Annotated in this window: 44 protein-coding genes; 27 read left to right on the top strand and 17 right to left on the bottom strand. The window is 60.7% G+C overall.

Translation table 11 applies throughout. The features are described 5' to 3' along the window. Window positions 1-334: 334 nt before the first annotated feature. The 4 genes from PPP56_RS00895 to PPP56_RS00880 form a co-directional block, all read right to left on the bottom strand. A complete protein-coding gene (locus PPP56_RS00895) occupies window positions 335-3,733 on the bottom strand; it encodes an Eco57I restriction-modification methylase domain-containing protein (RefSeq protein WP_353561830.1) in 3,399 nt (1,132 codons plus the stop codon). Window positions 3,734-3,953: 220 nt separating this feature from the next. Further along, window positions 3,954-4,874 carry a LytR C-terminal domain-containing protein gene (locus tag PPP56_RS00890; RefSeq protein ID WP_353561828.1) on the bottom strand — a complete coding sequence of 307 codons (921 nt, stop codon included), beginning with the start codon at window positions 4,872-4,874 and terminating at the stop codon, window positions 3,954-3,956. Then, on the bottom strand, window positions 4,837-5,685 hold the full coding sequence (locus PPP56_RS00885) for a hypothetical protein (protein ID WP_353561826.1): 849 nt from the start codon (window positions 5,683-5,685) through the stop codon (window positions 4,837-4,839). Before PPP56_RS00885 ends, PPP56_RS00890 begins: the two co-directional genes overlap by 38 nt. Window positions 5,686-6,004: 319 nt before the next feature. Next, window positions 6,005-6,211 (bottom strand): cold-shock protein, encoded by a 207-nt coding sequence (locus tag PPP56_RS00880; RefSeq protein ID WP_098061639.1) that lies wholly within the window; start codon window positions 6,209-6,211, stop codon window positions 6,005-6,007. A gap of 732 nt (window positions 6,212-6,943) precedes the next feature. Here PPP56_RS00880 and PPP56_RS00875 point away from each other — a divergent pair. After that, window positions 6,944-8,407, top strand: a complete 1,464-nt coding sequence (locus tag PPP56_RS00875; protein ID WP_353561823.1) for a sodium/proline symporter — start codon at window positions 6,944-6,946, stop codon at window positions 8,405-8,407. A gap of 69 nt (window positions 8,408-8,476) precedes the next feature. On the opposite strand, the gene PPP56_RS00870 is transcribed toward PPP56_RS00875, so the two are convergent. The 3 genes from PPP56_RS00870 to PPP56_RS00860 all read right to left on the bottom strand — a co-directional run bounded on the left by PPP56_RS00870 (window position 8,477) and on the right by PPP56_RS00860 (window position 11,697). Next, complete coding sequence (locus PPP56_RS00870; protein WP_353561821.1) at window positions 8,477-9,652, bottom strand: tetratricopeptide repeat protein; 1,176 nt, start codon at window positions 9,650-9,652, stop codon at window positions 8,477-8,479. Between the two features lie 216 nt (window positions 9,653-9,868). Then, window positions 9,869-10,474, bottom strand: a complete 606-nt coding sequence (locus PPP56_RS00865) for a biotin transporter BioY (RefSeq protein ID WP_353561819.1) — start codon at window positions 10,472-10,474, stop codon at window positions 9,869-9,871. 254 nt (window positions 10,475-10,728) lie between these two features. After that, on the bottom strand, window positions 10,729-11,697 hold the full coding sequence (locus tag PPP56_RS00860) for a Brp/Blh family beta-carotene 15,15'-dioxygenase (protein ID WP_353561817.1): 969 nt from the start codon (window positions 11,695-11,697) through the stop codon (window positions 10,729-10,731). Window positions 11,698-11,999: 302 nt separating this feature from the next. Here PPP56_RS00860 and PPP56_RS00855 point away from each other — a divergent pair, with 302 nt between their 5' ends. The 8 genes from PPP56_RS00855 to PPP56_RS00820 all read left to right on the top strand — a co-directional run bounded on the left by PPP56_RS00855 (window position 12,000) and on the right by PPP56_RS00820 (window position 23,128). Further along, window positions 12,000-12,440, top strand: coding sequence for an FKBP-type peptidyl-prolyl cis-trans isomerase (locus PPP56_RS00855; RefSeq protein WP_353561815.1), 441 nt, complete (start codon window positions 12,000-12,002; stop codon window positions 12,438-12,440). 354 nt (window positions 12,441-12,794) lie between these two features. Further along, window positions 12,795-13,424 (top strand): TetR/AcrR family transcriptional regulator, encoded by a 630-nt coding sequence (locus tag PPP56_RS00850; protein WP_353561813.1) that lies wholly within the window; start codon window positions 12,795-12,797, stop codon window positions 13,422-13,424. 84 nt (window positions 13,425-13,508) lie between these two features. Then, entirely contained in the window at window positions 13,509-15,077 is a 1,569-nt protein-coding gene (locus PPP56_RS00845) for an efflux transporter outer membrane subunit (RefSeq protein WP_353561811.1), read from the top strand. Between the two features lie 62 nt (window positions 15,078-15,139). Continuing rightward, window positions 15,140-16,339 (top strand): efflux RND transporter periplasmic adaptor subunit, encoded by a 1,200-nt coding sequence (locus PPP56_RS00840; protein ID WP_353561809.1) that lies wholly within the window; start codon window positions 15,140-15,142, stop codon window positions 16,337-16,339. A gap of 60 nt (window positions 16,340-16,399) precedes the next feature. Continuing rightward, the gene (locus PPP56_RS00835; RefSeq protein WP_353561807.1) at window positions 16,400-19,609 is read left to right on the top strand and encodes an efflux RND transporter permease subunit; all 3,210 of its coding nucleotides are present in this window, start codon (window positions 16,400-16,402) and stop codon (window positions 19,607-19,609) included. A gap of 138 nt (window positions 19,610-19,747) precedes the next feature. Then, on the top strand, window positions 19,748-21,394 hold the full coding sequence (locus PPP56_RS00830) for an Rqc2 family fibronectin-binding protein (RefSeq protein WP_353561805.1): 1,647 nt from the start codon (window positions 19,748-19,750) through the stop codon (window positions 21,392-21,394). Between the two features lie 48 nt (window positions 21,395-21,442). Beyond that, window positions 21,443-22,354, top strand: coding sequence for a cyanophycinase (locus PPP56_RS00825; protein ID WP_353561803.1), 912 nt, complete (start codon window positions 21,443-21,445; stop codon window positions 22,352-22,354). 30 nt (window positions 22,355-22,384) lie between these two features. Next, the gene (locus PPP56_RS00820) at window positions 22,385-23,128 is read left to right on the top strand and encodes a hypothetical protein (RefSeq protein ID WP_353561801.1); all 744 of its coding nucleotides are present in this window, start codon (window positions 22,385-22,387) and stop codon (window positions 23,126-23,128) included. A gap of 75 nt (window positions 23,129-23,203) precedes the next feature. Here the strand turns inward: PPP56_RS00820 and ruvA are convergent, their stop codons facing one another. Together ruvA and PPP56_RS00810 are read right to left on the bottom strand one after the other, a co-directional pair. Next, window positions 23,204-23,812: a Holliday junction branch migration protein RuvA gene (gene ruvA / locus PPP56_RS00815; protein WP_353561799.1), complete on the bottom strand. Its 609-nt coding sequence runs from the start codon at window positions 23,810-23,812 to the stop codon at window positions 23,204-23,206. A 48-nt stretch (window positions 23,813-23,860) separates the two neighbouring features. Beyond that, window positions 23,861-25,546: an NAD+ synthase gene (locus PPP56_RS00810; RefSeq protein ID WP_353561797.1), complete on the bottom strand. Its 1,686-nt coding sequence runs from the start codon at window positions 25,544-25,546 to the stop codon at window positions 23,861-23,863. 183 nt (window positions 25,547-25,729) lie between these two features. On the opposite strand from PPP56_RS00810, the gene PPP56_RS00805 reads away from it, so the two are divergent. Beyond that, window positions 25,730-26,680, top strand: a complete 951-nt coding sequence (locus PPP56_RS00805) for a ferredoxin family protein (RefSeq protein ID WP_353561795.1) — start codon at window positions 25,730-25,732, stop codon at window positions 26,678-26,680. 56 nt (window positions 26,681-26,736) lie between these two features. Here PPP56_RS00805 and PPP56_RS00800 read toward each other — a convergent pair whose 3' ends face one another. From PPP56_RS00800 to PPP56_RS00780, 5 genes are all read right to left on the bottom strand, one after another. Further along, window positions 26,737-29,130 (bottom strand): TonB-dependent receptor, encoded by a 2,394-nt coding sequence (locus tag PPP56_RS00800; protein WP_353561793.1) that lies wholly within the window; start codon window positions 29,128-29,130, stop codon window positions 26,737-26,739. A 243-nt stretch (window positions 29,131-29,373) separates the two neighbouring features. Beyond that, window positions 29,374-29,907: a hypothetical protein gene (locus PPP56_RS00795; RefSeq protein ID WP_353561791.1), complete on the bottom strand. Its 534-nt coding sequence runs from the start codon at window positions 29,905-29,907 to the stop codon at window positions 29,374-29,376. A 227-nt stretch (window positions 29,908-30,134) separates the two neighbouring features. Further along, a complete protein-coding gene (wrbA, locus tag PPP56_RS00790) occupies window positions 30,135-30,761 on the bottom strand; it encodes an NAD(P)H:quinone oxidoreductase (protein ID WP_353561789.1) in 627 nt (208 codons plus the stop codon). 65 nt (window positions 30,762-30,826) lie between these two features. Then, complete coding sequence (locus tag PPP56_RS00785; RefSeq protein ID WP_353561787.1) at window positions 30,827-31,867, bottom strand: VOC family protein; 1,041 nt, start codon at window positions 31,865-31,867, stop codon at window positions 30,827-30,829. A gap of 95 nt (window positions 31,868-31,962) precedes the next feature. After that, a complete protein-coding gene (locus PPP56_RS00780; RefSeq protein WP_353561785.1) occupies window positions 31,963-32,400 on the bottom strand; it encodes a MarR family winged helix-turn-helix transcriptional regulator in 438 nt (145 codons plus the stop codon). Between the two features lie 229 nt (window positions 32,401-32,629). Here PPP56_RS00780 and PPP56_RS00775 point away from each other — a divergent pair, with 229 nt between their 5' ends. The 11 genes from PPP56_RS00775 (at window position 32,630) to PPP56_RS00725 (ending at window position 45,070) form a co-directional block, all read left to right on the top strand. After that, window positions 32,630-32,959, top strand: coding sequence for an ArsR/SmtB family transcription factor (locus PPP56_RS00775; RefSeq protein WP_353561783.1), 330 nt, complete (start codon window positions 32,630-32,632; stop codon window positions 32,957-32,959). A 24-nt stretch (window positions 32,960-32,983) separates the two neighbouring features. Further along, entirely contained in the window at window positions 32,984-33,226 is a 243-nt protein-coding gene (locus PPP56_RS00770; RefSeq protein ID WP_353561781.1) for a hypothetical protein, read from the top strand. A 3-nt stretch (window positions 33,227-33,229) separates the two neighbouring features. Then, entirely contained in the window at window positions 33,230-35,980 is a 2,751-nt protein-coding gene (locus PPP56_RS00765) for an ATP-binding protein (protein ID WP_353561779.1), read from the top strand. Between the two features lie 29 nt (window positions 35,981-36,009). Further along, window positions 36,010-36,378 (top strand): response regulator transcription factor, encoded by a 369-nt coding sequence (locus PPP56_RS00760; protein WP_353561777.1) that lies wholly within the window; start codon window positions 36,010-36,012, stop codon window positions 36,376-36,378. Between the two features lie 183 nt (window positions 36,379-36,561). Then, window positions 36,562-37,617 carry a histidine kinase gene (locus tag PPP56_RS00755; RefSeq protein WP_353561775.1) on the top strand — a complete coding sequence of 352 codons (1,056 nt, stop codon included), beginning with the start codon at window positions 36,562-36,564 and terminating at the stop codon, window positions 37,615-37,617. Window positions 37,618-37,938: 321 nt separating this feature from the next. Beyond that, window positions 37,939-39,945 (top strand): acetate--CoA ligase, encoded by a 2,007-nt coding sequence (gene acs / locus PPP56_RS00750; RefSeq protein ID WP_353561773.1) that lies wholly within the window; start codon window positions 37,939-37,941, stop codon window positions 39,943-39,945. A 37-nt stretch (window positions 39,946-39,982) separates the two neighbouring features. Next, window positions 39,983-40,156: a hypothetical protein gene (locus tag PPP56_RS00745; protein ID WP_353561771.1), complete on the top strand. Its 174-nt coding sequence runs from the start codon at window positions 39,983-39,985 to the stop codon at window positions 40,154-40,156. A 156-nt stretch (window positions 40,157-40,312) separates the two neighbouring features. Then, complete coding sequence (locus PPP56_RS00740) at window positions 40,313-41,533, top strand: hypothetical protein (protein WP_353561769.1); 1,221 nt, start codon at window positions 40,313-40,315, stop codon at window positions 41,531-41,533. Window positions 41,534-41,628: 95 nt separating this feature from the next. Beyond that, window positions 41,629-41,931: a DUF4212 domain-containing protein gene (locus tag PPP56_RS00735; protein WP_353561767.1), complete on the top strand. Its 303-nt coding sequence runs from the start codon at window positions 41,629-41,631 to the stop codon at window positions 41,929-41,931. Between the two features lie 48 nt (window positions 41,932-41,979). Then, entirely contained in the window at window positions 41,980-43,722 is a 1,743-nt protein-coding gene (locus tag PPP56_RS00730; protein ID WP_353561765.1) for a sodium:solute symporter family protein, read from the top strand. A 121-nt stretch (window positions 43,723-43,843) separates the two neighbouring features. Then, entirely contained in the window at window positions 43,844-45,070 is a 1,227-nt protein-coding gene (locus PPP56_RS00725; protein WP_353561763.1) for a serine hydrolase, read from the top strand. Between the two features lie 142 nt (window positions 45,071-45,212). Here the strand turns inward: PPP56_RS00725 and dcd are convergent, their stop codons facing one another. Further along, entirely contained in the window at window positions 45,213-45,767 is a 555-nt protein-coding gene (dcd, locus tag PPP56_RS00720; protein ID WP_353561761.1) for a dCTP deaminase, read from the bottom strand. A 51-nt stretch (window positions 45,768-45,818) separates the two neighbouring features. Next, window positions 45,819-46,520: a WbqC family protein gene (locus tag PPP56_RS00715; RefSeq protein WP_353561759.1), complete on the bottom strand. Its 702-nt coding sequence runs from the start codon at window positions 46,518-46,520 to the stop codon at window positions 45,819-45,821. Window positions 46,521-47,024: 504 nt separating this feature from the next. Between PPP56_RS00715 and cruF the strand changes: the two genes are divergently transcribed. The 6 genes from cruF to lplA all read left to right on the top strand — a co-directional run bounded on the left by cruF (window position 47,025) and on the right by lplA (window position 52,814). Further along, window positions 47,025-47,912: a bisanhydrobacterioruberin hydratase CruF gene (gene cruF / locus PPP56_RS00710; RefSeq protein WP_353561757.1), complete on the top strand. Its 888-nt coding sequence runs from the start codon at window positions 47,025-47,027 to the stop codon at window positions 47,910-47,912. Window positions 47,913-47,915: 3 nt separating this feature from the next. Further along, window positions 47,916-48,890, top strand: a complete 975-nt coding sequence (locus PPP56_RS00705) for a phytoene/squalene synthase family protein (protein ID WP_353561755.1) — start codon at window positions 47,916-47,918, stop codon at window positions 48,888-48,890. Further along, on the top strand, window positions 48,887-49,588 hold the full coding sequence (locus PPP56_RS00700; protein ID WP_353561753.1) for an acyltransferase: 702 nt from the start codon (window positions 48,887-48,889) through the stop codon (window positions 49,586-49,588). Before PPP56_RS00705 ends, PPP56_RS00700 begins: the two co-directional genes overlap by 4 nt. A 182-nt stretch (window positions 49,589-49,770) precedes the next feature. Then, the gene (locus PPP56_RS00695; protein WP_353561751.1) at window positions 49,771-50,355 is read left to right on the top strand and encodes a hypothetical protein; all 585 of its coding nucleotides are present in this window, start codon (window positions 49,771-49,773) and stop codon (window positions 50,353-50,355) included. A gap of 104 nt (window positions 50,356-50,459) precedes the next feature. Beyond that, a complete protein-coding gene (locus PPP56_RS00690; protein ID WP_353561749.1) occupies window positions 50,460-51,584 on the top strand; it encodes a glycosyltransferase family 2 protein in 1,125 nt (374 codons plus the stop codon). 219 nt (window positions 51,585-51,803) lie between these two features. Continuing rightward, window positions 51,804-52,814 (top strand): lipoate--protein ligase, encoded by a 1,011-nt coding sequence (gene lplA / locus PPP56_RS00685; RefSeq protein ID WP_353561747.1) that lies wholly within the window; start codon window positions 51,804-51,806, stop codon window positions 52,812-52,814. A 93-nt stretch (window positions 52,815-52,907) separates the two neighbouring features. Here lplA and PPP56_RS00680 read toward each other — a convergent pair whose 3' ends face one another. Continuing rightward, window positions 52,908-53,960 (bottom strand): hypothetical protein, encoded by a 1,053-nt coding sequence (locus tag PPP56_RS00680; protein WP_353561745.1) that lies wholly within the window; start codon window positions 53,958-53,960, stop codon window positions 52,908-52,910. Window positions 53,961-54,089 lie beyond the last annotated feature (129 nt).

Here is a 54,089-nt window from a genome sequence, read left to right as displayed (position 1 = left end):
GCAAGGAGGCGCTTTGCATATGAGGAGCGTGCTGGGCGTGTCGTGGTGGCGTTGAGATCCTTCCGCCTGCGGCGTCAGGATGACGTGGGGATGTGGGGACATGCTGACTTGAGGACAAAGACTTCCTACACAGGTCATGCTGAACGCTGTGAAGCATCTCAGCGCCCTACGGTCGGGGTGCCCTGCCACCAAGCGGGCAAGGGGGCGCTTCGCGTGTGAGGAGCGTGCCAAGCGTGTGGTGCTGGCGTTGGGATCCTTCCTCCCGACGGCCGTCGGGGGTCAGGATGACGCATGGTGTGTGGGAAGACGCGCTACGTTCGTGCATTGCGCATGCCTACCCGTCAACGGCGTCGGCAGTGGCGGCTTCGACCAGGGCAATCTCGGCATCGCTCAGGCCGTAGAGGGCGTACACGAGGTCGTCGATCGCGGCGTCGGTGGCGGCGATGGCTTCTGCGCAGGCGGCCTCTTCGGACGCAGTGGCGGCTTCGGCGTGGGCTGCGTGCTGGTCCAGTTGCTCCTGCACCAGGGTCTCGATCTGCGTGCGCGTCTGCTGCGCCGCCGTGTCGCCCGAAGGCACCTCGTAGATGGGAAGGCGCTCCAGGTATTGCTTGATGAAACGCAGGTAGTCGCCTCTGTATTTGGCAGACATGGTTTCGTAGACGAAAAGAAGCAGCCGCGAGTTGAGCAATCCCAGCAGATAGCGGCTGTTGGTTCCAAGTACGTATGCCGTGTTTACGCAATACAGCCCGCCATCGGCATCCAGCGTAACCTGGGCCCGTTTTGCAATGTCGGGTAGCATCAGTTTCGCCGATTCAAAAATCTCGTAGTACGAACATGGGCGCAGTTCCCACCAGTATTCGCCCTGGTCGTGGCGCTTGCGGGCGCGCTCTTCATACGGGGCTAAATGTTCTGCCAGCACCGGATAGCTATCCGCGAACCACGCCCATTTGTCAGTATCGGTGGGCGCGTTCTGATTCGTCCATCCGTTTGGTATTGCGATTATGTGACGGCGCGGTTCGGGCGGCTGGTAGCGGTTGATGTCGCGGCCTTTCAGGAAAGGTTTGATGAGGTCGGCGCTATTCGGGTCGGCGTCAATCAGATCGCGCCGCGTCTCCGCATCAATCACGAACGCTTTGTTGAGTCCGGTTTTAATGCCGTAGTAGATGCCAGTATTACGCGTCTCCAGATAGTCGCCCAGCGGGGTGCCGGCGTCTTGCATGGCATCCAGCAGGCGCTGGGTGCGCTTATTGACAAGCGACCAGCCCTTCGGTTGGAGCGAGCGCGTAAGCACCTCGAAGCGGTTGTTCTGCACGTAGGTGGGCAGGGCATCGTAGTCGAGCGCATCGACCTCTACCGCCTGAAACGCCTTGTTCGGCCCGGCCTTGTGCATCCGCACGATGCACGGATACGCGGTGGTGCCCTGAAACACCGGCAGGTCGCCAAAGTCGATGAGCTCCACCAGGCGCTTGGTTTCCAGATAGCTACGCAAGGGTTTGCCATAGCGCGCCCGCATCCACTTGTTCGACACGATGTAGCAGAACACGCCGTTGGGGCGCAGCAGCTGCATGCCACGCTCAATAAAGTAGACGTAGAGGTCGGCACTGCCGTAGTAGGTGCGGGTGTACTGCGTTTGGTAGGTCTCTTTTTGGGATGCGGAGAGCGTTTCCTGTCGCACATAGGGCGGGTTGCCAATGACAATGTCGAAGCCTTCTTGCGCCTTCCACACCGCGCCAAAGTGGATGCGCAGGTCGAAGCCGTCGTTGCCCATGAGCGTATCCAGCAGCGCATCGATCTCGTCTTGCAGCCGCTCTTTTTCGGAGGGATAGGCGGTGCTTACGTAGCGCTCCATGAGCGTGTAGAGGCGCTCCTCCTGTTCGTTGTTGGCCAGGGTCCGCTGCATCTGACTGAGCGCATCCCCCTGTACAATTTTGTAGCGGAGGTTGGGCAGCGGCTTGATCTGCGTGAAGTCGTCCTCGTCGACCACGAGCGAGAGCCACAGGCGCAGCTGGGCAATGTCTACTGCGCTGGGTTCGATGTCGACGCCGTGAATGGTGTGCTGAATGGCGTGGCGCTTGAGTGCGTAGGCCGAGCGGTCGGTGTCGTCGTCGAGATAGGTAGCCAGCACGCGGCGGGCTTGCACGATTTCTTGCATCATGCCCACCGGAAAGGCGCCAGAGCCCACCGCCGGATCGCAGATTTTGAGATCGGCCAGGCACTGGTCCAGAGTCGCAGCATGCGTGCGAATGGCATCGGGCGCGCGGTAGGTGCTATCGTACTTACCGCCGTCGGGATGGCTGCCGCTGCGTACGCGCCGGTCGTGTTCGCGCCAGCTCTGCCCCTCGCGCACCAGCGCCGTAAGAGCGCTCCGGTCTACGGTTTCGGTGTAGGCAGATCCAGAGAGCGTGCCCTGTGCACCAGGAGCCGGGCCAAACGCGTTCTGCTGACCGGCCTGTGTGCCCAGGCTCGTTTCCTTTGTGTTAAGGGCGGTGTCGAGGTGGTCAATGAGGCTTTCCTGGCACATGTAGTGCACAATATCGCGCGGCGTGTAGAAGGCGCCGTGCTCCTTGCGCTCGCTCACATCGAGCATCTTCTCGAACACCTTGCCGAGCATTTCGGGGTCTACGGCCACCTCTTTGTCGAGCGGCTCGTCTTCGCGTACGGTAAAGTTGTAGCGGTCGAAGGTGTCAAAGATGGATCCGAACAGATCGTTGGGGAGGTCGAGGGCTACGCTTCCCCGCCGAAAGTCGTTAAGCGGCTGAAAGAGACCGCCATTCAGAAATGGAATGCGGCAGTCCAGGCGGCCAAAGTAGTTGCCGCGCCCTCGATCGGTGGCCAGTGCATCGTAGAAGAGCGGGTCGAGAATGTCGGCATAGAATGCGTCATACGCGACGTATTCCTGATCGTAAAGGCGGCGCAGAAAGTCGGTAGGCCCGTCGCCCCAGTCGCTGTGCTGACGCACGCCGAGCCATCCTTTTTTCTGAAGGAAGTAGAGGAAGACAAGCTGGCCCAGCAGCTTCTTTGCGAAGTCGGCCGGTGCAATGGTGCAACGCTCGAACTCCTCTTGCGTGGACGGGTGCGCCTGGCAGGCGGCCCGCACCGCATCGGCCAGCTCCAGATAGTGGTCGCGGTACGCCTCAAAAAACGCTTCGGTAACCACGTCGAGGTCGAACGCCGTGTGCAGCGCATCGAGCGTGGGGCTGGATTCTTGCTGTACGAGACCCTCGAACTGACGCTCGGGCGTGTGAGTGGGCTCGTCGGGCCCGACCAGAAAAGAGTAGCGGACGGGCGTAAGTTCTTTTTCGGTGCCCACGGTGCCATCGTCGGCAATGACGGTGCGATACTCGAGCTGCACCAGCGAGAGCCGCCAGGCGTCGGTGCCCTCAGCGTAGTAGGCGACGAGTGCCGCCTCGCGGAACGGGCGGCTGTCGTCATTGAGGTACGTAGCCACGAAGTTGCGCTGCATGGTGCGGGCGCGTTCGAGCTTATGCGGCGCGTTGAGTTTGACGGCGAGCACGTCAAGTTCTTGTCCGCTGGGGTCAACGTACTTGGCCAGCCGCTTGTACTGGGCAATGTGCTCGCGGAAGGCGGCGTAGATCATTGAGCCCGAGCGGTGCCCGCGGTGCTTCATCTCGGCTCCTACGAGCAGGTTCTGCACGAACTGCCGCACGGTGGCTTCGTCGTAGGATTGCTCGAACGTGCGGGTGATGAGGCGCCGGGCTTCGCGTGTGGTCATGCAGATATGCGGGATGGGTGGACGGACGACAGTGTAGTCGTGTGAATGAATTGTGGTACGGCTGGATCCAATCGCAGGAGACAGATCCGGGCTTCAGTCTCCGCGCATAGGGCGTGCCGGGCGTGTTTGAGGCGGTTTTGAGATCCTTTCACCCATGGCTTCAGGATGTCGTGTGGTGGGCGGGGCCATAACTCTGCACGCCTTACCTCCACAACCGCGGTCACTCCAGCGCCTGATAGTCGCGTCCAATGACCAGCGTAGCGTCGATAGATGTGTTGGCGGCAGGCGGGCCCGGCATGATGCGGCGGCGGTCCAGGCCGAGCTCGTCAGCCAGGATTTCGGCCATGTCGAAGGCGTTGCGATGCAGATAGATGATCGTCTCGGGTGCGGTGCCTGTCGGCAGGTTACCGATCTCGGGCACCTGCGCACCAATGCCCTCAATGCGCTCCTGAAACCGGGACGCCAGCCCGGCCTGTCCGACGCCGTTCAGGACCTGCACGCGCAGATCCTCGATCTGGATGATGGGCTCGTGATGCGGGTAGAGCGTTGGCTCAACGCCCCCCCGCTCCGGATCGGCCGGCGCTTCGGTTGTCTGCTGCTGTGGGGCTGCTATGTCGTCTGGAATTGAAACGTCGAAGGTGCTCCACTGCACGATCATCACGATCAGAATAATGACCAGCCCGGTCAGGATGCTAATCGTAGCGGTATTCCATGGGTCTGTGCGTCCGTTTTTTCGAGTGCTCGACGTGCCCTGCGCGCCAAGCTCGTCCATAATGTCTTGCATGCCCGCATTCAACGAGCGCACCGACTCGTGTAGGGCCGCCACCGACTGCGCCACGCTGGCATTGATGTCGGATGGCTCCTGCGTCTGTTCGGCCAGCTTTCGCTGCGCGTCGGCCAGCGCCTCAGACGTGCGTGCCAGTTCGCTGCCCGAATCAGCAATCTCATCGAGACGGCGGGTCAGCGTCTCGAAGCGACCAAGCTGCTCCTGCAGGGCCACAAGCGTCTCCGCCGCCTCGGCAAAGCTGACCGGTGTGTCGGACGTTGAGGCAGCGTCTTCGCCGGCACCGGGCGCCGGCGCGTCGCCCTCCTCGTCGGGCCAGTTATCGGAGGTCGGGGTCGAATCGGGAGAGGAGGGCATTGTTGCGGTCGTGGATGTGATTCAAAAGGGCAAGCGCAGCGGTCTGAGCCGTTGGGGTGTGGGGCGCAGCAGAGCGCAGTGTAGCAATCTGCGCGCGCGTCGCGTCGTCAAGCAGCGCATCCACTTCTTTAGCAGAAGGGCGGCTCATGTCGTCGGTTTCGGGTTGGGCATTACGGGCCGTCGTCTGGTCAACCAGCGCCTCGGCGGGAGACGACGCTTCAAGACCCGGCTCGTCAGGATCCGGCTCGTCAGGGTGCCACTCATCAGGATGCCCCTTATCAGCATGCTGTTCACCGGGGGCCTGTTCATCGCCGGCCTGTTCGCCCGAAGAGGACCGCCCAGAGGGGGGCGCTGGTGCAGGCTCCTCGTTTGCTAAAAGCGGCTCCCATTCTATTGCGGGGCGCTCGGGCGCAGGCGGGGCATCGTAGACCGAGACAAGCCACCAGAGCAGCTTGTGCAGCGTTTCGACGACGCGACGGGCATCTTCAACCGACCGCTCCCACTCGGCATCGACGTGCGCACCTACCAGACCCGCCTGGCGGATACGGTGCATCCACATCTTGACGGGCGCCGGGTGCTGGTCGAGCCATGCTACGAAGGCTCGGTGCGTAAGCCGCTCAGCAATCGGACGATGCTGGGGCGGAAAGCCTTCGTAGGCTTCGATGGTTGCCAGCACCATGTCGAGCGCGCGGTACGCCCGCCAGCGCGCCACGTCAGGATGCACCGATACGGTCTGCTCGGCCCGCACCGCCTCGGCACGAAGCGTGTCCCAGGCATCGGGCACGAATGCAAAAGCGTGTGAGGTCGACATACAGAGGGCGGAGCACGTACGTAGTAGAGGGAGGTAGCGTATGCTCAACGTACAACACGCTGCCGCATGAAGTCAATGCAGGCTGTACCAGACCCGAAGGGATGCACTCAGCGGCGTGGCATGTCCTCCTCGCGCATCGAGATGCACACTCGGGCACAGTGGCCACGCATCCATAAACATAAGCACAAGCGTAAGAACCGGAGCAGCCAAGCCGAAGCCATCCTGGCGCGGCAACGGCATGCCCCCACAAACAAGAAAGGCCCAGCCGAAGCGACTGAGCCTTTCTTGCTGTACGTAGAATGGAGTGTTACCACGCCATTTATCGCACGCCATGGAGACGTTGCACGTTAACCGCGCTCAGTCCCTTCGGAGTTTCCTCCACTTCAAATTCGACCTGCTCACCATCTCGGAGGTCTTCACCCGAGACTTCGCTGTGATGAACAAATACATCTTCGCTTCCGTCGTGGCGCTCGATAAAGCCGTAGCCTTTTTCGCTACTGAACCACTTAACTGTTCCGTCTTGCATATAGGTGTGTTGGTTGGTTCACCGTCGGGGGCCTCAGGATGCTAAATGCAGCCTACTAAGAGGTCGAGGGTGATGTAATTAAAAATGTTGTTGCGCTCCTATCTACCTGCACTCTACGAAATGGTTCGGCGCGCATGTTGCAAAAACGTCAATGTCTCCAATATCCCGAGATCAGCGCCCCTTCGTGCACTTGCAGCACGCAGAGGCCCTGCCTGTCTTCAACTTTTATTATCGCCCATACACAGCATATCTTGTTAGATAAAAGCCGCATTTAAAAGGGTTAACGGTAGATTTAAGGATGCGGTGCGCCGCGGCTCTTCCCGATATCTAACCGCGCACTTTAGCGATTTTATCCAACGAATCAGGCTGCAAACTTACTATGTTAAAAAAGTGCGAACAGTATAATGACCGCGCGCCAGCATGTCATTTCGGGCTGTGAATGCCACGATGGATATCATTGCGACTGTCATTACAGAGATCTCATCGCTATGCATGGCTCGCACCCTGTGGCCCTGCCTCACGAGTCGCTGCTCTCTTCTGGCTCTCTTCTGCTGGACATCCCGCCGCGTGCTGGGTATGCTGTGCTGTAGCGGCATAGATGTTCGTACGAACGTTCTTACCGGCGTACGTAGTATGTACGGTACGGGTCTGCTTCCGGGTATGCTTCGGCAGGCGCCGTGTCGCACGCTGCTTTCTTTCTGCTCTCCTTAAGCTACTCTGCCGAAAAAATATATGGACTGGGGCCTTGCACTCACGTTTGGCGGGTTCATCGCTGTGCTTATAGGCATCGGCGCGTATTTCTACCGCACCACAGACACGCGCTATCTGGTTGACTACATGCTGGGCGGACGCACCGTTGGGGCGATGCCGATGGCGCTTTCGGAAGTCGCCTCTGTAGCCAGCGGGTGGACGTTCTTTGCCTGGGTCGGCGTGGGGTTCTCGACGGGCGTGCACGGACTCTGGTTCTCGCTCTCGATGCTGATTGTGGTGGGGGTGCTCTATTACGTGGTAGCGCCTCCCTTTCGCACAGCGTCTGAGGCGCTCGACAGCCATACCGTTGTCGACCATCTGGCCCGCACGGTGTCGTCGCGCTCGCTCGGACATACCATCCGCGCCGTGGGCACCGTCGCTATTCTTGTCTTCATGGGTGCCTACGTGGGAGCGCAGCTTATCGCCGTGGGCGAGGCGCTCGACACGGGGTTGAACGTGTCGTACGTGGCAGCGGTGCTCATTGGGGGCAGTGCAGTTGCGCTCTACACCACGTTGGGCGGGTTCAACGCCTCGGTGTGGACCGATGTGGTGCAGGGCGTCCTCGTTATCGCTGCGGTGGTGCTGCTGCCGATCGTTACGATCCACGCGATTGGCGGCTGGTCGGCGTTCATCGCAGAGGCCCGTGCAATCGACCCCACGCTTCTGGCCCTTGATGGCGGACTCAGCGGATCGGCGCTTCTCATCAGCCTGTTGGCGTGGGTTACGTTTGCGTTTGGGGCTATCGGGCAGCCGCACAGCCTGATGCGCTTTCAGGCGATCCGCTCTACCGATCTTCTACCTCGTGCCGCCGCCATTGCGCTCTCGTTTCAGGCAGTGCGCCTCACGATCCCGCTGCTCATCGGGCTGTCGGGGCGCGTGCTCTACAGCGCCGCACACGACCCGGAGTCGGTCGCCATGCTCGCCCTCACCGACCTGTTTCCGGGCTGGCTCGCCGGGGTGCTGCTTGCGGGCATCATCGGTGCGATCCTGTCGACCTCCGATTCGATGATGCTTGTGGCTGCAGCCGACCTCACGCGCGGCTATGCCGCGTGGCGCCCGAAGGTGCCGCAAGCCGTCCTAATTCGCCTGAGCCGGGGCATCGTGGGCGTGCTCGCCATAGGGGGGATCGGGATGGCCCTGCTACGTCCCGGCACGATCTTCGACATCATCGAGTTTGCGTTTGTCGGACTCGGGGCCACGCTCGGACTCCCGCTTATGATGGTGCTGCTGTGGCGTGGTACGACCGGCGGTGGGGTGCTGGCGGGCGTGCTGGGCGGACTCGCCTGCACGGTGCTGAACCTGACGCTTTTTCCGGATCTCTTTCCGATGCTGGTATGGCCGGCTACGCTGGCGTGCATCGTAATCGGAAGCTGGGCTACGCCGCGGCTGTCTGTACGGCATGGCGCCCGTGCTGAGGAGGCACGCGGGTCATCGCGTGACGCATAAAGCGATTCCCGGGGCGCTCGTGTTGCCATAACATAGCTGCTTCAGACCGGCTGATGCGGGCCGAGGCTGCTACGAACCGTAGGGCTGTTCCATGTAGCGCTCGGCCCGGCGGTGGCTGTTGCTGTGGTCGTCCATGCTCATCACAATACGATACCGATTCAACGCCATTTCGCGGCGACCGGTAGCATCATACACCATACCCTGATAGAGCCGTCCCAATGCAACAAAGCGGCGATGCTCTACATGGTCGCGGGCATTGAGCCGCTCAATCTGGGCGAGGTACTGCAGGGCCCGTTCGTAGTCGCGCCTCTGCACGCGCTCGCGTGCCAGGTAGAAGTAGGCTTCCTGGGCCAGCGGCAGCGTGTACCCCGACCAGCCGGACTCGAAGCGGTCGACCACCTCGCTGAATACTTCACGCACCTGCTCTCGCTGCCACTGCCGCGCATGCAGGCGTCCTTCGTAGACGTGAAAGTAGGCATTTTTGGGATGCGCACGGCGTAGCCACTGCATATGCTTCAGGGCCTCGCGGTAGTCGTTCTCGTAGAGCGTGTAGATCTGCGCCAGGAAGTAGCGCGCCTCAGACTGAATGTACCACCCCTCTTCGGCGGCCTGGTGAATCATGTCGAGCCCGCCTTCACGGTCGCCACTGGGCAGCATCCACATAACCGCACGTGCTATGCGGTACTGTTCGGGAATGATTGCCGCGTAGTAGTCGTACATGCCCCGTCCGAACGCAAAGTCGTCGATGTGCGGCGCCTGGTCGCTGGCCGAGCGCACGTATCCGATGGACCGCCGCCCGTGTCGCACTGAACTGATCCACTGCCCCCGGTTGGACTTGAGGCGCGCCTGCAGCGCCAGTGCAATGCCTTTGAAAAAGGTCGCATCGAAGTGTTCGTCGTTGCTGTTCAGCAGCGCATCCGCCCGGTCGACTGTAGCCTCCATGTAGCGGTAGAAGGCATCGTCGTGCTCGGTGTTTTCGAGATCAAGTAAGATGGTCCACCATACGTTCAGTCCGTTCAAGAACGGTCCCACCGGATGGTCGGGGTAGCGCGCCTCAATCGACGAGAAGATAGCTTCGGCCTCGTCGAACGCCATGTTATAGAGCGAGTCGAGTCCGCGCTTGCCCTCCTCGCGCACAAACGGGTCGTCCAGAATAGAGCGGGCGTCGCCTACCTGGGGAGCGTCATCGGGTGCCTGTTCGGGTGCCTGTGCGTGGGCCCCAGGAAGAAGCGTCAGTGCAAGCACAAGGGCTACGCCTGCACCTATGGCAGTTCGAATGCCGGCACGAAGAATCCGGCGTGCAACCCTGCGTGCGTGTAGTCCTATCGTGCCCATCACAAAAAACGACCGTCTGCATGGATCATGAACATGCAGACGGTCGAACCAGTGGGTTGAAGCGTCAGTTCCGCCGCGCGGCTCACTGCCGGGGCAGGTTCTACGCGTCGGGTCTACGCGTCGGGTCTACGCGTCGGACGTGCCCATCACCTGGCGCATTCCGCCAAAGAGGAAACCGAGCACGCCGATCTTGACGAGATCGATCAGTGCAAAACGCAGGAAGCCCTTGTCAATCGACTCCATCCAGGTGGCGTGTCCGGCCACGTAGTGCAGCCACACGACCCCGGCGGTGAAGACGATGGCTGCCCCGATGAGCATCGACAGCGTGCTGCCTGTGAGGCTGTTCCACCGCTTGGTGAGTGCGCCAATGGTGAACGCTGCTGCCGGGTAGGCCAGTAGATATCCTGCCGAGGCTGCGCCCAGCAGGTAAGCTACGCCCGTACCATCACCCGCGTATACGGGGATGAACAGCCCGAGTGCGAGGTAAAGCACCTGTGCGAGCATGCCATTGCGTGCGCCCAGGAAGAGGCCACTTGCGTAGACCATCATGGTCTGCAGCGTAATAGGCACCTCCCAGAGGTAGAGGCGCATGTTTGCATCGGCCGCAAAAGCCGTGAGCAGTGCAAAACCGGTGATTCCCGCTACCTGCAGCGCGACGGAGGCATCTTCAGACCGGAGGCGGTCCATCCATGAGGTGCGGGAGGAGTGCAGCGAAAGGGCAGCCGTCTTCATACGATTCGGGGAGGGTTGCACATACAGTAACGAGTGATGAAGAGCAGAGTACAAAAGCCGGAGCAAAGTTTCCAATGGAGCTGGCTTCTTCTCTGCACCAATTTTGTGAAAGCGGTTCCTGTATCTTTTCAGGGATACCCGATGAAGCTGTGTAATGTGCACTGTGGATTACAGAGGATACGGCACAGGACACAAAGGGCATGCGAAGCAACCGCGCACTTATCCAATGCGGGACTATCCAGTCTACTACGAACTTATCCAGCGGCGGGGGCTGTTTCGGGGCGCTCACGCTGGTACATAGCCTCTACCACAAGCATGTGCGGCAACGTGAGCACACTGATCAGGATGAACAGCAACGCGATCATCTGATCCTGTGCCCCAAACGCCTCATTGATCAGATAGAGGCCTCCCAGTCCGATAAACGAGATGAGCGTGAAGAGCGCCGCTTTGCGATAGAAGTAGCCAAACGTGGCGGTGCGGCCATGCCGCTGAAAGAAGCGCAGAATCTCCATCATGTGCCCGAGCGAGTGCCAGAGTCCAAAGTAGACGGCAAAGCCAACCAGCGGATGCGCCGTGATCAGCAGCACGGCCAGCACAGCGGTGTTGAAGAGCTCGCGCCCAACGTCTTTGCCGCTGGCCGTGCCGACCTGCGAGAGGAGTCCCAGCGAAAGGGCATGCTGCGCCACGAGTCCGCCAAGAAGCAGCGTAGAGGCAGTGGTTACACCGGGCCAATCGCTCACCTGTACATCCGCAATGGCGGCAAATATCGGGTCGACCACCTCCGGAAACGCCACGATAGGCAGCCCCAATAGCAAGAGCCCGCGCGAGGCATAGAGCAGCGGATGCCAGGGGGAGGGAACGTTCCAATAGGCGAGGTCGGCCTGCCCGAAGTGGTACATGGTAAGCACCAGAAAGAGCCCCAGACTTACAACCGGACTGATCAGCCAGAGCACGCCGTACGCAGCCATCAGCGCAAGGTACACCCCGTAGAACTTAGCCTGGTCGCTCCACGACGACGTCAGGCCGTACAGGTCGGCGGCTACCACATGGTCAACAGCCCCATGGGGAATTCCCGTGAGGGCAACAACCACCATAAGTATGACAAACGCCACCGAACCCAGGCTGAGCGCTCCCCAGAATGAGAGGGCAGCCGTTAGAAGCGTACATGCTACAACCAGCGCATATACGTTGGGACTACGAAGCGAAAGGGGGACATCGGACATAGCGTACGCATCCAGTAAATAAAGACGGAGATGGTGAGGTTATATTATAGTATGAATCAAACCGCTTCACACATAGCCTGTTGTTTGACGATTCGGGAAAAGCAGGGGTCCTGCGGCACATCGCACTGGCACAGCATCCCCCAGCAGTAATATATGACCGTGCTACATGGCAACGTTTCGTGCAGCATTTAGCCTCACGCAGTGTTTCCTTTTGCGTTGTTCCTGAACGGGATGCTGAACAGACGCCTGTATCTGGCGTTGCCTCTAATTCGATGTTGATGCTCATAAACCCCTCGACCACTGTGGCTACAGCAAAAAAAGGCGATACAGTAGAAATTGAATTTATCGGGCGGTTTGAGGATGGCGAGGTATTCGACTCCTCTGAAGAGCACGGTCCGCTCACGTTCACCATTGGCGACGATGAGGTTATTCCCGGCTTGCAGGATCTGGTAGAGGGCATGGAGCCTGGTGAAACGAAAACGGGTGAGGTTCCCCCTGAAGCAGCGTATGGCGTGCGCAATCCAGACATGGTGAAAGAGATCAAACGGGATCATCTGCCTGAAGAGATGAATCCGGAGGTCGGTGCAGCGCTGCGACTGCGGCTCGATAACGGACAGCGCGTAAACGCTTTTGTGGCCCGCATGACCGAGGAAACGATTACCATTGACGTTAACCACCCGCTGGCCGGTCAAACACTCACGTTCGAGGTAACGCTGAGTGCTATTGTTGATGAAGACGATTAATGCTCCTCTCGGCACGTTGCTGTTTCTGGCTCCTGCACCTGCTCGTTTTCAGGTTCAGGAGCCTTTCGCTTTTTGGCTATGGGTTGTTCTACTGTAGACCGCCCGCTACAGGCCACGCCTCTGCTTCTGCTCAACCTCATAATGACACAGCGTGAACACATTTTTGCTGCCTCATCTTGACGGCGTTGATCTGTGTGATCTGCTGTCGCACCCTATCTTTCCAGATCTGCTCACTTGTGGCGGTGCCGTTGCATTTCAGCAGCCCAGCCTACAACTTGGTTAAACTATATGGTTGAATCCGAGCGTAGCATCCGGTAGGCTGTGATTGGTTTATGTCACACAGCATCCAAAGGCATGTCCTCCGCTTCAACCAAGCAACAGATTTTTGATGCCGCCCTCGTCCTCTTTGCCCGCCACGGCAGAGCAGGCGCCCGCATGCAGCAGATTGCCGATGCGGCGCAGATCAACAAGTCGATGCTGCACTACTACTTCAGCACCAAAGCCGACCTCTATGATGCCGTGTTTGCGCATGCGATGGAGCGGTTTATGGCCTCGTTCGACCGCCAGGCGCTTCACGAGGCCGACTCGTTTTCAGAGCTGCTTCGGCGCTTTATTTCGGGATACGTGGCGTTCTGCGCCTCGCACACCGATGCCATGCGCCTTATCGTCAGCGAGAACTTGCGTGGCGGTCCGCTCTTGGGCCAGCACCTGAAGCGGATGGCCGACGCCGGCACCGACACACCTCCACAGATCTTCCGGGCCGCTATCGAATCCGCCATCGCATCGGGCGAGATTCGACCGGTCGACCCCGACCATGCCCTGCTTACCATCATTGCCGGCTGCATCTTCCCCTTCATAGCGCGCCCCACTGTCGAACAGATGCACCCCGCCTCTGCCTCCGACTGGGACGCCTTTGTCGAAACCCGAAAGGAGCAGGTGTTCGACGTCGTGCACCGTGGCTTGGTAGCTCCCAATGCACCGTAATGGGCCTGTAGCAGGATGCCTTGATTGCCGTCTGCTCTTGTCTCTCCTGATGACTCCTTTTCTTCGTCTACCGCACGACGCTGTATGATGCGATTTTTACGCTCGCTTATCGGATGTAGCCTTCTTGCTGCAAGCCTCGCGCTTGCCGCCGGATGCTCCCTTACGCCACAGATGGAAACGCCCAACGCCGAGGCGGACCTTCCGGCTGCCTACGATACCCCGCTTCTTGAAGGCGGACCGCTCTTTACCGAAAACGACTCGACCCGCTTCGACCCGGTTGACTGGTGGACGGCTTTCGACGACCCGGCCCTGAACGCGCTCATCGACACGGCCCTCGTACGCAACCTCGACCTGGAACGCACCCGCGCGGTCGTTGATGAGATCGCCAGTCAGTTTCGGATTGCACGTGCCCCGCTCTTTCCACAGGCGACGGCCACCGGGAGCTACAACCGGCAGTCGCAGCCCGCCAACGTAGGCATCGGGGGCGCTCTTGGCGGCGATGCTCCCGACGACGCCAGGATCGATCGCTTCACGTTCGACACATACAGCCTGTCGCTGTCGCTTTCGTACGAGCTCGACTTCTGGGGCCGCCTGCGCAACCAGCGGGGCGCAGCGCTGGATCGGTTTATGGGCTCGGTGGATGCGGTGCAGACCGCCCGCCAGCAGGTCATCGCGCAGACCATCAGTACGTACTTCGAGGTGGCTGCCCTGGAGCGCCAGATCCAGCTGGGTGAGGAGGCAATTCGCGTTTTGCAAGAGCGCGTAGACCTGGCCGAAGATCGCTACGATCGCGGGCTGGTGCGTTCGTTCGAGGTGTACGCGCTGCGTCAGGAGTTGCAAGCAGCTCAGGCCGAGCAGCCGCAGCGCGAGAGCCAGCTTGCCGACGCACGAGGCCGCCTCTCCGTTACGCTCGGGCAGTTCGCAGGCAACGTCGACGAGGCTCTGATGCAGGCGGCTCGCTCCGCCCCTCGCAACGAGGTCCTGGCCGACCTGCAGCCGGTCCCGCCCGGACTCCCCTCGGACCTCTTGCTGGCACGCCCCGACCTCCGCGCCGATGCACGGGAGTTGAACGCCGCACAGCGTGAGATTGGCGTGGCCCGGGCCAACCGGCTACCCAGCTTCTCGCTCACCGGCGAAGGGGGCGTCCAGAACAGCACGCTCGACGACCTGCTCAACATCGACCAGCGCTTTACGTCGCTGGTCGCGTCAATTGCTGCGCCGGTGTTTCAGGCGGGCCGCCTGCGCGCCGAGCAGCGCGCTGCCGAGGCACGCTACGTGCAAGCACGCGCTACTTACGAGCAGACGCTGCTTACCGCCCTCCAGGAGGTGCACGCAGCACTCACCGCATACGAAAAGCAGCAAGAGCAGTACGCACTGGTACAAGACCAGCTTGAACAGGCCACGTCTAACGCTTCCAACCAGATGCGCCGCTACGAGCGGGGCATTGGCGACTACGCCACGGCGCTCGACGCCGAGCGCACACGTCTGCAGACGGCGCAGCGCCTCACCACCGCCGAAGAAGCCCTCGTTGGCAGTCGCATTGCGCTGCACCGTGCATTGGGCGGCGCCTGGGTTGCGCCTCCTGAGGCCGACGACCCCCGCCTGTTTCGCGATGTCTATCGCTCTCCGACAGCAGATGCACCGACCGACTAACCCCTGCTTACCTTTACCTCTTCACCGCGGCTACGTCCAGTGGCCCCCACTTTCCCCGAGCTATGCACAAATACAAGTCGTACCTGATCGGCGGCGGACTCATCGTAGGCAGCCTGATCCTCGCCGTGCTCCTCGTGGCGCTGCGCAGCGCTCCGCCGCAGGACGAGCCTTCGGCTGAGGCACCTATTGTATCGACCACCCCTATTGAGCTCCGCTCCGGCGCGCTGACCGTCCGCGGGAGCGGCACTGTGCGTCCCCCGCGCGAGATCGACCTGACGGCCGAAGTGGGTGGGCGGATCGTGTCGGTGAGCGATGCCTTCGTGAGCGGCGGGACGTTCCGCGCTGGCGACGTGCTTGCTCGCATCGACCCGGCAGACTACGAAAGCCAGGTGCGCCAGGCGCGGGCCGCCGTTACGCAGCGCCAGTTCGAGGTGCTGCAGGCGCGCGAAGAAGTGGGCGTAGCAAAGGAGGAGTATGAACGCCTGCGTCGCCGCGCCGATGAGGCCCCCGAGCCCGATAGCACGGAGCTGGGGCGCCTTCTCTTTCGCGAACCTCAGCTCCGGGCGGCGGAGGCCAACCTGGAGAGCGCAGAGGCCCAACTCGAAACCGCTGAGACCAACCTGGAGCGAACAGCTCTCGTGGCGCCGTTTGACGGACGCATCCGCACGACCATGACGAACCAGGGGGCGTACGTGGCGCCGGGTACCCCCGTCGCGCAGCTTTTCAGCACCGAGCAGGCAGAAGTGGTCGTTCCGCTGGAGTCGCGCCGCGCCGCCCTGATTGACAGGCTGTGGCGCACCAGTGCGCGCGAAACCGACCGGCCGCGCTCCGCCGCCGTGACGCTGAACTACGGCGATGCCACCTACACGTGGGATGGATACGTAGACCGCGTGGAAGGCGCGCTCGATGCGCAAACCCGTACGGTGAACGTCGCCGTGCGTGTAGATGCGCCCTACGACGCGCATCCTGACAGCGATGCCGACGACAGCCCGCCGCTCGCAGTGGGATCGTACGTCTCCGTCGACATCGAAGGGCGCTCGCTCGATACCTACTACGCCGTACCACGCCGCGCCGTGCGCAATGACGGCACCGTGTGGACGGTGGAGGCAGACACGCTGCTTGTGATGCGCGAAGTAGATGTCGTACAGCACGTTGACGATCGTGCCTTCGTTACGGGCGATCTGGCCGATGGCCGCCCGGTCATCACCGACGACCTCCCCGTCGTGAGCGACAGCATGACTGTCCGGCTTGCCGACAACTGACACGACCGACATATCCACCGACATCCATCCGCATCCTCCTACCGTTCTCTCTGCACGCTCATGACCCGTATGATTGACTGGATGGCCCGCAACGGCGTGGCCTCCAACCTCCTCTTTATTCTGATCTTTCTGGTGGGTGGTATCAGCGCGTTTGCGGTGGTGCAAGAGGTCTTTCCTGAGTTCAGCCTGGATGCCGTGCAGGTGCGCGTAGAGTACCCGGGCAGCACCCCCGAAGAGATCGAGGAATCGATCGTGCAGCGTATTGAAGACCGGATTCAGGGCGTGGAGGGCATCGACCGGATTCTCGCAACGGCCTCCGAGAACTTTGGGATTGTAACCGCTGAGCTGCAGCGCGGCGCCGATGCCGCTCAGGTGCGCGACGAGATCAAGCAGGAGGTCGACCGCATCACCGCCTTTCCCGAAGAGGCCGAACAGCCGACCGTTACCGAGCTCTCGAACCGGCGGCAGGTCTTGCAGGTCGCCATCTACGGACGTGCCAGCGAGAGGTCTCTCAAAGAAGCCGCCAAGCAGCTCGACCGCGAGCTCACGCAGTATCCCGAGATCTCGCTCATCGAGCGCGCCGGCATTCGCGACTACGAGATCTCGATTGAGGTCGATCGACAGACGCTACGCACGTACGGACTCACGCTGCCTGAGGTAGCTGGACTCGTGCGCGAGGGAAGCCTGGACCTGCCGGGGGGCGAGATCGAGACGGCGGATGAACAGATTCTCATTCGCACGATGGGGCAGAACTACACGAAGCAAGACTTCGAAGACATTGTGCTGCTCAGCCAGTCAGACGGAACGCAGCTTCGCTTGGGCGACATCGCCACCGTCGTTGACGGATTTGAGGACGCAGACCTCATCACCCGGTTTAACGGCGAACGTGCGGCGTTCCTGCAGGTCTTCCGCACCGGCAACGAACAGGTGCTGCGCAACGTGGAGGTTGTGGAAAACCATCTCGACGCTAACTTCCGCCCGTCCCTGCCCGATGGCATTCAAGTCGGCATCTGGCAGAATCAGGCCGAAGACCTTGAGAGCCGCCTCGACTTGCTCATCAAGAACGGACTGCTGGGCCTTCTGCTCGTCATTGCGACGCTCATGCTGTTCCTGAATCCGCGTCTGGCGTTCTGGACCTCAGTGGGCATCTCGCTTTCCTTTGTGGGTACTTTTGCCGTTATGTATCTGCTCGGCGTATCCATCAACTTGATCTCGCTCTTCGGCTTCATCCTATCGATCGGTATCGTGGTGGATGATGCAATCGTCGTGGGCGAGAATATCTTCGCCGAACAAGAGAAAGGAGCCGACCCTACCGAAGCTGCTGTAACAGGGTCTAACCGGGTTGCGGCCCCGGTTATCTTTGCCGTGCTCACAACAGTTGCCGCCTTTGCGCCCCTGCTCTTCATTGAAGGCACGCTGGGCAAGTTCTTGGGCGACATCCCGTTTATCGTGATTGTAGTGCTTCTGCTTTCGCTCGTTGAGGTGCTCTTTATCCTGCCGTACCACCTGTCAACCGTCAAGAAGACCCCCGAAAAAGACGACAATGCGTTCATCCGCCGCCTCAAGAAGATCCAGCAGCGGTTTGCGGATGCGCTGGACCGCTTTATTAACGGCCCGCTGCAGCGTGCCCTGAAGTACAGCACGTCGCAGTACGGCGTTGTGCTCTGCACGGGCATTGCCGTACTCATTATAATTGGTGGATTGATTGCAGGGGGATACGTGCGGTTCTCATTTCTACCGACCATTGAGGGCAAACTCGTAACCGCGCGCCTTGAACTCCCGGTGGGCGTTACCGCCACGCAGACGCAGCGCATTACCGACCAGTTGGAAGCGGCCGGGCGCGAAACGGCAGAGGATCTGCAAGCTGACCTTGCCGCTTCGCATCCCGACATTGTAGCCAACGTGTTTACCAGCATCGGACAGCAGCCGCAGGCCAATGCTGGCCCGGCCGATGCCGGCCCTGGTCTCATTGACCCGCGCCTGGCCGAGGTCTCGTTTGAGCTGATCGATCCGGAGGAGCGCGAGGTAACAGCACGCGCGTTTGAGCAAGCCTGGCGCGACCGGTTCGAGGAGCCTGCCGGCATCCGCTCGCTTGCCTTCTCGGCCGACGTGGTAGACCTCGGCGACCCGGTCGCTGTCGAACTCGCCGCCGATGATGCAGAAACCCTGTCCAGCGCAGTCGAGGCGCTGCAAGACTCGCTGCGCCAGTTCACCGGGGTCTTTGATGTCGAGAATGACCAGCAAGCCGGTAAGCGCGAGGTGCAGCTGGCTTTGCGCCCCGAGGCGCGCACGCTCGGACTCACCTTGAACGACCTGGCCCAGCAGGTGCGCGCGGGCTTCTTCGGCGCCGAGTCGTACCGCCTGCAGCGCGGCGAAGACGAAGTGCAGGTGTTCGCCCGGCTGCCCGAGCACGAGCGCCGTGCCATCACCGACCTGGAAACGTACCGCATCCGCACCGCCGAGGGCGCATTCGTTCCACTCGGCGATGTGGCCACCGCCGATATTGGCTTTGGCCCGTCGCAGATCAACCGTCGGGGCGGGCGCCGCGTTATCACCATCACGGCCGACGTAAACGAGGAGGTTGTGACCGGTCAGGAGGTGAACGGGGTGCTCGAAGCCCGCATCCTTCCAGCTATGCAGGGTACGTTTCAAGGACTGGACTTCAGCTTCGAGGGCGAGCAGCGCGAGCAGCAGCAGGCGCTCGGGTCGTTGCTGATTGGCTTCGCCATCGCGCTGTTTGCGATCTATGCGCTGCTGGCCATTCCCTTTCGGTCGTATATCCAGCCGCTCGTCATCATGAGCGTCATCCCGTTTGGGTGGGCAGGCGCCATTCTGGGCCATCTCTTGCTGGATATTCCGATTGGACTGCTTAGCATCTTTGGATTCGTGGGCCTCAGCGGAGTCGTGGTCAACAACTCGCTGGTCTACATCGATTTTGCCAATGAAGAGTTCGCCAGCGGGAAGTCGTGGCCAGAGGCGCTGGTGGCCGCCGGAAAATCGCGCTTTCGTCCCATCCTGCTCACGTCGCTCACCACGTTTCTGGGCGTCTTCCCGATCATCATCGAAACCAGCGTGCAGGCGCAGTTTCTGGTACCGCTGGCCGTGAGCCTGGGGTTGGGCATCCTGTTTACACTCCCCGTGGTGATGCTGCTCATCCCTGCCTTTGCTATGCTACAGTACCGAATTACCGAGTACCTGTACACTGAGGTCTTGGATCGCCCTATGCCCACCACGTACGGAAGCCACTCACCTGCGGCCGATGCGGCATGATCCCGTGCGATCTCTGGTTTCCCCGTAGAGGCATGTCACGGGCGGGCTCCACGGGCGCGCCCGTCTCCCATCCGGATCACCCTACCCATCCTGCGGTAAAGCGGAACCCGCAGTTTTGCAGATTCGGATCGCCTCCTCATGATCAACAGCTACTTTACGCTGCGTGCACTGGTCGCCCGCTGGCACGACGACCTCGTTGGATGCCGCGTACACGATGCGTTCTCGCAGGTCAGAAACGAATTCTCACTTGCGCTGAGCGGCCCCGAATCCGACTGGATGCTCCGCACTTCGGTGCAGCGTCCGCTCCTGTTTCTGTTTCGCACCAGCGGCATCAGCAAGAAAAAGCGCAACGTAGCCACGCTCTTCGGCAGCGCCCGCGGTCGCACTGTAACCGACGTGCGCATTGCTCATCTCGACCGCATGGTCATGCTCGACCTCGACGATAACTCGCGCATCGTGTGGCAGCTTTTCGGGGCGCGCGCGAACGTGTTCTGGGTGGATGCGGAGACCGGCACTATCCGCGATGCCTTTCGCAACGCAGACACGCTGCGCGGCACCGATGCGCCCACCCCGCGCGCCGCTCCTATGCCCGACACGCTCAACGACTTTCTCGGACGATGGCGCGACAACCGTAATAAGGTCCGCCAGGCTATGCAGTCCGCCGTTCCGCTGTTCGGGCAGCCACTTGCCCGCGAAACCGTGCACCGCGCCGGACTCGACCCGACTGCCGACCCGGAAACCGTCTCCTCCGCAGAAAAAGAGGCGCTTTTCGCATCCGCCCAGGCCGTGCTGAACGACCTGGCGACGCCCGCCCCGCGTCTCTACGGCCACGGTCCGTTTCCCGATGCGTTTGCGCTTATCCCGCTGCAGCACCGCACCGACGAGCGCGAAGCCTTCGACAACATCGACAACGCCGTGCGCGTAGCGGTGCGCCGCATGCTGGCGAAGCAGCACTTCGAGCGCCTCTACGATCCGCTCGACGACGCCCTGACGCGGGCGGCCGACCGGGCGCAACGCACCACCGAACAGATGATGCAGGAGCTCACGAATGAAAGCCGCGCCGAGGAGTACGAGCGATGGGCCCACCTGCTCATGACGCAGCCTCAGGTCGAGCCGGGCGCTGCGGAGGTGGCCATGCCCGACCTGTTCAGCGAGCGCGAAGAGGAGGTCACGATTCCACTCGACCCGTCTAAGTCGCTCGTGAAAAACGCCGAGTACTACTACGACCGGGCCCGCCGCACGCGGCGTTCGCGCGAGGAGGCCGAGGCGCGCCTCGACGACGCCATCGCACGCGCCGAATCCGCCCAGCAGCTTCTGGATGACCTGCACGCGATCGACACGCTCGACGGCATCAAACGCTTTCGCAAAGACCGATCGGACGAGATCGCCCCGTTCATGGACCGCGGCTCGTCTGATGTCGACACGTTTCCGTTTCGACGCTTCGATCTGGGCGGAGGCTTTGAAGTGTGGGTCGGCAAAAACGCACGGCAGAACGACGAGCTCACGTTCCATACCGCACAGAAGTACGACATCTGGATGCACGCGCGCCAGGTGCCGGGGTCGCACACGGTGCTGCACCTGCCCAACCGCGATGCCACCCCCGGACGCAAGCGCCTGGTTCAGGCCGCACAGATCGCTGCGTACTACAGCAAAGCGCGTGGCAGCGGGGCGGTGCCCGTCATGTACACGCGCCGCAAGTACGTCCGCAGCCCCAAAGGCAGCGCGCCGGGCGCCGTGACGGTGCAGCGCGAAGAGGTGCTGATGGTGGAGCCCGGTCTACCATAATGCATCGATTAACTCGTCTTTTCCCTTCCTGCACGTACCCGCTCCGCCATGCTTCAACCGACCCGCTCCGCCTCGGTACGCGCGCACGTTTTCCTGTTCACGATGCTGTGCACAGCGGTTCTATTCGGGGGATGCGACAGCTCACCCGGCGCGCAAGACACCGTCGCATCCCCGGCCCCAGATCGCGGCAGCGGGGGCTTGTTCATCATCGGTGGCGGCACGCAGCCCGCGGCGATGGTAGAACGCATGGTGCAGGAGGCCGGGGTGGATACGACGGGTCACGCCGTTATCTTGCCAATGGCGACATCCGATCCGATGGCTGCTATTGATGAGGTGCGCACGCGGCTACAAGACGCCGGAGCACAGACGGTAAAAGGCATCCACGTTCCCGAAGGGACTACGCCCAGCCAGGATGACCTCGATACCATCCGCTCTGCTCATCTCATCTACCTCACCGGCGGCGATCAACGGCGGTTTATGGAGGCGGTGGACGGCACACCCGTCATTGCGGCTATACGCGACAGCTACGACAACGGTGCGCTGGTTGCAGGCACCAGCGCCGGAGCGGCCGTCATGGGCCCGCGCGTGATCACCGGCGACGAGCAGCGCTACGATGAATATAGCTCCACCTTCCGCACGCTCGAATCCGACAACCTGATTTTGCGCGACGGCCTCGACCTGCTTCCTAACGTGATTGTCGACCAGCACTTTATCTACCGCAGCCGCTACAACCGCCTGCTCACCGCGGTGCTCGAAGATCCCTCCATGGCCGGCATCGGGATCGATGAGTCCACCGCCTTGCTCATCACCGAATCGGAAGCTGAGGTCGTCGGCGAGTGGCAGATTGTGGTAGTGCGTCACCCGACCGGTACCACCCGTACGCAAGACAACCTGCTGGGGGGGCGGGGACTAACCATCGATGTGTACCTGCCTGGGGAAACCGTCGAACTACCCGAGTAGCCCCCCTTGGCGAAACGTAATACACGCGTCATGCCCTACTGCCTTGTATGCAACTGGCATGCTCCGTACGTTGAGGTGCATCCGTTACGCGCCCCTGAAGCGCATTCCTTTCTTGTCGGCTTTCTCATGCTCATGCTACGTCCCTGCTTTCGCTTCCCGTCCTCCCTTTCGCGCGGCTCGTTGCTGCTTGCCGTACTGGGCACCGGACTCATAGCAACAGGATGCGGGAGCTCTGAACCTGCATCGGAGACCTCGCCGCCTGCTCCCACCATGCAGACACCCGGCGACTTCGACATGGAGCCGGAGTCAGAAGGCTTGGCTGAGATTCGGCGCCCCGATGCGGGGGCTACGCAAGCTCTTCTGGAGCAAGCCCTGCGTGATACAGACGACATGACCTACGATGAGGTGCTCCGCTTTCTCGGAACGCCCGACCGGCGCAGTCAGCGCACGGTCGAGAATGCCTTTGCCCCCGGTCAGGTCGACACGGTTTATACGCTTGCCTACGCTGGCATGCAGACGCACGTTTACGTGCCAGGCGATACCGCTCGCAGCTTTCTCATTCAGGTGGAGCTGCGAGACCCGTTCTACACAACCCCGGATGAGCTGCGTGTAGGCATGGCCCCTACGGACGTGCGCCGCACGCTGGGTGCTCCGAGTCGCGTCGAGTCAGATGTGTGGGTCTATGAACGCGTTGGTGCCGCCGAAACCGACCTTCGTCTCCAGTGGCAAAACGACCGGCTACGGGTCATCACATATGTGTTCTCATTTGCTTGACACGCCCTCAACGAGACGCTCCCCGAGCTTAGCGTTCGGGGGGAATGCAACCATTCGTCGACCGGGGAGATAGGACTACTCTCGATTGGCCCTTAGCGCTTTGCGCACCAGCTCATCGGCCGAGTCGATATCGGCGTTGTCGCGCAAGACCACGCGGATGGAGCGTTCTGCGTCGGCGCGCGAGAGCCCGAGTGACTCCAGCGCGGCAAGGGCATCGGACCGGGCGTCGGCTTTCGCATCCGACGAACCCGTAGGTAGCGCCCCGTCATCGCCCAGGTCCATCTCAGAGAGCGGATCGCGCAGCTCAACGATCAGTCGCTCTGCCGTTTTGCGACCGACCCCCGATATGTCTTTGAGACGCGCCGTATCCCCCTGGACGACGTGGTCGCGCAGGGCCCGTGGCGACATGGCCGAGAGCGCAGAGAGCGCCAGGCTGGGTCCTACGCGCGATACGCCACGCATCGTGTTGAAGATGGTGCGCTCGGCTTTGGTGGAAAACCCGTAGAGCGAGATGTCGTCTTCGCGCACGTAGTGCACCGTATACAGATGTACCGACTCCCCGGTGTCCGGCAGCTCCTGAAACGTAGACGTCGGAATCTGGATCGCATATCCGAGTCCGTCAACGTCTACGACGGCCTCTTCGGGCGTCTTTTCGACGAGCGTGCCAGATACGTAGGTAATCATGTAGTCGGATACTGAGGATCAGGTAGACGGATGCGCACAGGTTCTTACTCACGCCACGGGTCGCGCGGCACGGCGGGCCGCCTCGCGATCCCAGCGCATCACGATCGGGATGCGGCGCCCAACGCCAAACGCCTTGTCGGTAACTCGAATTCCCGGAGGCGCCTGGCGACGCTTGTACTCGTTCTGGTCGACCATCTGAAGCACATGGTTGACCAGATCGGCGTCGTATCCGGTCTCGGCCACGATCGTGTCGGCCTCCTGCATCTCCTCGACATATCGCCTTAAGATGATGTCGAGGACCGCATAATCAGGCAGCGAGTCGGTATCCTGCTGATCAGGGCGTAGCTCTGCCGACGGGGGTTTATCAATCGTGTTCTGGGGGATGCGATCCGTACCCGCTTTGGTGTTAATGTACTCTGCCAGCTCGTATACACGCGTCTTCAGCACGTCCGACAGCACGGCAACGCCGCCGTTCGTGTCTCCGTAGAGCGTCACGTATCCAACGGCCATCTCGCTCTTGTTGCCGGTAGAGAGAAGCAGGTGGCCAAACTTGTTGGACAGCGCCATCAGCGTAATGCCCCGGCTTCGCGACTGGATGTTTTCTTCAGCAACGCCTGCGTCCGTGCCCTCAAAAGCCGCTGAGAGCATCATATCAAATGCGTCGACAGCCGGCGCAATCGGAATCTCTTTGAACTCGATTCCGAGGTTGTGCGCCAGCTGCTCCGAGTCGGTCACCGACCCTTCCGACGAGATCTCTGATGGCATCGTAACGCCCAAGACCCGATCGGGGCCGAGGGCTTCAGTAGCGAGCGCGCACGTTACCGCCGAGTCGATCCCCCCAGAGAGTCCGACCAGTGCTTTGTTGAAGATGCCCGTCTTCTCGTAGTAGTCGCGGATGCCAAGAACCAGCGCGTCGTGGATGTTCGCAATGTCATCCGAAGCGGGCTCGGGCTGCGGCGCAAGGGCGTCCATATCTACCACAAGCAGATCTTCCTCGAACCGGTCTGCCGCTGCTGCACACTCGCCCGAGGCGGTGTACACCCGGCTGTCGCCATCGAAGACGATCTCCGTGTTTGCGCCAACCTGATTCACAAAGGCAAATGGCACGCCGTGCTGGGTCGTAGCGCCTTTCAGCAGCCGCTCACGCTCTTTCGACTTCCCTACCGAGAACGGCGACGCGCTGATATTCAATAAGAAGTCGGGCTTCTGCTCGGCGAGCTCGGCCACCGGATCGCGCGTGTAGCGCCGATGCGGCTCTTCCGGCAGGCAGTTCCACATGTCTTCGCACACGTGCAGCCCAATGCGCGTGCCCTGCCACGCGACCACCCCCGCCTTCGGACCAGGCTCAAAGTGACGGTCTTCGTCGAACACGTCGTAGGTGGGCAGAAGCGCCTTGGTATGCACGACCGCTTCTCCCATATCGCGCTCCAATAGCAGAGCCGTGTTGTACAACGGACGGCCCAGGGTGTCGGGGTTGGGAAGGGGGGCTCCAACAATAACCCCGATGCCAGATGGTATTTCGGTGGTGAGCTGTGCAATACTGTCTTGCACCGCCTCGATGAAGAGCGGGTTGCTAAGCAAGTCCTGAGGCGGGTACCCTGTAAGGCAAAGCTCTGGAAAAGCAACCAGGTCGGCCCCTGCATCGGCAGCCTGCTGAGCGTACGATACGATGCGTTCCCGATTGCCGTCGAGATCACCCACCGTCGGATTTATCTGCGCGAGAGCCAGCTTCATAGATGGTGAACTGGTTGGTCGTAATAGTTTAAGTATATGCGCCTGTACTTCTTAACGTGTACGTAGGGCACAGTCGTTCCCACTTTTGTACACATGCTTTGACGTAGCGGAATGCGTTGCAAGACACTTCATGGAGCCCTCCTTAACACAACGCATACGAGAGGCACGCATTCCATTCATCTCGTGCCTACCCGAATCGTGCCCTCTTCTCGCTTTTGCTCTCGCGTTGCACGCGACGCTGAAACGCCAATGGCCGGCACCGCCACCGAAGCGGTGCACTGGCTCCTGATCGAAGACCCTATGCCGTGGGGCCCGCAGGCCCTCCCCGATGCGGAGTGGTACCCGGCCATCGAACCGGCACTGACGCGTTGGCGCGCCGACGTCCCCGACTTGCGCGTGCAGCTTATTCGTCGCCGCATCAAAACATGGGATGCCCCGGGGTCAATCCGCTGCTTTGTTGTGCGTACCGGAAGCGTACCCGTAGTGCATGCCCGGTACGTATCCGCCTATGCCGACCTGCAGCATCTTGACGTCCCCAACCTGCTCACACGCGGACCGGCTGGTCTTCCTGATGGCCCGCTCGTGCTTACGTGCACCAACGGGCGCCGCGATGCCTGCTGCGCCAAATGGGGGCGCCCCGTAGCCCAGGCTGCTGAACAGGTTCATCCCGACGGCGCCTGGCAGACGTCGCATCTGGGCGGGCATCGGTTTGCCCCTACTGTGCTGGTGCTGCCTGCTGGAACACATTATGGCTGGGTGGATGCCGACGCGGTGCCGGACCTGGTTGACGCCCACCGCCACAAACGCCTCTTCGACCTGAATCACTATCGAGGCAGGGTCCATCACCTGCGCCCGGTGCAGGCTGCGTGTATTGCGCTGCGCAGACAGCGGGCGGTGGATGCGTTGCCTGCCGTAGACGGGCGTGTCGTAGCCCGAAAGTCTGACAGTTATAAGGTAGCCGTCGACTACGACGGTGCGGTGTATACGGCATTTGTGCATGCTACGGAGGGCCCTTCGTTTGTACATAGCTGCAAAGACGACACTCCTAAGCCAAGCACAGAATGGCATGTTACGTGGGATACGGATGCATCGCCTTTGAGCGATCCCCCTACGACAAAGCCCCGACCTGCTTGAAAGCAGACCGGGGCCTTTTCAGACACCACTTAGCATCTCACGCATCAGGGCACGCTCTAAAACCCGTACTGGACGCGCACGAATGCACTTCGCCCAGGCTCAGGGATAAACGCCTGATTTTGATCCGCCTGCAGCGCATCAAACTGGAATGAGCGTGCATTCAGGTGCTCCCGGTACGTAGTATCGAACACGTTGGTCACGCCGACCCGCAGGGATACGTTACTCAACAATTGAGCCCCTGCGGTTACGTTGACCGTGGTAAACCCGTCGGTCTCGCCTTCGTTACGGATCGTCGCTACGCGTGTCTGTTCTGCAACAGCACGCAGCGATCCATCCAGAAAGAAGGTATCACCTACCGGCATCCAGCGCGCCCCCAGGCGGAGCTGTGCGGGCATGACGCCATAGGCGGGCTCGTCGTCTTCGAACGACTCATCACGCCCCCACAGATATTCGCCGCTGGCCCGCACGCGCAACGTCGGGTGTACCTGTGCGTGTGCCTCGGCTTCAACGCCCCAGAAGGTTGCCTGCCCGTTCGCATAGGTAAACACTATGTCGGGAGTTAGCGGCAATGCGGAGGCTACGCCTGGGGCTTGTATGATTGTGATGTAGTCATCATGGTGACGTACAAACCCGGTAACCGAACCGGTGAAGCGTGGGGTTGCTGCCTCTAATCCGAGGTCAGCCTGGTAGGTGCGCTCGGGGTTGAGCGTAGGATTGCCCATGAACTCATTGCCCCGCTGCGTGCGTGTGGCGCCCACGCGATCGCCAAACCGCTCCAACGGTTCGGGAGCACGCGCTGATGAACCCACTCCGGCTATTACAGAGAGGGGGGCGACAAGCGGTACCGTAGCGCTGGCGGCAGCACTCCACAGCACATCGGTCGTGGCCAGGTCGCCAGTTAGCGTAAGCCCCCGTGCCGCTTCCGCGCGTTCACGAAACCCGTCGGTGACCGTCTGCGGGTCGGTATGCACCACGTCAAGGCGTCCGGTGGCCGTTGCCTCTGCCTGCCCGAAGACGCGCTCCAGCTTGGCAAAGCCGCCGATCTCGGTCGTGCGCACGTCGGGCCAGACGATGTCGCGGTGCATAACGGGTCCCTGGCTGCCGTCCTCGGTGCGCGGCCCCCGCTCGCGTGTGGCGGTGCGTAGCGCGCTATATCCGCTTGTGCCCACGTTGAGCGTGAAGTCAGGGGCCAGCTGCAGCTCTGCCAGCGCACGGCCGCCTACGGTGGCAATCTCCGTGTCGTTGGTGATGTACAGCGCCATGGGCGGCATTCGATCAGGGTCGGGCTCTGCTGTGCGCTTGTTGTCGTTGTTCATGCGATGCAGCGTCTGGTAGCCGTAGCCCTGCGCTTCGAAGCGCTGAAGCGTGCCCGTGCCGTACCACTCGTAAGTGAGCGCTCCGCGAATGGTCTCGAAGTAGACCGCATCGAGCGGACGCCCAGGGTAGGCGATATTGCCCTGGTCCTGAAAGCTGGCCTGGGCACTTAGCCGAGAGGTTCCTGGCAGCTCAACTCCGACGCGTGCACGCACCTCGGTCGACTCAAACTCGCCGCGGACGGTGGTGCCGTCGCCTGCTGTGTAGTCGTCGCCCGTGCGGTAGGCTCCGCCCACATCATAGAAGAGGCGTCCCGACCGTCCAAGCAGGCGTCCGTCAAGGTCGACGGCGTCGCGGTTGCTCACGAAGCCGGTACGAAGCGTTCCGGTAGCCAGCGTGTTAGGAATCGAGGCCCGCGTGTCGACACGGATGCTGCTGAGGCTGGGCCCCTGGGCCAACGCGTACGGTCCGCGCACCACATCCATGCGCTGCACGCTGGCCGGGTCTATATGGCTCAGCGGCGTATCCATGCGGGCGGGCCCGCCCCCAAAGCTGCGCATGCCGTCAACGAACGTTGATACCTGCGTGCCGGTAAGGCCACGCACGTTCGGGTCGAGCCCGAGCCCACCACGGCGTTGCAGGTTGATGCCTGTTACCGTCTGAAGCGCCTCGCCTACGTCTTGCAGCGGAAGCGCATCAAGCTCTTCTTGACCGATGCGGGTCGTGAGGCGCTCCTCAAGCGCTGTCGCAAAAACATCGACCTGGTCAAGTGCAACACGGGCCGGCTGCAGCGCAAACGAAGCAACGGTGGTTTCATCGGCCTCGATCGTGACCGATTGTTCGGCGGCCTGGTAGCCAACGGCGCTCACGCGCACCACATAGGTGCCCGGCGTGAGATCAACGATCTCATAGCGTCCGTCGCTGTCGGTTGCGGTACCGCGCCCGGCATCCTCCACGACGACGTTGACGTCAGGCAGGGGGGCTTCCGTTTCGGCGTGGACTACGTCGCCGGTAAGCATTCCGGTGGCCGGAGCCTGTGCAGATGCAGGCGTTGGGGCAGCCCATGCCACGCATCCAGTAAGCAAAATAAGAACAGTGCAGGTACGCACGTAAGCGCGCACAGATAGCATATCCATAAGACAAAAAAGAAGTATGGTTGATAGAAAAGAGGGTGGAGCAAATGCTCCTGGTTCAGTGAGATGGGGCTTCGGATGATGACTGTGGCGCTGCAGGTGATAGCACCACGTGGACAGATATCACGTGGATAAACCGCATGTGGGTACATGCCACGCAGATACAGCGCACCCGTAGGGGAAGCTTACCCGTGGTTTGCCCACGGGGTATCTGACTGCAGCGCTCTCCATCCCGATATGCCCGCGTCAGACACGGGGCGGGTGGAAGATGTCCTCGGACTGGAGTGAAGAGAGGTGCATAGACCATAGGCCGTACTCGGCCCGTACGTGCCAGAAGCGATCGGGCTGTTCAAGTGCCGTAAGCACGAACTTGTCGAGCACGAGTACCGCATCATCGGGGCCGTCAGCGTCGTGGTCGCAGGTGCACTGTAAAGCGAGGGGGATGTCGTGCCCGGCCTCGTGCATCTCTGGTGGCATCGCGTCGCGGTCGATGCAGAAGTGCGCAGCGTCGCCAGTATGCGCATTGCTATGGTGCGCGTCGTGCTGCGCTGTGGCCCCAGAACCAGCCGCGCGGGCCGCCTGCATGGCTGCATGATGCGGACACACGTGGGGCCCCTGGCTATGATGCGCGCAGGGCGACGCTATGCCGGTTGCGATATACCCGACGACCGCCTGCCAGCCCCCGAGCGGCCCCACGAGTAGCATCGACGCAATCAGCACCAGCACGCCAAGGCGCGCCGGTACGGATTTATCGGCATGGAAGCGGTGCGGGGTCAACATGCAGCACGGAATTTATCTTTAACTACACGCAGTAATACTTACCGCATAGGGCTTCAGTTCACGGTTCTACGAAAATCTGTCTGCGCTTTCTTCTGTTTGGCCTACACGTTTGTCTATACGCGGCGGCAACGCAGGTCTGTAAACGCGGCGCACAAACGAAGAGCAGCCCCCACTATGCAGCGGAGGCTGCTCCTTAATGTCTCATAATGCGACAAAACCGAGGGATGCTACAGTCCCTTCAAGCGTGCCGACACATTGGCGACACGGCGCCCCAGGTTGCGGGCCGAAAGCAGCTCGTCTTCTACCGGCTGCCGTGATCCATCGCCACCGGCGAGCGTCGTCGGGCCGTATGGCGTGCCACCAACGCCCTCGGTCGTCAGAATGTGCGGATTTTCGCCGTAGGGCAGTCCCACGAAGATCATCCCCAGGTGCAAGAGCGGCACCAGGCTCGTCAGGATGGTCGTCTCCTGCCCGCCGTGGATTGTGGCGGTTGACGTAAACATGGCGGTGGCTTTGCCTTCGAGCTCGCCGTTCTGCCAGAGCGCACCGGTGGTGTCGATAAACTGCTTCATCTGCGCAGTCATGTTGCCGTAGCGCGTAGGCGAGCCCCAGATGATGCCGTCGGCCCAGCGCAGGTCGTCATGCGTCGCTTCAGGATGCTCGCTTATTGCCTCTTGCGCCTGCACGTAGGCATCCTGGCCGCTCATCGCCTGGCGAGCGCTTTCCAGCTCTGGGATGCGCCGCAGGCGCACGTCCGTGTCATCGACGCCCTCGGCGCCCTCAGCCACGGCCTGTGCCATCTGGTAGGTGTGTCCGTACGATGAGTAAAACGGGATAAGAACGTTGGTAGCCATAGTGGAATCGGTGTATCTGTGCAAGAAAATAAGGATGCGAGGGCATGCAGCTCTCGCAAAGGTGGTTATGCAACCGGCGTGGTTGCGGGTTCAATAGGAGCAAGGTTGGCTTCAATCGATGCGCGGTCGGGCTCCAGCGCAGGGGGCAGGGTCACTTTGCCGGCATCAGCCTCGTCGACCGGAAACGCGGCTCCGGTGTCCGTCGCGATCTCGATCAAGATGCCGCCCGGCACCCGCACGTAGATCGACGTAAAGTAGTGGCGGTCGATAATGGGCGACACATTGAGTCCGGCCTGCGCGATGCGCTCGCGCCACGCTGCAATCGTGTCTTCATTCGGGGTGCGAAGCGCTACGTGGTGCACGCCGCCCCGCCCGAGCCAGCCGCGAGGCGCATCTGTCGTTTCGATAACGTGCAGCTCCGCCGCGGATCCGCCTTCACCGATCGAAAACACCCGGGCGGTTTCAGGGGGATGCGGAACGGCGGCGTCGTTACCGCCCCCATCGGGGCTATTGGTGCCATTAGCACGAACCGTGTACGCCCGTTCGTCGCGCAGCCCGAACACCTCGGTCAGCACATCGCGCGTACCTGCCGTGGCGTCAACCGTAATCTCGACCGGACCCAGCCCTTGTATTGCGTGCTTCGCCTCTACGGGAGCCTGCTTCCATGGCGTAGTGTCTGGCACACGGTCTACGTCGGCGCTGTCGTCGACCAGGTGAAGCGTCTGGTCTTCCTGGTCGTAGAAGGTGATGGCAGCGCGCCCTGCCCGCTCGTGGATAGCCGTGCGGCGCACCCCGACGGCATCGAAGTGCGTGGCCCATGCCTGCAGCGCTTCCTGCCCCCGCACCCGCAGCGAGGTGCCCGTGATCAGGCCCGCCCCCGCGCGCTGCTCACGAGCCTGTGCAATGTCAAAGAATGTAAGATCGGTACCCGGGGTGCCGTGCGCATCCGCATAAAACAGATGATACGACGACGTGTCGTCTTGATTCACTGTCTTTGCTACAAGCCGTAGGCCCAGGGTCTGGGTGTAAAACTGAACGTTGTAGCTGGCCCGTGCCGTGATGGCCGATACGTGGTGGATCCCTTTGAGCGTAAGGTCAGAAGCCATGAGCATGCAGAAGGTTTAGCAGAAGGTGTAGGAGTACAGATCGTAGTTGGTAGCTGCCTGGCGAGCCAAGCGACCAGTGAGACAAGTACGTAGCGCTACGAGCGTGCAGCTGAATCGCGCAGGCGGCGCAGCAATCGAAAGAGCGTTTCCTTTTCGCGAATAGAGAGATCGCTCATCAGTGTCTGAATCATAACGGCGTGCTCGGGAAACACCTGCTCAATGCGGTCGCGTCCGTCGTCGGTAAGCCGAACGATCTGGATGCGGCGATCGTCGTCGTCAGCCCGGCGCGTAACGAGCCCCTCTTCTTCCAGCTTGTCAAGTACGTAGGTCATGCTACCACTGGTTAGCAGCACACGCTCGCCCACCTCGCCCACCGGTAGAGGCCCCTTGTGCAGCAGCACTTCGAGCACGGCAAACTCTTTCATGGTCAGGTCATGTACCTCCACCTGGCGGCGCAGCGGCGCATCAACAGCATGTTGCGCACGGTTCAGCGCAATCCACACCTGAAGGGCCCGGCGGCGATCACGGTCCATACAACGCATCAGCTTGTCTACATACAATTATCTTGATACCAAGATAACTAATCAGAATGCACTGTGTCGTTCCTCGTGCGACGACTTTGTTGCAGATATGCTGTTTTCTCTGATCCTGCTCCCTGCCCGCCCGATGTCGCTGTTCCTGCGCCCCAAAAGTGTGAACGAAACGTAAAAAGATCGGTGCCGTAGCAAACATTGCGTAGTTGTCTGACCATTCCCCAAGTGCATGTCCGAGCCGACCAACCCTCCCCTGGTGCCTGAGTCTCAGATTGAGCGTGTAGCGCGGCGCCTCAAGATTATGGGCGACCCCGTGCGGCTGCAGCTGCTGAACCTGCTTCGCGTACATGGCGAAATGAACGTGCAGGAGCTGGTCGATACCTCGGGGCAGCGGCAGGCGAATGTGAGCAAGCATCTGGGTATTCTGATGCGCGAAGGCCTCGTATCCCGCCGTAAGGAAGGCGTAAAGGCGTTCTATTCGCTCGACGACCCCAGCCTGCCCGGCATCTGCGTCCTGGTAACGAACCAGCTGGAGACTGGCAACGCAGCCGCTACCTGACACCCGTCTAACGTGCATACCTGCATGGATACGATCGAACTGCAGCGCTGGCTGGGGGTGCTCTTCGTGGCAGGATGCCTGCTATTGGGGTATCCTCTGCTTACCGTGTACAGCGTGCCCGCAACTATAGGCGGTATTCCTGTACTGTACGCGGTGATCTTTGCAATCTGGGCCCTGCTCATTGGGACCAGCGCATGGCTGCTTCACCGCCCCTCTGCTTCGCGCACGTCGACTGAACCTGCTGAGTCAGACGCCCCTCGCAGGTAGCATATGGACCCTACCCTGATTCTGCTTATTGCTGCTGCTTATCTCGGGCTGCTCTTTGCGATTGCCTATTATGGCGACGAGCGCGCCGAGCACGGGCGCAGTCTCGTCAACAATCCCTACATTTACGCCCTCTCGCTTGCTGTATACTGCACGGCCTGGACGTTCTACGGAAGCGTAGGCTACGCGGCTACCGACGGCATCAACTTCCTGCCGATCTACATCGGCCCTACGCTCATTGCCATTCTATGGTGGGTTGTGATGCGGAAGATCGTCCGCATCAGTGCCCACGAGCGCATCACCTCAATTGCAGACTTTATCGGGGCGCGCTACGGTAAGAGTGCGCTACTGGCAGGTGTGGTAACGGTTGTTGCCGTACTCGGCGTGGTGCCATACATCGCAGTGCAGCTCAAAGCCATCTCGACCAGCTTCAGCGCGCTTACCGTCCCCCTCGATGCAGCAAACACCGCGTATCCTCCGGTATTCCAAGATACGGCATTCTATGCAGCCCTTGCACTGGCGGTGTTTACCATCCTCTTCGGCACGCGGCATCTCGACGTAACGGAGCGCCACGAGGGACTGGTTGTTGCGATTGCGTTTGAGTCGGTCGTGAAGCTGGTGGCATTTTTGGCGGTGGGGCTGTTCGTCACGTTTGGCCTTTACAACGGCGTTGGCGACCTCTTCCGGCAGGGCGCTGCCGTGGCCGAGATAGAAGCGCTGTATACGGTCGACGGGGCATCGGGGGCGTGGGCCGACTGGGTGTGGCTTACCGGCCTGTCGATGCTCGCGGTGCTTTTCTTGCCCCGGCAGTTTCAGGTTACGGTGGTGGAGAACGTCAACGAAGACCACCTGCGCAAGGCAGCCTGGCTCTTTCCGCTCTACCTGCTGCTTATCAACATTTTTGTGCTGCCCATCGCGGTGGCCGGGCTCTTGCATTTTGGGGATGCCACCCATGCCGATATGTTCGTCCTGGCTCTGCCATACGCCGAGGGGCATTCGGCCCTCGCCCTCCTGGCATTTATTGGCGGGCTATCGGCCGCTACCGGAATGGTCATCGTGGCGGCCACAGCGCTCAGCACCATGATCTGCAACGACCTGGTGGTGCCTCTCCTGCTGCGTGCGCCCGGCCTGAACCTGGTCGAACGCGCTCGCCTTACAGGCGTGATTCTGGGTATCCGACGCGTAGCCATCGTCGTTGTTATCTTGATGGGCTATCTGTACCTGCGTGGCCTCGGCGATGCCCCCTCTCTTGTCGCGATCGGGCTCATCTCGTTTGCAGCGATCGCGCAGTTCGCCCCCGCGATACTCGGGGGGATCTTCTGGAAACGCGGCACCCGCGCCGGTGCTCTGGCCGGACTCCTGGCCGGGGTGGCCGTGTGGGGATACACCCTGCCGCTGCCGCTGCTGGCCGACTCGGGCTGGCTGCCTGCTTCGTTTATTACCGACGGCCCGTTCGGCATTGCCGCGCTGCGCCCGTACGCCCTGCTGGGGCTGGATGCCCTCAATCCGGTGCCGCATACGCTGTTCTGGACGCTACTGGTTAATGGCGGGCTCTACGTAGTGGTGTCGCTCGCTACGCATCCCACCATGATGGAGCAGAGCCAGGCCACCCGCTTTGTCGATGTCTTTCACTATGCCGACCCCCACGAGTCGGCCGCCCCCTGGCGAGGCACCGCCCCGGTCGGCGACCTGCATGCGCTGCTGCGACGCTTTCTTGGCTGGCGCGCAGCCGAGCGGGCGCTTCATGCCTATCGTACCCGGCATGAGCTCGACGCACTCCCCGAAACCGCCGACGAAGAGCTGGTCGACTACGTAGAAACGCTCCTTGCCGGCGCAATTGGAGCAGCCAGTGCACAGGCTGTGGTGCGGTCGGTGGCGCAGGCCAAGCCGCTGCACATCAGTGAAGTCATGGAGATTCTCGATGAGGCCCAGCAGGTCATGGCTTACAGCCGCGAGCTGGAGCGCAAAAAAGCAGAGCTCGAAGCCGCCACCGACGAGCTGCGCGCGGCCAACCAGAAGCTCAAGGAGATCGACCAGCTCAAGGACGACTTTGTGTCGACCGTGTCGCACGAGCTGCGCACGCCGCTCACGGCCATTCGGGCTATCTCCGAGATCATGCATCAGACGCCCAGCCTGACGCCCGAACAGCAGCAGTCGTTTGCATCCACCATTATGCGCGAAACCGAGCGGCTTACCCGGCTCGTAAACCAGGTGCTCGACCTGCAGCGCCTCGACGCCGCCCCCAACCTCAACCGGGCTCCGCGCGACCTGCGGGCTGTGGTGCGCAACGCCCTCAATGCGGTCCGCCCACAGTTTCAGCAGCAGGGCATTGCGCTTCACGTTACCGTACCCGACGATCCGTGCCTGACCTCAATCGATGACGACCGCGTCACGCAGGTGCTGCTCAACCTGCTCTCGAACGCCGCCAAGTACAGCGCCGAGACCGATGCACGCGTCACCGTGCAGGCAACGCGCGATGCCGACACCGTTAGCGTGGCAGTTTCCGACAACGGCCCAGGCATTGCAGGCGACCAGCAAGACGCGATCTTCGAAAAATTCAGACAGGCCCGCAACCGCGTTGGTCCTCAGGCCGGTAGCGGACTCGGCCTCGCCATCGCCCGCCAGATTGTGCGTCAGCACGACGGTTCGCTCACGGTTCGCAGCACGCCCGGGCAGGGTGCCACCTTTACGATGCGCTTGCCCCGTTACGTACCCGCCAGTGCGGCTGCTTCTGTTTCTACGACTTCTGCCTCTTAATGCCTCTGCCTCATCTCCTTAACTGCATTATGCCCCACGTACTGATCGTTGAAGACGAGCCCAGCATCGTTACCCCGCTGCGTTTCCTGATGGAACAAGAGGGCTGCTCGGTACAGGTTGTAGACGACGGTGCGCACGTTATGGATGCCCTCGACCAGCAGCTTCCCGACCTGGTTCTGCTCGACGTAATGCTGCCGTCACGTAACGGATATGACCTGTGCAACGCGATCCGGCAGCGCCCCGACGGGAACGACCTCGCCATCATCATGCTTACGGTAAAAGGACGCGAAGTTGATATTCAAAAGGGCTACGCGATGGGGGCCGATGCCTACATCACAAAACCGTTTGCCGTAGCCGATGTCGTGGCTACAGCTCGGAAGTACTTGCCTGATGCGTAGCACGAGAGCGGGCGCTAAACTGCCTTGGAGCACGGGGTTCGCTGACGTTGTAGACCTGCGCCCTTTTAAACGCGTGCGTATCAACAGCCGTAGAGGCACAGAGAGTTGGGTGGTTAAGTAAACAGATAGGCCGATGGCCCCCTCGTTCCGTTTTATTTTCTGGGTTCAGATGGATGCGTAGCTATGACGCCCTGGCAGCACGCTCTTCTCAATACGATAGACGCCCCCGCCTTTGTGTGCGATGCAGACGCGCTGCTGGTGGCCTGGAATACTGATGCCGCCCGAACGCTGAGCGGTGCTCTGCGCGTTTCATCTCCGTCGCCGCCCTCTTCCTCATCATCCGCCGGCGCTACGGCACGCCATGTCCAACTGCGCGGGGCCTCGTTGCTCGAGTGCGTAAGTGCAGCCTCCTGGAAACAGCTCAAGCAAACCTCAGAGTCGAGCGCAGTCATTGCGCAGATCAACGGAAGTCCCCGGCGCTTGCATGCCCGCAGGCTCACCGTAGACGAGACGGTCTACTGGCTTATCCGATGCGAGACGCCCGCAGCCATCGAGGCTATGCCTGCAGACGACCTCCTGCGCCAACTCATCGAAGCGGTGCGCACGCCCCTCGCAAGCATTCGGGCGGCCATCGAAACCGTGAAGCAATATCCGGGCATGGGAGCCGATGCCGCCTCCCAGTTCACTGATGTCATTGCCAGCCAGAGCGTCCGGCTTAGCGAGCTCATCGAAACGACCGAGCGCACATACACCACGCTCTATCAGCGGCGGCGCGCCCTCGAACCGATTGAGGGTACAGCCTTGCTTGCATGGACGCGCGACACCCTGCGTGACGTGCTTGACATTCCCGTGGCTGCCGATAACGCAACAGGAGGAGTTCCACCGGTACGCATCGCCCCGCAGATGCTGCGCCAGGGCATCGCTTTTGTAGGAGACCGATTCGTAAACGCAACACGCTGCCAGGCGCTTCATCTTCACCTGCGCGCCGCTGATGCACATACTACCGGTGGCGTTGTGCTGCTTGATCTCTCTGCCGAAGGGGGCCGTACCGTTACGGAGACCCGGCTCGACACCTGGAAGCAGAAGGTCATCCCGTGGCGCACCTCTATGATGCAGCTAACCCTTCAGGCACTGCTCGACCAGCACAATGCCCAGCTATGGGTTGAGGAGAACGAGCGGGGGCCCCTTCTCCGATTTGCATTTCCGCAGTCGCCTGCTTCTGAGAATGCAGAGGCATAAACGCGCCGGCATAACGGCCTGTCTGCTCAGACGCCCCTGCGCTTCCGAGCGCTGCTTCTCTCGCCAATAGACAATGCATGCGTCCTCCATAGGTGGAAGCATACAGTCCCGAAGGCGTCCCTACACTACACCTTCGAAAAAATTCAACACTTCCCTTGACAGCGTCTTCGCTATTGATTACGTTTTGGTAAACAATATTGCGAAGCGCTTCCATTATGTGCACTGAAGCAGGGTTTGGGAAGCGCGCAGCCCCCTTTTATTACTGGGCAGTAATTATTAAGTCGTTCGAGTAAACCGTTCAGAAAACGTACTTTTACTACTATGAGTGAGCAATCTTCGCAAGTAACGGCAGCCTACTCGGGGCGCGACGACATGTACCCGCCCTCTGATGCTTTCCAGGAGAAAGCGCATATCGGCTCTATGGCCGAGTACGAAGCGATGTACAAGCGCTCCATTGAGGACCCGGAAGGCTTCTGGGGCGAGTGTGCCGACCGGATTGACTGGTTTGAGCCCTACGACACGGTCAAGGATGTCTCGTACGAGCCAGGCGACGTGCACATCAGCTGGTACGAAGGCGGTGTCACCAATGCCTGCTACAACGCTATCGACCGCCATGTGGAGGCCGGAAAAGGGGACCAAACCGCGATCATCTTTGAGCCCAACGATCCAGCCACCGACGATCCGGAGCACATCACGTACAACACCCTTCAGGAGCGTGTGGCAACGTTTGCCAATATCCTGAAGTCGCACGGCGTGGAGAAGGGCGACCGCGTCACGATCTATCTGCCCATGATCCCGGAAGCGGCCTATGCGATGCTGGCCTGTGCCCGCATCGGAGCGCCGCACTCGGTCGTGTTCGCAGGGTTTTCGCCCGACGCGCTCGCCGACCGCATCCAGGACTGTGAATCCCACTACCTCATTACGGCTGACGAGGGCAAGCGCGGCACCAAGCGCGTTCCCCTGAAAGACAATGCCGACAAGGCACTGGAGCAGTGCCCCGATGTAACGCACACGCTGGTCGTTAAGAACACCGGCGGCGATATCGACTGGGACGCCGACCGCGACGTGTGGTATCACGAAGCACTCGAAACGGTCGACGCTGACTGCCCCTGCGAGCCGATGGACGCGGAAGATCCGCTTTTCATTCTGTATACGTCGGGGTCGACCGGTAAGCCCAAAGGGGTGCTGCACACGACCGCCGGCTATCTTGTGTACACGAGCATGACCCACGAGTACGTCTTCGACCTGCACGAAGACGATGTCTTCTGGTGTACCGCAGACGTGGGGTGGATTACCGGACACAGTTACATGGTGTACGGGCCGCTCATCAACGGGGGCACACAGGTGTTCTTCGAAGGCACGCCTACCTATCCCGATGCCTCGCGCCTGTGGAATGTCGTTGACAAGCACGACGTAAGCATTTTCTACACCGCGCCAACCGCCATTCGCGCGCTGATGCGCCAGGGCAAGGAGCATGTCGAAAAGACCCGCCGCGAGTCGCTGCGCGTGCTGGGCACCGTAGGAGAGCCCATCAACCCGGAAGCATGGCGCTGGTACTACAACGTGGTGGGCAATGGTAATTGCCCTATTGTGGATACGTGGTGGCAGACCGAAACCGGCGGGATCATGCTCACCGGGCTACCTGGCGCTGTCCCGCAAAAGCCCGGCTCAGCTGCAAAGCCGTTCTTCGGCATTGAGCCGCAGGTGCTTGACGCTGCCGGCAACGAACTCGAAGGCGCCTGCGAGGGCCTGCTCGTTATCAACGACTCGTGGCCCGGGCAGATGCGCACGGTGTACCGCAACCACGAGCGCTTCGAGAACACCTACTTCTCGCAGTACGCCGGCAAGTACTACACCGGCGACGGCTGCCGACGCGACGAAGACGGCTACTACTGGATTACCGGCCGGGTCGACGATGTGCTTAACGTAAGCGGACACCGTATTGGCACGGCCGAGCTTGAGAGCGCGCTTGTAGCGCACGACGCTGTTGCCGAGGCCGCTGTGGTTGGCTACCCGCACGAGGTGAAAGGGCAGGGCATCTACGCGTACGTCACGCTTATCAAAACCGAGGAGCCGTCAGACGAACTGCGCGGCGAATTGGTGCAGTATGTACGCGATCAGATCGGGCCCATCGCAACGCCCGACCACATCCAGTTTACGGCGTCGCTGCCCAAGACGCGCTCAGGCAAAATCATGCGTCGCATCATCCGCAAGGTGGCCTCGCAGGAGTTTGATGACCTGGGAGATACCAGTACGCTCGCTGATCCTGATGTGGTAGAAGATCTCATCGAGAAGCGAAAAAGCGTGGATGTAAGTGGCGCACGCTAACACACGCGCCAACAAACACACGCCTCAACATGGGTATATGGAAGAGCTTATGGGATGCGCGCACCCGGCCCATATCGGGCAGATGTCGCGCATCCGCTCTGCCCCAAACCACCGAACGCCCAGCCGCGGGATGGAGCCCGGACTGAGCGCTCGAAAACCAACCATCGACAGTCTCACAGGGATGGAGCCCCGAATGCTGTCGACGACATAACAGATTACGGACCGGGTACGCACCCAAGCGCTGCCGTTTTTATACGCCCGTCAGATGGAGCTGCGGGGCGTTGGGCAGCGCACTGATATCGGAGCGTACCAGCCCTTCTGCACATGTACGCCCAATGACCTGCTGACTTGATCTATCAACACTGCCATGAAGCATACACAGGAACACCGAACGCCTGCTCTATGGGGCAGTTTCTGCGCGTTTCTACTTCTTGCCACAGGATTAATATGGGCCCCTCCTAAAGCCAACGCGCAGTCGTTTGACCTGAGTGGGTTTGTGAAGTCAGAGTATCTGTATGACTCGCGCCAGGTTGTGGCCGCCCGCGAGGGGGAGTTTCACCTGTATCCAGCCCCCGAGTCGGAAGCAACCGACGTAAGCAACCTGGGCTCGTTTCAGTTCTTCTCACGGATGCGCCTCGGCATTGGCGACCTGCCGGATGCGATGGGGGCCGAGGTGTCTGGTTACTTTGAGTCCGACTTTTTCGGCGCCTCCGATGCCAACGTAAGCACCTTTCGCCTGCGCCGCGCTTTTGCCAAGATGACCTGGGACGACCGCGAAGTTCTGTTCGGGCAGGAATGGTCGCCCCTCTTTACGCTTGCCTCGTTTCCCCGGACGGTGGCTACAACCACCGGCGCACCGTTTCAGCCGTTTGCGCGCCAGCCTCAGATCCGCTTTACCTACAAGCCCGGTGCCTTCCACCTTATCGGCATTACGGCATGGCAGCGCGATGCCTTTAGCGACATCCCTTTTCGCGGAGTCTCGGGCGTCAAACAGCAGCAGCAGGCGGCCATTCCGGCTCTGCACGGACACGCCCAGTACCATGGCGACAACGTAATGATAGGAGGCGGCGCTTACTTCAAAGCGCTGCGTCCGATCATCACCGAAGATCGCTTCTACACTGGGGCCGGGCAGGTGTACACCACCATTACAACCGAACCGGCTACCATCCGCGCTAAGGCCACCTACGGCGCCAGCCTGTCTGACCACCTGATGACCGGCGGCTATGTCTATAACAACTTCCGTGAAGAGTTTTATCCACTCGACATCCTCTCTACCTGGATCGACATTGACGGCACCGGCACCCTCGCACCCGGTCTGTTTGCTGGCTACCTCACCAATGAAGGCAGCCGCGACGAGGTGGGCACTGACCTTAGCGAAGCGGCTCGTGGGTCGAACATCGACTACGTATGGCGCCTGGCTCCGCGCCTGTCGGTCAACTACGACGCCCTCCGGTTTGCCTTTGAGCTGGAAGTTACCTCCGCCAAATACACCGCCAACCTCGACGCCAACTACAAGCCCAGCGCCGTCAGTGGCGAGGACCCGGTCACGAACGTCCGCGGCAATCTCTCGGTGTTTCTTTCTTTCTAACAGTCTGTTCCTGCGAGGCGTTTTCTGCCTCCCCTGTTGTATTCTCCGCTGTACGCACCCCGCATATACTCTGTTGACTAACCCTGCACCCGACCATGGCTAACAACGCTCCTGAGATAGATCGCGAAACATACTGGCGCACGCTCATGCGGCGCACGCTCATCCTGCTCACGGTCTGGTTTATTACCGGATATGTGATGAGCATATTTCTGGCCGAACCACTTAACAACATTGACTTTGGAGGGATTCCTTTTGGCTTCTGGATGGCTCAACAAGGAAGTATCTTCGTCTTCGTAAGCCTGGTGCTCATCTACGCAATTGCCACCGGACAGCTCGACCGGCAGGCCGGTGTCGAAGAAGATGATGACAGCACAGCTGCTCCTGGCGCAGCCCACTAAGCTCCTAAGCCGCCTTCTCTCCTTGTTTAAATAAACGATCTGTTATCCATGGGTATTCTTGGTTGGACCACATTCTGGGTCGTCGTGACCTTCTCTTTATACATCGGTATCGCCATCTGGAGTCGCGTTACCAGCACCAAAGGCTTCTACGTAGCCGGGCAGGGCGTGCCGACGCTTGCAAACGGTATGGCCGTTGGAGCAGACTGGATGAGCGCTGCCAGCTTTATTTCGATGGCTGGCCTCGTGTCTTTTATGGGATTCGACGGCTCGGTCTACCTGATGGGCTGGACGGGGGGCTACGTGCTCCTGGCGATCCTTCTGGCGCCGTTCCTTCGTAAGTTTGGCGAGTACACCGTGCCCGATTTTGTAGGAAAGCGCTACTACTCGAACTACGCACGCGTCATCGCAGCCATTGCGGCTATCTTTGTGTCGTTTACGTATGTGGCCGGGCAGATGCGTGGCGTAGGCGTGGTGTTTAGCCGCTTCCTTGGCGAGCTTGTTGAACCATTGGCCACGGGCATCGGGGTTGAGGTCATCACGATCGGCGTAGTTATTGGTATGGCCATCGTAGCTACATACGCCGTACTCGGCGGCATGAAAGGCATTACCTACACGCAGGTCGCTCAGTACTGCGTGCTTATCGTAGCATATACCATCCCGGCGGTCGCTATTGGCTTCTCGCTCACTGGCAGCCCCATTCCACATGTGGCGATCGGCGAGGTGCTTCCGCAGCTTGACGGATTGCAACAGGAGCTGGGGCTGGATATGTACAGCGGGCCCTTTGCCAATTTATCGATGCTCAATGTGTTTGCAATCACCTTTGTGCTAATGGCGGGGACGGCTGGGCTTCCACACGTCATCGTGCGCTTTTACACCGTTAAGACGGTGAAGAGCGCGCGCTGGTCGGCGCTCTGGGCTATCGTATTCATCGCTATTCTGTACACGGTTGCGCCTGCAGTAGCCATGTTCTCACGCTATGAGATTCTGCAGTCGTTCTCTGAGCTTGGTGCCATGGGAATGCTCGAAAGCCCACGCACCAGCTGGATTCAGACCTGGGCGGCTACTGGGCTCATCGAAACCAGTCAGTGGAGCGAAGGCATGTCGGCAAACGCGCTGCTCGATACGATCGACCGGGATATCATCGTGCTTGCTACGCCCGAAATTGCTAACCTGTCGCCCTGGGTCGTGGGCCTCGTTGCTGCGGGGGGACTCGCTGCCGCGCTCTCTACCGCGTCTGGCCTTATGCTGGTGATTAGCTCTTCGCTTGCGCACGATGTGTACGGTGAGATCATCAACCCTGAAGCATCCGAACAGCAGCGCCTGCGTGTAGGACGCTTCATTATCTTCGTCGCGATCATCGGCGCCGGGCTCCTGGGGATCTATCCGCTTGGCTTCGTTGCTGAGGTAGTTGCCTTTGCCTTTGGGCTTGCTGCAGCCAGCTTCTTCCCGATTCTTGTGCTGGGTATCTTCTGGAAGCGATGCAATAAAGAAGGTGCCATTGCAGGGATCGTAACCGGTCTTAGCTTCACGTTCATCATGATCATCATGATGCGCGCCCACGTTGCCCTTGCCGAGTTTGGCGTTACCGAGCCTGTCTTCGAAACCTTCCTTGGCATCAACGCACAAGGGATTGGCCTTGTGGGTATGATCCTCAACTTCGTCGTGACCTACTTCGTCACGATCAACACTGAGGAACCCCCACAGGAAGTTCAGGACCTGGTTGAGCAGATTCGCTACCCGCGTACGCTAACTGCCGAGGAACTTGGCGAAGCGGCGCAGTCTGATAGCTAACAGTCTGATAGCTAAACGCGAACCAACCACGCCACGCGTCATACCCAACAGCGGCGCAGGGGGCCTACGTGCCTGCTGCGCCGCTGCTTGTTTTAGTTTCTCCTACTCTGCTCGACCTGCTATGAACCGTCCTCGCCTTGGATGCGGCACTCACCTTCTTATCGCTTTCGGGCTTTTTGTGGTTGCCGTTGGCGTTATTGCCTACCAGAATCGCGACACCGTCTCGATGATGTGGGCCAACGTTACAGCTATGAACGAAGGGATGGCGCTGACCGAAGAACTGCGCTACCCTGAGGATGTGCTGGACTATCTTGCTGCTCATCCCGAATCCACTTCGCTGGTTGCCTACGACGTGGGGCGCACAGACCAGGGCATTGCGTTTCAGGCAGAGGACACGCGAGCCATGGTAAACCTATCGAATATTGTGGTGCTGACCGCCTACGCTGACGCTGTCGCTTCGGGCACGCTCGACGCTGCCGAGCGTGTGCCGGTTGCCGACGTAAGCCGCCGTACCCTTCCGGGCGTCAATGCGCAGCCCCATCAGCGCACGCTTGACTACTGGGAGCGTGAGGGGGCCCTGGATGCCGACAGCACGGTAGCTGTTTCTGACCTTGCCCAGGCCGTAGCTCGCTTCAACGATGCTCCTTCGTTTGACTGGCTTATCGACGCGCTGGGGCGTCCGGTGCTGGAAGATCAGACAACGGCGATGGGCTTTTCGGTCGATGCGCTTCCTATGCCAAAGAGCGGGCTCTACCTGGAATGGGCTGAGGCCGCCCCTGCGCTACGGTCGCGGTCTGATACTCCCCAGCCAGTCTCTACCGAAGCTGTATATGCTGCAGCATCGCGCTACGCAGCCGACACGACCTATGCTCGTGAGGTACGCGATCGGTTTCGAGCGCAGGGTACCAATCTGACGCTGAGCGACCAGCGCCTGATGGCTCAGGGCACGCTCCCCAGAACGACGGCCCAGACCATGGCCGATGTACTCGGAGGTATGGCCTCTGCTACACCGCCTGATCCGCGGGCCGAGGCGTTCGCGATGCTCGACCGCTCGGCAGGCCTTGACACGCTAACGGTAGGTATTGAGCGTGTCGCCTCCAAAGGCGGCGCGATGCCCGGCGTGATCAGCTTTGCAGGGGTTGCCCATTATGCCGAAGATCGCCCGCCCCGTGTGGTTGTGGTGTTCATGGAAGACGTGCCCCTGGCGGTGTTCTACCACCTCTTGCAGTCGGGGCTCGACCAGGGGCTGGGGCTGCAGCTGATGGGGGACGATGCCTTCTTCGAGCGGGCCCGTGAACGTCTTTCGATTCGCGACGAACCCACCGAACCGATTGCCAGCGGACCGTGACCGGTGCCGACACCCGGTACGAGCAGGCAGGTACCGGGGGAACGGCAGGGCCGGTACACCGGGCCACTTACGTACGCATCCCCCTGACCAATACCCAGCGACTAACATCCAGCGACCCATGCCGGGATCTACAGGCCGGGATCTACAGGCGAGGCAGGGTGATGCCACGCTGGCCCTGGTACTTGCCTTTCTTGTCGGCGTAGGACGTCTGGGGCGCATCGCCCTGCATGAACACCACCTGCGCGATGCCTTCGTTGGCATACACTTTCGCCGGCAGGGGCGTGCCGTTTCCGATCTCAATGGTGACGTGTCCCTCCCATCCAGGCTCAAGCGGGGTCACGTTCACGATGATACCCGATCGTGCATACGTCGACTTGCCGAGCACGATGCCCAGCACGTCGCGCGGCATCTTGAAGTACTCGACCGACCGGGCCAGCACATAGGAGTTGGGCGGGATGAGGATGTGGTCGTCGGTGGTTGTTTCGACGAGTGCGCGTTCGTCGAGATCTTTGGGGTCGACAACGCTGTTAAACATGTTAGGCGTAAAGACCCGAAACGCATCGGCTACGCGCATATCGTATCCGAACGAGCTGAGTCCGTAGCTTACCACGTCGTCGCGCACCTGGTGGCCGACGAATGGGTCGATCATGTCGTGTTCGGTAGCGCGCTGGGCAATCTGAGCGTCGTTAAGAACCATGGGATGTGTAGGTAGGGAAGTAACGTAGGTGGGATCGGTAGCGCAGCGGGCTTATGACGCCTCGGGCGCTGTGAGTCCGTCGGTCATAATGCGAATGGCTTCGGGGCCGTAGTTAAAGAGGCAGTCGATGGCGCCCATGCCCGACTCAAACCCCTCGAAGTTCTGCCGGTAGGTCGGATGGTCGTAGGGCGGAAGTACCGTGCACAGATCGCCCTCAGCGCTGCTGGCTCCGTCGTCCGTTGCAATGCCGAGTTGACTGGCATGTTCGTGTGCGATCCAGAGATTGGCCGCGCCGGTCTCTGCCTGGATGGCGTTCAACGTATCGGCCCCCAGCTCAGACGCCCGCACGAACGGCGTTTCAACCTGTGCGAAGGCGCATGTGATGCGTGTGGTCGATTCGGCGATTGGCTGCAGCGCCTGGGGCGGCGTGTCGAAGAACGGCTTGAAGTCGTCTTCGAAGTACTCGAAATACATGGTGGAGCGGTAGTTATACATAAAGGCCCGCCAGTGGCGCTCATGCCACGGCACGTTGCCATCGACCTGCACCTCGCGCGCCGGACGCCCATGCTGGTGCGACCACATAGGCAGGCTGATCCACTGCCACCCATTGGGATTGCGCAGCTTGCTCCGGTTCTGACGGGTCTGCCGGCGATACGGCCAGGTGTCGGCCCACACCACGCGGTCGACCGCTGCCATAAGTGCTACGCTGTGCAACGGAGGGAAGTATTCAAGAGGAAGTAACGCTACCGTCATAAGGCGTAGTCGTGCATAGAATGTATCGAGAAAACAGACGTTATTCGGGTCAGACCTGCCGGGTTACAAAGCCAACCGCGTGTGCTACGACTTGATTGCCGGGTTGTTACATCGGTTGTTACAACGCAGTTGAAAGCGCAGCTCATGAACCGCTTCGCTTTTGTCTTCTGATTGAGTATACTACACACGCAGGTTTTGAGTGGTCTGCTCCTGACCCGCTGTGGTGCCAACTCGAACGAGGCTGACGCGCAGAGCAAGATGAGGAGGTAATATGACAGAATATAGCTACGCCACGAACCAATGCTACACAGAACCACTTACATGAATCGGCGTGGCGCAGCGTGCACCACAGCCCTGTGTACGCATTGCGGCCAAGTTATTCTGGCCAAGTTATTCTGGAAGTGCCTCTCTGCCCCAGACTGTTCTGCTCCAGACTGTTCCGGTTGATACCCGCCAACGCCCTGCAGACCTGTTTTTCACCTTTGTTGACCTCACCTTCGCTGTATGTCTTCCTCACCACGTACCGAACATCAACGTGCTGCTACCGTGAACCGGCTTTTTCTGGCGGCGCTTGCGCTGTTTGCCGGTTCCATTCTGTTTAGCACGCTGGGCATGCTGCTTCTTCAGCTCGTTCCCTCGTCGCTGTCGTATTTTGGCCCCTATCTGGGCACGCTGATCAGTGCGCCGACCTGGACGTACATGACCATGCTGCCCATTTTGGCGATCTTGATGTATGGCATGGATCTGGGCTGGAAGCGCATGGCGTTCTTTGTGTTCTGGGGCTGCTTTATTGGGGGTGCCAGCGAGCTGATGGGCACCATGAAATGGTTTGCTATCGGCGACCTGGTGCTGCCTTTCGGCGAGTATCAATACACGACCTGGCTCGGGCCCAAGTTTGCCGACCATGTGCCTTACTTCATCCCTGCCTCGTGGTTTGCGATGTCAATCGTGTCGTTCGATCTGGCACGACGGCTCAGCGACACGCGCTGGGTATACCTGCTCGTGGCAGCTGCCTTCATGACGCTGTGGGACGTGTCGCTCGACCCTGCCATGAACGGAGCCGGTGTGCAGAACGCGGTAGGGAGCGTCACCTTCTGGTCGTATCCGCAGGGCGGCTTCTACTACGGCATGCCCATTTCAAACTGGATTGGCTGGTTCATTGTAAGCTACCTCATCATGGTCGGCTATGAGTACCTTGGCGGGGGACTTAACACCCAACATCCATGGGCCCCTGCTGTTTACCTGCTAAACTGCCTCTTTCCGCTGCTCATCCTCACACTGCAAGGCATGTTCCTCGCCGTTTTGATCGGTGCAGCAGCTACCGCAATCCCTTTTGTGGCGCTCTGGTGGAAGCGAGACACCGCCTTTCGGCTTATTCCCGTGAATGCGTAACGTATGTTTACCTCTGCCCCCGACGACGCCTACATGATGCAGGAGCCCGACGTAGTGGCTCCCGACTTAGACAGCCGTGCCGAGCAAGACACGTGGCTCTGGCAGTCGTTTCGATATCATTCACGTACCTTCTCTATGGCAGCTCGCCTGCTGCCGAAGCGCGTGCAGATCCCCGTCGCCGTACTGTACCTGTTCTGCCGCAAGGTGGACTCGATTGCCGACCATATGGTGCTCGAAGAAGGCGCCCAGGCCGCCCTCAACGAAGTGCATGCCACCTGGGATGCCCTCGATGCCACCCTCGCCGGCACCCCGCCCAACGCGCTCCTCTGGAACCGCTTGCACGACGTCAACCAGACATTTCAGCTCCGGCGTACGCCCTTCTACGAGCTGCTTGAAGGCGCCATATGGGATCTCGAAGATCGCCCCATAACAACGCTCGACGACCTCGTTGACTACTCCAACCTGGTTGGGGGGAGCGTCGGGGCCATGATGCTTCCTTTCCTGGCTGATTCCGACGCGTACGGCGACCTGGAGGCAGCAGCCCGCCGCATGGGCATCGCCATGCAGATCACAAATATTCTGCGCGACGTGGGCGAAGACCGCCGCCACCTCGACCGCATCTACCTACCCACGAACTGGATGCAGGAGCACGGCATTGCCCCGGAAGACCTCGATGGGCCCACACTGCCCGACGGCTACCCGGCTCTGCTTGAGGCCGTGATGCACGAAGCCGAGGTCCGCTACGCATCCAGCATGAACGCGATCGCGGCCTTGCCCTGGGGGATGCGCACCGGCATTCGATCTGCGGCGCGTATGTATCGCGAGATCATGAATGAGGTGCGCGCCCTGGAGTACGACAACATCCACCACCGCGCTTATGTGTCTACACGACGCAAGGCATGGTGCGTCTGTGCGGATACGTACGACCGCCGTAAAGCGCAGCTCAAACGCGATGCACGGGCCCTCGAATCGGCATGAGAGCTCTTGCAGCGCATCTGGTACGTGCATGGATGTACTGGGACCTGAAACGGTCTTTTCAGCGCATCGAGTGGCATGGCACCTGGCCGCCCCCGCTGCCAGCCGGCCGGCCGCTCATTGTATGTGCCAACCACCATCACTTCTACGACGGCCACCTGCTCTGGCTGCTCCTGAGCAAACGTCTCGACCGCCCCGGTCTGGTCTGGATGGAGGAATGGGAGCGCTTCCCGTTCTTTGCTCCCGTTGGCGCCCTGCCGTTTCCCGCGGACGATGCCAGCACGCGCGCTTCAACCGTGCGACGTACAAGCCGGTACTTCCACAGACATCCCGATGCATCGCTCATATACTTTCCGAGCGGGGTGCTCCGTTCTCCTACCACAGGCATCGGCCCGTATCCCACCGAACGCTTCACTCGCATGCACCGGCTCTATCCCGAGGCGGTCTTCTGGCCCGTAGCACTTTACGTTACATGGGATGGCGCTCCTCATCCGATCGCCATGCTCGGCGGCGGTCCGGTTGTCGACCTGAGCATGCATGCCGCCGGACGCATCGAGACCCAGTTGCGCCACCGCTGGCACGCGCTCCGCGAAACAACCCATGCCCCCACGCATCTTTTGATGGATGGTCGCACGTCTCCGGCCGACCGGTGGAGCTTTGCCTGGATGTCCTCTTTCTTCAAGCAGCTGCTTCCTGAATGAATTGTCTTGTCCGTGTGCTCTCTGCAATCGTGCCTCACCCGCTTGCTCGCTCCCCCCGAGCCTGCCCCATCGCTGAACGCGTAGCCCGTTGCAGCATGCGCCAGCTCTTCCTCGTGCCTCTGCTCCTTGTTTTGAGCGTCTCGCTTGCCTCAACAACCAGCTCACCGCTCCCGCCGCTTGCCATGCCTGACTCCTCCCACATCCACTACGCAAACCAGGATGTAGATCAGCTTCGTGCTGGACTTGAAGCAGCAGGTGAGCGCAGCGACGAGCTGCTCTATCGATACCGGCTCTATCCGCTGACGGAAGACGCCGAGGTGCTCAGCGACATTCCGTCTTCGCTCGACGAAGCGTCGGCCCGCGAGCTCGCGCTGCTGGCGGGCCTGTGGGCCTACCGCGCCGGTGAGGCCTCGACCCTCGGCGCTATTCGCTATGGTCGCCGCTCGGTTAACCTGCTCAACGCCGCCCGCGAGAAGGATCCACTCGACCCGTTCGTGCTGCTCATCGAAGGGCAGTCGCTGCTCTACCGGCCGTCTATGGCGGGCGGTAACCCGCACATGGCTGCCGATCGCTTCGAGCAGCTTCGCACTGTGCTCGACATCAACGATGACGTGCCCATCGAGCAAGAAGAGGCGATGATCTGGCACTGGATTGCGCTGCAAGAGGCTAACGAAAATGACCGGGCCGCCTCGTTGCACGACGAGCTGGCACAGGCAGACCTGCGCCCTCTGTACCGCCAGTTCCTGGAATCGCCCCCGCAGGTCTAATCTATAGGTGGAACGCCTCATACGCACGTACAGCACTTGCTGGACTGCAGCGAGCGCCAGGGCCACCGGCACTTCTCGATGTTCTCGTTCGACTTTCCTGATGCATGTCGCTCTTTGCAAGCTTGCTTATCGGTATTCATGTGTGTGTGGCCGGGGTGCTCATCGCGAACCTGGTCTACCTGCGCACCAGCCGCCAGGCCGACGCGCCCCCGCTCTCCGACGAACCGCCGCTCCTGTCGGTGCTCGTTCCAGCGCGCAACGAAGAGGCCAACCTGCAGCGGCTCCTCCCGTCGCTGCTCAACCAGACGCACCCAAACTTCGAGATCTGGGTCTATGACGACCGCTCGACCGATGGCACCGCTGCCGTTGTGCAGGGCTTCGACGACGACCGTCTGCATCTGATGCCGGGAACGCCCCTTCCCGACGGCTGGCTCGGCAAGCCACACGCCCTGCACCGGCTCAGCCAGCAGGCCAACGGCAGTGCCTATGTCTTTCTGGATGCCGATACGCGCCTGAACAGCCCGGAGGCTCTCATGCAGTGGGCCCGCCAGTTCGCCGCACGCCCCGACCGGTCGCTTGCTACCGGGCTGCCGCTGTTGCGAGGCGGGGCATCCTGGATCGTCAGCCTCGTGCCAAACGCCATCCTTACCGGACTGCCCTGGCCGCTCGTGAAGTGGATCTCGTCGCCTTCCCTCAGCGCGCTAAACGGGCAGTTCTGGATGATCGATGCCGGCACCTACCACACGCACGAGCCACACCGTGCTGCACAGAACGAAGTGCTCGAAGATGTGGAGATTGGCCGCTACCTGAAAGCGCAGGGCATCACCCCGTACCTGTGGGATATCCGCGGCGAGCTCACCGTCTACATGTACGCCTCAACACACGACGCCTGGCGCGGCTTTCGCAAAAACGCCTATCTGCTCATGGGGGGGCACCCGGCTGCGTTCGTGCCGCTGTTTGCCTTCTATGCAACCACGTTCGTTGTAGCCCCCTGGGTCGTGTCCTGGCTCTGGGTTAGCGTGTTTGGCCTGAAGGCCGCCACCGACGCCTGGAACGGAATCCCGTGGTACATTTCGCTGCTCGCCCCCGTCTCCTACCTTGCTGGCGCACTTATCCAGCTGGATTCGGCCTGGCATCACTGGACGCACAACGTGTCCTGGAAAGGACGCTCTGTATCTGCCCGCTCAACGGCCTCCCCATCACAGCCCGCTCCGCAGAACGAAAACTGATTTCGCGCCAGCACACCCCTTCGCCCTGAAGAGCTCCACCTCTACCCTCGTTCGTTACAGCCGTCCGTTGCGGATCTGTTGCGTGCTGCAAGACACCTCTCCGGTTTGCATCCCGTAGTGCATAGCGCATGTGCATCTGCTGTCCTTCTAAAGCAACCGGATGCGCCTGTGGCTTTTTCGTTCTGTGCTGTTTGCTGACGTTTTCTGATCTACCCGCCTATGCGCTATATCGACACCACACCGGTGAACGACCCAACCCTTAATCTTGCCCTCGAAGAGCATGTGCTGCGCACCTTTCCTGACGATGAGGACTACGTGATCTTCTACATCAACGAGCCCTCAATCATTATCGGGCGCAATCAGAATACGCTTGAGGAGATCAATGCCCGCTACGTCGAAGAGAATGATATCCATGTCGTGCGGCGGGTCTCAGGGGGAGGCGCCGTATATCATGACTTTGGCAACCTGAACTTCAGCTTCATCACTGACTACGCGCCCGACCGGCTGAACAACTTCGAGCACTTTACGCGCCCCGTTGTGCATGCACTCAACGACCTGGGGGTGCCCGCCGAGCTCAAGGGCCGAAACGACATCGTGGTCAACGACCGCAAGGTGTCGGGCAACGCGCAGTATTCAACCGGGAAGCGCATGTTCAGCCACGGCACGCTGCTCTTTGACAGTAACCTGGGCGAGGTGACCCGTGCACTCGACGTAAAGCAGAGCAAGATCGAGTCGAAAGGACACAAGTCGGCTCGCAGCCGGGTTGCAAACATCAGCGAGTTTCTGGAAGATGCGTTTACCGTGCACGACCTGCGCAAACACCTGCTGGAATCGTTCAAGGAGACGCAGGACGTCTCGGTTTACGACCCCACGGAGGCAGACTGGGAGGCTGCCCGAGCACTTGCCGACAAAAAGTATCGCACGTGGGCGTGGAATTACGGCGCGTCGCCTGCCTTCGACGTACAGCGCGTGCGCCGTTTCGATATCGGCGAGGTGGATGTGCGCCTCAACGTGGACAACGGCATCATCCAACAGGCTACTATCTACGGCGACTTTCTGGGGCATGGCGACGTAGAGAATCTCGCCGACCGGCTTGAGGGCGTGTCGTACCGGCGTGGTGCCATCGCCGACGCCCTTAGCGATGTGAACGTATCGGACTACTTCGGCGGCCTGAAGCGAGCCGACTTTGTAAACCTGGTGTACGCCGGCGATGAAGCAGACGCAGCGTAGCAGACGTGGCGTAGCAGACCCTGTCCGGCGCTCTTGCGGGCCTCTCGGTATAACAGCACGTAGCAGCAATGCGACCGGGCACCGATCTTCCGGTTACGGCTCGGGCGTCCACCGGTAGGTTACCACCATGGGGTCGGGGTTAGACACGGCGATTGTAATGTCGTATCCCTCTTCATGGGGATGCACGCTCAGGTCTTGCGGAAAGAAGTCTCGATTGGGCTGCGGGTTTGCTTCAATGAGGCGGCGCTGCAGCGCGCCATCATCCCCAAACACATCAACCTGGATCCAGCCCGAGCGCACGTTCAGCACAAATAGACGATCATCTATCAGATCGACCGACGGGATGAGCAGGGGGGGCTGGTGCGTGTCGCCTCTCAGGAAAGCATAGCTGCGCTCCAGCATGGGCGAGTCAAAGCCGTGCAGCGCCAGCGTGTCGGGCGTGGCAGGAGCTGTAGACAGATCGAGGGGCAGGCGATCTACGACCGGGCGGAGTCCTGATAGGCTCCATACCTCGTCGTTGTGCACCCGAAGGAACCCAGCATAGCGCCAGTACTCCTGGGGCAGCGTGTAGGCCGTCTGCATCGTACCGTCCCAGTCGTACTGGTAGATGGTCGACCCGATGTCTTCGCCCAGCAGCTTCAGGTAGAAGGCGTCAGGATGCGCGGCGGTATACGCAAGCGAAGCCTCGTCGGCTCGCTCGATGGCGAACCCGGCATCATCGAGCACCTCATCGTCTACCACGCCAACCAGGACGTCACTCTCGGCATTGAACACCCAAATCGTATCGCCCACGACGCCGGTCAGGAAGGGCACGTCGAAGCGGTCGCTGGCTACTTCGCGGTCGTAGGTGCCGTCGGCAGCAATGTGGTGCAGGCTGTTGCGCTCCGCATCCGACACGATGAGCGATCCGTCGGGGCGGTGATGCAGCGTGCGCGGGTAGCCGATCGGGTGTGCCTCGGTCGACTCAATCTGGCGGACCCGGTAGAGCGAGTCGGCTGGGGTATCCTGCGCAAGCGCACGCGAGAGGGAATCGGCAGGCGTGATCTCGTCGAAGCTGCCGGTTCCACAGCCAGAAGGCAAGCACCCGCTTACAAGCAGTGCGAGCGTGCCCCATGCAATGAGAACACGGTATACGGTAGAGGGCATAGCGTACTACAATTGTGTACTACAGAAGTTGGTAGTGGATAAACGCTAAATGATAGAATGATCGGGCACCGCAGTTTTGTCTTGTTCGAACCCCCTCTCCCTTATTTCGCTTCGCTCCATCAGTCGCCC

It is taken from the genome of Longimonas sp. (genome assembly GCF_040409695.1).
Lineage (GTDB): Bacteria > Bacteroidota > Rhodothermia > Rhodothermales > Salinibacteraceae > Longimonas.
Note: the sequence above shows the minus strand (reverse complement) of the source record. Positions and strands in the feature narration are given on the sequence as shown.

Excerpts from the sequence above, each read along its gene's own strand:
- PPP56_RS00895 (WP_353561830.1), bottom strand. The coding sequence starts at position 3,733 with ATGACCACACGCGAAGCCCGGCGCCTCATCACCCGCACGTTCGAGCAA.
- PPP56_RS00890 (WP_353561828.1), bottom strand. The coding sequence starts at position 4,874 with ATGCCCTCCTCTCCCGATTCGACCCCGACCTCCGATAACTGGCCCGAC.
- PPP56_RS00885 (WP_353561826.1), bottom strand. The coding sequence starts at position 5,685 with ATGTCGACCTCACACGCTTTTGCATTCGTGCCCGATGCCTGGGACACG.
- PPP56_RS00880 (WP_098061639.1), bottom strand. The coding sequence starts at position 6,211 with ATGCAAGACGGAACAGTTAAGTGGTTCAGTAGCGAAAAAGGCTACGGC.
- PPP56_RS00875 (WP_353561823.1), top strand. The coding sequence starts at position 6,944 with ATGGACTGGGGCCTTGCACTCACGTTTGGCGGGTTCATCGCTGTGCTT.
- PPP56_RS00865 (WP_353561819.1), bottom strand. The coding sequence starts at position 10,474 with ATGAAGACGGCTGCCCTTTCGCTGCACTCCTCCCGCACCTCATGGATG.
- PPP56_RS00860 (WP_353561817.1), bottom strand. The coding sequence starts at position 11,697 with ATGTCCGATGTCCCCCTTTCGCTTCGTAGTCCCAACGTATATGCGCTG.
- PPP56_RS00850 (WP_353561813.1), top strand. The coding sequence starts at position 12,795 with ATGTCCTCCGCTTCAACCAAGCAACAGATTTTTGATGCCGCCCTCGTC.
- PPP56_RS00845 (WP_353561811.1), top strand. The coding sequence starts at position 13,509 with ATGATGCGATTTTTACGCTCGCTTATCGGATGTAGCCTTCTTGCTGCA.
- PPP56_RS00840 (WP_353561809.1), top strand. The coding sequence starts at position 15,140 with ATGCACAAATACAAGTCGTACCTGATCGGCGGCGGACTCATCGTAGGC.
- PPP56_RS00835 (WP_353561807.1), top strand. The coding sequence starts at position 16,400 with ATGACCCGTATGATTGACTGGATGGCCCGCAACGGCGTGGCCTCCAAC.
- PPP56_RS00830 (WP_353561805.1), top strand. The coding sequence starts at position 19,748 with ATGATCAACAGCTACTTTACGCTGCGTGCACTGGTCGCCCGCTGGCAC.
- PPP56_RS00825 (WP_353561803.1), top strand. The coding sequence starts at position 21,443 with ATGCTTCAACCGACCCGCTCCGCCTCGGTACGCGCGCACGTTTTCCTG.
- PPP56_RS00820 (WP_353561801.1), top strand. The coding sequence starts at position 22,385 with ATGCCCTACTGCCTTGTATGCAACTGGCATGCTCCGTACGTTGAGGTG.
- ruvA (WP_353561799.1), bottom strand. The coding sequence starts at position 23,812 with ATGATTACCTACGTATCTGGCACGCTCGTCGAAAAGACGCCCGAAGAG.
- PPP56_RS00810 (WP_353561797.1), bottom strand. The coding sequence starts at position 25,546 with ATGAAGCTGGCTCTCGCGCAGATAAATCCGACGGTGGGTGATCTCGAC.
- PPP56_RS00800 (WP_353561793.1), bottom strand. The coding sequence starts at position 29,130 with ATGGATATGCTATCTGTGCGCGCTTACGTGCGTACCTGCACTGTTCTT.
- PPP56_RS00795 (WP_353561791.1), bottom strand. The coding sequence starts at position 29,907 with ATGTTGACCCCGCACCGCTTCCATGCCGATAAATCCGTACCGGCGCGC.
- wrbA (WP_353561789.1), bottom strand. The coding sequence starts at position 30,761 with ATGGCTACCAACGTTCTTATCCCGTTTTACTCATCGTACGGACACACC.
- PPP56_RS00785 (WP_353561787.1), bottom strand. The coding sequence starts at position 31,867 with ATGGCTTCTGACCTTACGCTCAAAGGGATCCACCACGTATCGGCCATC.
- PPP56_RS00780 (WP_353561785.1), bottom strand. The coding sequence starts at position 32,400 with ATGGACCGTGATCGCCGCCGGGCCCTTCAGGTGTGGATTGCGCTGAAC.
- PPP56_RS00775 (WP_353561783.1), top strand. The coding sequence starts at position 32,630 with ATGTCCGAGCCGACCAACCCTCCCCTGGTGCCTGAGTCTCAGATTGAG.
- PPP56_RS00770 (WP_353561781.1), top strand. The coding sequence starts at position 32,984 with ATGGATACGATCGAACTGCAGCGCTGGCTGGGGGTGCTCTTCGTGGCA.
- PPP56_RS00765 (WP_353561779.1), top strand. The coding sequence starts at position 33,230 with ATGGACCCTACCCTGATTCTGCTTATTGCTGCTGCTTATCTCGGGCTG.
- PPP56_RS00760 (WP_353561777.1), top strand. The coding sequence starts at position 36,010 with ATGCCCCACGTACTGATCGTTGAAGACGAGCCCAGCATCGTTACCCCG.
- PPP56_RS00755 (WP_353561775.1), top strand. The coding sequence starts at position 36,562 with ATGACGCCCTGGCAGCACGCTCTTCTCAATACGATAGACGCCCCCGCC.
- acs (WP_353561773.1), top strand. The coding sequence starts at position 37,939 with ATGAGTGAGCAATCTTCGCAAGTAACGGCAGCCTACTCGGGGCGCGAC.
- PPP56_RS00745 (WP_353561771.1), top strand. The coding sequence starts at position 39,983 with ATGGAAGAGCTTATGGGATGCGCGCACCCGGCCCATATCGGGCAGATG.
- PPP56_RS00740 (WP_353561769.1), top strand. The coding sequence starts at position 40,313 with ATGAAGCATACACAGGAACACCGAACGCCTGCTCTATGGGGCAGTTTC.
- PPP56_RS00735 (WP_353561767.1), top strand. The coding sequence starts at position 41,629 with ATGGCTAACAACGCTCCTGAGATAGATCGCGAAACATACTGGCGCACG.
- PPP56_RS00730 (WP_353561765.1), top strand. The coding sequence starts at position 41,980 with ATGGGTATTCTTGGTTGGACCACATTCTGGGTCGTCGTGACCTTCTCT.
- PPP56_RS00725 (WP_353561763.1), top strand. The coding sequence starts at position 43,844 with ATGAACCGTCCTCGCCTTGGATGCGGCACTCACCTTCTTATCGCTTTC.
- dcd (WP_353561761.1), bottom strand. The coding sequence starts at position 45,767 with ATGGTTCTTAACGACGCTCAGATTGCCCAGCGCGCTACCGAACACGAC.
- PPP56_RS00715 (WP_353561759.1), bottom strand. The coding sequence starts at position 46,520 with ATGACGGTAGCGTTACTTCCTCTTGAATACTTCCCTCCGTTGCACAGC.
- cruF (WP_353561757.1), top strand. The coding sequence starts at position 47,025 with ATGTCTTCCTCACCACGTACCGAACATCAACGTGCTGCTACCGTGAAC.
- PPP56_RS00705 (WP_353561755.1), top strand. The coding sequence starts at position 47,916 with ATGTTTACCTCTGCCCCCGACGACGCCTACATGATGCAGGAGCCCGAC.
- PPP56_RS00700 (WP_353561753.1), top strand. The coding sequence starts at position 48,887 with ATGAGAGCTCTTGCAGCGCATCTGGTACGTGCATGGATGTACTGGGAC.
- PPP56_RS00695 (WP_353561751.1), top strand. The coding sequence starts at position 49,771 with ATGCCTGACTCCTCCCACATCCACTACGCAAACCAGGATGTAGATCAG.
- PPP56_RS00690 (WP_353561749.1), top strand. The coding sequence starts at position 50,460 with ATGTCGCTCTTTGCAAGCTTGCTTATCGGTATTCATGTGTGTGTGGCC.
- lplA (WP_353561747.1), top strand. The coding sequence starts at position 51,804 with ATGCGCTATATCGACACCACACCGGTGAACGACCCAACCCTTAATCTT.
- PPP56_RS00680 (WP_353561745.1), bottom strand. The coding sequence starts at position 53,960 with ATGCCCTCTACCGTATACCGTGTTCTCATTGCATGGGGCACGCTCGCA.